General features: G+C 38.2%; 50 protein-coding genes and 1 pseudogene. 45 read left to right on the top strand and 6 right to left on the bottom strand.

What is annotated here, in order from left to right; genetic code table 11:
* Nucleotides 1-406: 406 nt before the first annotated feature.
* From ACODS7_RS16695 to pyrG, 8 genes are all read left to right on the top strand, one after another.
* Nucleotides 407-2,518, top strand: coding sequence for a (Fe-S)-binding protein (locus ACODS7_RS16695; RefSeq protein WP_029443668.1), 2,112 nt, complete (start codon nt 407-409; stop codon nt 2,516-2,518).
* 9 nt (nt 2,519-2,527) lie between these two features.
* Complete coding sequence (locus tag ACODS7_RS16700) at nt 2,528-3,811, top strand: acetyl-CoA C-acetyltransferase (RefSeq protein ID WP_243168352.1); 1,284 nt, start codon at nt 2,528-2,530, stop codon at nt 3,809-3,811.
* Nucleotides 3,812-3,860: 49 nt separating this feature from the next.
* Nucleotides 3,861-4,712 carry a 3-hydroxybutyryl-CoA dehydrogenase gene (locus tag ACODS7_RS16705; RefSeq protein WP_029443667.1) on the top strand — a complete coding sequence of 284 codons (852 nt, stop codon included), beginning with the start codon at nt 3,861-3,863 and terminating at the stop codon, nt 4,710-4,712.
* 73 nt (nt 4,713-4,785) lie between these two features.
* Nucleotides 4,786-5,916, top strand: coding sequence for an acyl-CoA dehydrogenase (locus tag ACODS7_RS16710; RefSeq protein WP_243168351.1), 1,131 nt, complete (start codon nt 4,786-4,788; stop codon nt 5,914-5,916).
* A 21-nt stretch (nt 5,917-5,937) separates the two neighbouring features.
* Nucleotides 5,938-7,077, top strand: coding sequence for an acyl-CoA dehydrogenase AcdA (gene acdA / locus ACODS7_RS16715; RefSeq protein ID WP_000545543.1), 1,140 nt, complete (start codon nt 5,938-5,940; stop codon nt 7,075-7,077).
* Nucleotides 7,078-7,143: 66 nt separating this feature from the next.
* A complete protein-coding gene (locus ACODS7_RS16720) occupies nt 7,144-7,773 on the top strand; it encodes a TetR/AcrR family transcriptional regulator (protein WP_000238601.1) in 630 nt (209 codons plus the stop codon).
* Between the two features lie 155 nt (nt 7,774-7,928).
* The gene (gene rpoE, locus ACODS7_RS16725; RefSeq protein ID WP_016079638.1) at nt 7,929-8,465 is read left to right on the top strand and encodes a DNA-directed RNA polymerase subunit delta; all 537 of its coding nucleotides are present in this window, start codon (nt 7,929-7,931) and stop codon (nt 8,463-8,465) included.
* A 257-nt stretch (nt 8,466-8,722) separates the two neighbouring features.
* Nucleotides 8,723-10,330 carry a CTP synthase gene (gene pyrG, locus ACODS7_RS16730; protein WP_016079639.1) on the top strand — a complete coding sequence of 536 codons (1,608 nt, stop codon included), beginning with the start codon at nt 8,723-8,725 and terminating at the stop codon, nt 10,328-10,330.
* Between the two features lie 31 nt (nt 10,331-10,361).
* Here pyrG and ACODS7_RS16735 read toward each other — a convergent pair whose 3' ends face one another.
* Nucleotides 10,362-10,886 (bottom strand): DUF2529 domain-containing protein, encoded by a 525-nt coding sequence (locus ACODS7_RS16735; RefSeq protein ID WP_016079640.1) that lies wholly within the window; start codon nt 10,884-10,886, stop codon nt 10,362-10,364.
* 201 nt (nt 10,887-11,087) lie between these two features.
* Between ACODS7_RS16735 and spo0F the strand changes: the two genes are divergently transcribed.
* From spo0F to ACODS7_RS16810, 15 genes are all read left to right on the top strand, one after another.
* On the top strand, nt 11,088-11,456 hold the full coding sequence (spo0F, locus tag ACODS7_RS16740) for a sporulation initiation phosphotransferase Spo0F (protein ID WP_000398593.1): 369 nt from the start codon (nt 11,088-11,090) through the stop codon (nt 11,454-11,456).
* A gap of 211 nt (nt 11,457-11,667) precedes the next feature.
* Nucleotides 11,668-12,525 (top strand): class II fructose-bisphosphate aldolase, encoded by an 858-nt coding sequence (locus tag ACODS7_RS16745; RefSeq protein ID WP_001131859.1) that lies wholly within the window; start codon nt 11,668-11,670, stop codon nt 12,523-12,525.
* 481 nt (nt 12,526-13,006) lie between these two features.
* Nucleotides 13,007-14,296 (top strand): UDP-N-acetylglucosamine 1-carboxyvinyltransferase, encoded by a 1,290-nt coding sequence (gene murA, locus ACODS7_RS16750; RefSeq protein ID WP_000413248.1) that lies wholly within the window; start codon nt 13,007-13,009, stop codon nt 14,294-14,296.
* A 116-nt stretch (nt 14,297-14,412) separates the two neighbouring features.
* Nucleotides 14,413-15,378 (top strand): class II fructose-bisphosphatase, encoded by a 966-nt coding sequence (gene glpX, locus ACODS7_RS16755; protein WP_016079642.1) that lies wholly within the window; start codon nt 14,413-14,415, stop codon nt 15,376-15,378.
* 393 nt (nt 15,379-15,771) lie between these two features.
* The gene (rho, locus tag ACODS7_RS16760) at nt 15,772-17,043 is read left to right on the top strand and encodes a transcription termination factor Rho (protein WP_001053903.1); all 1,272 of its coding nucleotides are present in this window, start codon (nt 15,772-15,774) and stop codon (nt 17,041-17,043) included.
* A 276-nt stretch (nt 17,044-17,319) separates the two neighbouring features.
* Nucleotides 17,320-17,565, top strand: a complete 246-nt coding sequence (locus tag ACODS7_RS16765) for a type B 50S ribosomal protein L31 (protein WP_000643435.1) — start codon at nt 17,320-17,322, stop codon at nt 17,563-17,565.
* Nucleotides 17,566-17,673: 108 nt separating this feature from the next.
* On the top strand, nt 17,674-18,261 hold the full coding sequence (locus tag ACODS7_RS16770; protein ID WP_048564294.1) for a thymidine kinase: 588 nt from the start codon (nt 17,674-17,676) through the stop codon (nt 18,259-18,261).
* A 391-nt stretch (nt 18,262-18,652) separates the two neighbouring features.
* Nucleotides 18,653-19,720: a peptide chain release factor 1 gene (gene prfA / locus ACODS7_RS16775; protein ID WP_000887066.1), complete on the top strand. Its 1,068-nt coding sequence runs from the start codon at nt 18,653-18,655 to the stop codon at nt 19,718-19,720.
* A complete protein-coding gene (prmC, locus tag ACODS7_RS16780) occupies nt 19,720-20,571 on the top strand; it encodes a peptide chain release factor N(5)-glutamine methyltransferase (RefSeq protein WP_001267022.1) in 852 nt (283 codons plus the stop codon). The genes prfA and prmC overlap by 1 nt, the downstream gene beginning before the upstream one ends.
* Nucleotides 20,572-20,683: 112 nt before the next feature.
* Nucleotides 20,684-21,547, top strand: coding sequence for a stage II sporulation protein R (spoIIR, locus tag ACODS7_RS16785; protein WP_048564340.1), 864 nt, complete (start codon nt 20,684-20,686; stop codon nt 21,545-21,547).
* A 49-nt stretch (nt 21,548-21,596) separates the two neighbouring features.
* Nucleotides 21,597-22,055: a GNAT family N-acetyltransferase gene (locus ACODS7_RS16790; RefSeq protein WP_088115119.1), complete on the top strand. Its 459-nt coding sequence runs from the start codon at nt 21,597-21,599 to the stop codon at nt 22,053-22,055.
* A 108-nt stretch (nt 22,056-22,163) separates the two neighbouring features.
* Nucleotides 22,164-23,204, top strand: a complete 1,041-nt coding sequence (locus ACODS7_RS16795) for an L-threonylcarbamoyladenylate synthase (RefSeq protein WP_050844751.1) — start codon at nt 22,164-22,166, stop codon at nt 23,202-23,204.
* Nucleotides 23,205-23,281: 77 nt separating this feature from the next.
* Complete coding sequence (locus tag ACODS7_RS16800) at nt 23,282-23,830, top strand: manganese efflux pump MntP (RefSeq protein ID WP_016079646.1); 549 nt, start codon at nt 23,282-23,284, stop codon at nt 23,828-23,830.
* Between the two features lie 19 nt (nt 23,831-23,849).
* Nucleotides 23,850-23,981, top strand: a complete 132-nt coding sequence (locus tag ACODS7_RS16805; protein WP_001037634.1) for a hypothetical protein — start codon at nt 23,850-23,852, stop codon at nt 23,979-23,981.
* Nucleotides 23,982-24,060: 79 nt separating this feature from the next.
* On the top strand, nt 24,061-24,339 hold the full coding sequence (locus tag ACODS7_RS16810; protein ID WP_000197471.1) for a DUF3935 domain-containing protein: 279 nt from the start codon (nt 24,061-24,063) through the stop codon (nt 24,337-24,339).
* Nucleotides 24,340-24,652: 313 nt separating this feature from the next.
* On the opposite strand, the gene ACODS7_RS16815 is transcribed toward ACODS7_RS16810, so the two are convergent.
* From ACODS7_RS16815 to ACODS7_RS16830, 4 genes are all read right to left on the bottom strand, one after another.
* Nucleotides 24,653-25,264 carry a flavin reductase family protein gene (locus ACODS7_RS16815; RefSeq protein WP_016079647.1) on the bottom strand — a complete coding sequence of 204 codons (612 nt, stop codon included), beginning with the start codon at nt 25,262-25,264 and terminating at the stop codon, nt 24,653-24,655.
* A gap of 257 nt (nt 25,265-25,521) precedes the next feature.
* A complete protein-coding gene (locus tag ACODS7_RS16820; protein WP_016079648.1) occupies nt 25,522-25,881 on the bottom strand; it encodes a hypothetical protein in 360 nt (119 codons plus the stop codon).
* Between the two features lie 35 nt (nt 25,882-25,916).
* Nucleotides 25,917-26,294: a hypothetical protein gene (locus ACODS7_RS16825; protein ID WP_048564291.1), complete on the bottom strand. Its 378-nt coding sequence runs from the start codon at nt 26,292-26,294 to the stop codon at nt 25,917-25,919.
* Nucleotides 26,295-26,500: 206 nt separating this feature from the next.
* Entirely contained in the window at nt 26,501-26,887 is a 387-nt protein-coding gene (locus ACODS7_RS16830; RefSeq protein WP_000968616.1) for a DoxX family protein, read from the bottom strand.
* A gap of 388 nt (nt 26,888-27,275) precedes the next feature.
* On the opposite strand from ACODS7_RS16830, the gene ACODS7_RS16835 reads away from it, so the two are divergent.
* From ACODS7_RS16835 to ACODS7_RS16925, 19 genes are all read left to right on the top strand, one after another.
* A complete protein-coding gene (locus ACODS7_RS16835) occupies nt 27,276-27,773 on the top strand; it encodes a PTS sugar transporter subunit IIA (protein WP_000473665.1) in 498 nt (165 codons plus the stop codon).
* A 242-nt stretch (nt 27,774-28,015) separates the two neighbouring features.
* The gene (locus ACODS7_RS16840; protein WP_016079650.1) at nt 28,016-28,456 is read left to right on the top strand and encodes a low molecular weight protein arginine phosphatase; all 441 of its coding nucleotides are present in this window, start codon (nt 28,016-28,018) and stop codon (nt 28,454-28,456) included.
* A 96-nt stretch (nt 28,457-28,552) separates the two neighbouring features.
* The gene (rpiB, locus tag ACODS7_RS16845; RefSeq protein ID WP_000869539.1) at nt 28,553-28,996 is read left to right on the top strand and encodes a ribose 5-phosphate isomerase B; all 444 of its coding nucleotides are present in this window, start codon (nt 28,553-28,555) and stop codon (nt 28,994-28,996) included.
* A gap of 66 nt (nt 28,997-29,062) precedes the next feature.
* Nucleotides 29,063-29,635 (top strand): TIGR01440 family protein, encoded by a 573-nt coding sequence (locus ACODS7_RS16850; RefSeq protein WP_016079651.1) that lies wholly within the window; start codon nt 29,063-29,065, stop codon nt 29,633-29,635.
* Nucleotides 29,636-29,843: 208 nt separating this feature from the next.
* A complete protein-coding gene (gene glyA / locus ACODS7_RS16855; protein WP_016079652.1) occupies nt 29,844-31,085 on the top strand; it encodes a serine hydroxymethyltransferase in 1,242 nt (413 codons plus the stop codon).
* Nucleotides 31,086-31,360: 275 nt separating this feature from the next.
* The gene (gene upp, locus ACODS7_RS16860) at nt 31,361-31,990 is read left to right on the top strand and encodes a uracil phosphoribosyltransferase (RefSeq protein ID WP_243168350.1); all 630 of its coding nucleotides are present in this window, start codon (nt 31,361-31,363) and stop codon (nt 31,988-31,990) included.
* Between the two features lie 380 nt (nt 31,991-32,370).
* A complete protein-coding gene (locus ACODS7_RS16865; protein ID WP_000232962.1) occupies nt 32,371-32,484 on the top strand; it encodes a DUF4024 domain-containing protein in 114 nt (37 codons plus the stop codon).
* A gap of 26 nt (nt 32,485-32,510) precedes the next feature.
* Complete coding sequence (locus ACODS7_RS16870) at nt 32,511-32,735, top strand: AtpZ/AtpI family protein (protein ID WP_142333831.1); 225 nt, start codon at nt 32,511-32,513, stop codon at nt 32,733-32,735.
* A complete protein-coding gene (locus ACODS7_RS16875) occupies nt 32,735-33,127 on the top strand; it encodes an ATP synthase subunit I (RefSeq protein WP_000567600.1) in 393 nt (130 codons plus the stop codon). Before ACODS7_RS16870 ends, ACODS7_RS16875 begins: the two co-directional genes overlap by 1 nt.
* 7 nt (nt 33,128-33,134) lie before the next feature.
* Complete coding sequence (gene atpB, locus ACODS7_RS16880) at nt 33,135-33,854, top strand: F0F1 ATP synthase subunit A (RefSeq protein WP_000399870.1); 720 nt, start codon at nt 33,135-33,137, stop codon at nt 33,852-33,854.
* Between the two features lie 56 nt (nt 33,855-33,910).
* A complete protein-coding gene (gene atpE / locus ACODS7_RS16885) occupies nt 33,911-34,129 on the top strand; it encodes a F0F1 ATP synthase subunit C (protein ID WP_000052064.1) in 219 nt (72 codons plus the stop codon).
* 129 nt (nt 34,130-34,258) lie between these two features.
* Nucleotides 34,259-34,765 carry a F0F1 ATP synthase subunit B gene (gene atpF, locus ACODS7_RS16890; RefSeq protein WP_001142615.1) on the top strand — a complete coding sequence of 169 codons (507 nt, stop codon included), beginning with the start codon at nt 34,259-34,261 and terminating at the stop codon, nt 34,763-34,765.
* The gene (atpH, locus tag ACODS7_RS16895; RefSeq protein WP_000064682.1) at nt 34,762-35,304 is read left to right on the top strand and encodes a F0F1 ATP synthase subunit delta; all 543 of its coding nucleotides are present in this window, start codon (nt 34,762-34,764) and stop codon (nt 35,302-35,304) included. Before atpF ends, atpH begins: the two co-directional genes overlap by 4 nt.
* 11 nt (nt 35,305-35,315) lie before the next feature.
* On the top strand, nt 35,316-36,824 hold the full coding sequence (atpA, locus tag ACODS7_RS16900; protein WP_000027521.1) for a F0F1 ATP synthase subunit alpha: 1,509 nt from the start codon (nt 35,316-35,318) through the stop codon (nt 36,822-36,824).
* 266 nt (nt 36,825-37,090) lie between these two features.
* Complete coding sequence (atpG, locus tag ACODS7_RS16905; protein ID WP_000157703.1) at nt 37,091-37,951, top strand: F0F1 ATP synthase subunit gamma; 861 nt, start codon at nt 37,091-37,093, stop codon at nt 37,949-37,951.
* Between the two features lie 239 nt (nt 37,952-38,190).
* Nucleotides 38,191-39,600 (top strand): F0F1 ATP synthase subunit beta, encoded by a 1,410-nt coding sequence (gene atpD / locus ACODS7_RS16910; protein WP_002123794.1) that lies wholly within the window; start codon nt 38,191-38,193, stop codon nt 39,598-39,600.
* Between the two features lie 20 nt (nt 39,601-39,620).
* Nucleotides 39,621-40,022, top strand: coding sequence for a F0F1 ATP synthase subunit epsilon (gene atpC / locus ACODS7_RS16915; RefSeq protein ID WP_000847214.1), 402 nt, complete (start codon nt 39,621-39,623; stop codon nt 40,020-40,022).
* Nucleotides 40,023-40,057: 35 nt separating this feature from the next.
* The gene (locus ACODS7_RS16920) at nt 40,058-40,945 is read left to right on the top strand and encodes a DUF975 family protein (RefSeq protein ID WP_105434383.1); all 888 of its coding nucleotides are present in this window, start codon (nt 40,058-40,060) and stop codon (nt 40,943-40,945) included.
* Between the two features lie 49 nt (nt 40,946-40,994).
* Complete coding sequence (locus ACODS7_RS16925; RefSeq protein ID WP_016079654.1) at nt 40,995-41,639, top strand: DUF975 family protein; 645 nt, start codon at nt 40,995-40,997, stop codon at nt 41,637-41,639.
* 23 nt (nt 41,640-41,662) lie between these two features.
* On the opposite strand, the gene ACODS7_RS16930 is transcribed toward ACODS7_RS16925, so the two are convergent.
* Nucleotides 41,663-44,392, bottom strand: coding sequence for a putative bifunctional diguanylate cyclase/phosphodiesterase (locus ACODS7_RS16930; protein ID WP_050844749.1), 2,730 nt, complete (start codon nt 44,390-44,392; stop codon nt 41,663-41,665).
* A gap of 254 nt (nt 44,393-44,646) precedes the next feature.
* Between ACODS7_RS16930 and nuoA the strand changes: the two genes are divergently transcribed.
* The 3 genes and pseudogenes from nuoA to ACODS7_RS16945 form a co-directional block, all read left to right on the top strand.
* Nucleotides 44,647-45,015 carry an NADH-quinone oxidoreductase subunit NuoA gene (gene nuoA, locus ACODS7_RS16935; protein ID WP_098629800.1) on the top strand — a complete coding sequence of 123 codons (369 nt, stop codon included), beginning with the start codon at nt 44,647-44,649 and terminating at the stop codon, nt 45,013-45,015.
* Nucleotides 45,006-45,524 (top strand): NADH-quinone oxidoreductase subunit NuoB, encoded by a 519-nt coding sequence (gene nuoB / locus ACODS7_RS16940; protein ID WP_000236331.1) that lies wholly within the window; start codon nt 45,006-45,008, stop codon nt 45,522-45,524. The genes nuoA and nuoB overlap by 10 nt, the downstream gene beginning before the upstream one ends.
* Nucleotides 45,521-45,895, top strand: a pseudogene (locus ACODS7_RS16945) (NADH-quinone oxidoreductase subunit C); the annotation flags it as partial. The gene nuoB and the pseudogene ACODS7_RS16945, both read left to right, overlap by 4 nt.

Raw genomic sequence — 45,895 nt, forward strand, 5'->3', positions numbered from 1 at the left:
TCAACTGCCCGTAAAAGCCCGATTGGTTCAACTAATAATCAGTGGGGGATGAACCCTCCCCGCTGATTAAAGTTTCACTTTACCCCGCTTTAACGGGCAGTAAGCCTCCTACTTCAAAAATTGATGAATAAGCAGAAGTTAGTTTGGAAATCAACTGCCCGTAAAAGCCCGATTGGTTCAACTAATAATCAGTGGGGGATGAACCACCCCTACTGATTAAAGTTTCACTTTATAGTTTCACCGAAATAAACAGCTTTATGAAAAAATGTGTTGTTCTATAACAAAAAACTGTTGACTGAATGCTCACTCATTATATAATGGGGATAGGGGATATAATTCAGAAAATTATATATTTTTGAAGATTCAAAAAAGAAAGAGGGCTTACAAAGAGAGGGGTAGCATAAAAATGAATAGCTTACTGATCATTAATTGGCTGGCTGCCATTGCTGTTATTGCTTATGCAGGATATTTGTTTGTATATCTTATACGGACGAGAATGGCCTACATACAATTAGGAAAAAAAATTGAATTTGACCGTCGTTTTAAAGAGCGTTGGGATCTCCTTAAGGTCAATGTTTTCGGTCAGAAAAAGCTGCTGAAAGATAAGAAAAGCGGCATCATTCACGTTATGTTCTTTTACGGATTTATTCTTGTCCAATTTGGAGCAATTGACTTCGTTTGGAAAGGACTCGCACCAGGATCACATCTTCCACTTGGACCACTATACCCTGCATTTACATTCTTCCAGGAAATTGTCACACTTGTTATTTTAATTGCAGTATTTTGGGCTTTTCATAGACGTTATGTAGAAAAGCTTGTTCGTTTAAAACGTAACTTCAAATCAGGTCTTGTTCTTATCTTTATCGGTGGTTTAATGATTTCTGTGCTACTTGGTAACGGTATGGGACTTATATGGCATGGCGAGGAGCTTTCATGGAGTGAACCAATCGCTTCTGCAATCGCTTACGTTTTTAGCGGGATAAATGAAACCGTAGCCATTTCAGTGTTCTATTTTTCTTGGTGGGTGCATTTACTAATTTTGTTAACGTTTTTAGTGTATGTTCCACAATCAAAACATGCGCATTTAATTGCGGGACCAGCTAATGTATTCTTCGGTCGTCTTTCAAACCCAGGGAAGCTGGAAAAGATTGATTTTGAAGATGAAACGCAAGAAACATTTGGTGTTGGTAAAATTGAAGACTTTAGACAAAATCAACTTATTGACTTATACGCTTGTGTAGAGTGTGGCCGTTGTACAAATATGTGTCCGGCAACAGGTACAGGAAAAATGTTATCGCCGATGGACTTAATTTTAAAACTTCGAGATCATTTAACTGATAAAGGAGCTGCGGTAACATCAAAAGCACCGTGGGTTCCAGTAGTTGCCTTCAATAATACACAAGGAAATCAGTTAGCGATGATGGCAGCTGGAAAAGGACAACAAGAATCAGCGGCTACAACGTTCGCTTACGATCCGAGTTTAATCGGAGATGTTATTACAGAGGAAGAGATTTGGGCATGTACAACGTGTCGTAACTGTGAAGATCAATGTCCAGTTATGAATGAGCATGTTGACAAAATTATTGATTTACGTCGATATCTCGTTTTAACAGAAGGAAAAATGGACGCGGAAGCACAACGCGCGATGACAAATATCGAGCGTCAAGGGAATCCGTGGGGTCTGAACCGTAAAGAGCGTGAAACATGGCGCCAAGGTGATGACGAAGTAACAGTTCCGACTGTAAAAGAAAAGTCAAAAGCTGGTGAGGAATTCGAGTATTTATTCTGGGTTGGTTCAATGGGATCATACGACAACCGTAGTCAGAAGATTGCAATATCATTTGCAAAGTTAATGAACGAAGCAGGCATTTCATTCGCAATTCTCGGTAATAAAGAAAAGAATTCTGGAGATACACCACGCCGCCTTGGGAATGAATTTGTATTCCAAGAGATGGCGACAAAGAATATCGAAGAATTTGAAAAGGCAGGAGTGAAGAAAATCGTTACGATTGATCCTCATGCTTATAACACATTTAAAAATGAGTATCCGGACTTTGGCTTGCAAGCAGAAGTCTATCATCATACAGAATTGTTAGCTCAGTGGGTGAAAGAAGGGCTCTTAAAGCCTGTTCACGCTATTGAAGAAACAGTTACGTACCATGATTCCTGTTATTTAGGAAGATACAACGAAGTGTACGAAGCGCCACGTGACATTTTGAAAGCGATTCCTGGAGTGAATCTTGTAGAAATGGCACGTAACCGTGAAACTGGAATGTGCTGTGGCGCAGGTGGTGGCTTAATGTGGATGGAAGAAACAACAGGTTCTCGTATTAACGTTGCTCGTACAGAACAAGCATTAGCTGTACAGCCATCCATTATTGGTACAGGTTGTCCATATTGCTTAACGATGATCAGTGATGGAACGAAAGCGAAAGAGGTAGAAGAGAAAGTCCAAACTCTTGATGTGACAGAGATTTTAGAACGATCTGTTATCGGACAGAAAAAAGAAGCGATGTAGTTTGTAAGAATGTATACAACTTTAGAAAGAGGTGCAATGATTGCACCTCTTCTCAACGTAGGGATACCGAGCGAGCGCTCAGTGTTAAAAAATGAAATGGGGGAAAGAAACATGAGTAAAACAGTTATTTTAAGTGCTGCAAGAACACCAGTTGGAAAATTTGGAGGATCTTTAAAAGATGTAAAAGCGACGGAACTTGGAGGAATTGCAATTAAAGCAGCGCTTGAAAGAGCGAATGTTGCGGCTAGTGTTGTTGAAGAAGTTATATTTGGAACGGTTATTCAAGGTGGACAGGGACAAATTCCATCGCGCCAAGCTGCAAGGGCTGCTGGAATCCCTTGGGAAGTACAGACGGAAACAGTGAATAAAGTTTGTGCATCAGGGCTTCGTGCGGTTACGTTAGCGGATCAGATTATTCGTACTGGCGATCAATCACTGATTGTAGCTGGCGGTATGGAGTCGATGAGTAACAGTCCTTACATTTTACGCGGAGCAAGATGGGGATACAGAATGGGAAACAACGAAGTTATTGATTTAAACGTTGCTGACGGTTTAACATGCGCATTTTCAGGTACACACATGGGTGTTTATGGCGGAGAAGTTGCGAAGGAAGATGGAATTTCTCGCGAAGCGCAAGATGAATGGGCATATCGTAGCCATCAGCGTGCGGTTTCAGCGCATAAAGAAGGACGTTTTGAAGAGGAGATTGTGCCAGTAACGATCCCGCAAAGAAAAGGCGATCCTATTGTCGTTGCAAAGGATGAGGCGCCGCGTGAAGATACAACGATTGAAAAGTTAGCAAAGTTAAAACCAGTATTTGATAAGACAGCAGCGGTGACAGCTGGTAATGCGCCAGGACTAAACGATGGTGGTGCTGCACTTGTATTAATGAGCGAAGACAGAGCGAAGCAAGAAGGAAGAAAGCCATTAGCGACAATTTTGGCGCATACAGCAATTGCAGTGGAATCTAAAGATTTCCCAAGAACGCCAGGTTATGCAATTAACGCATTGCTTGAAAAAACAGGCAAGACAATTGAAGACATCGATTTATTCGAGATTAATGAAGCATTTGCAGCGGTAGCAATTGCAAGTACAGAAATCTCAGGAATTGATCCAGAAAAATTGAATGTAAATGGCGGCGCAGTGGCGATGGGACATCCGATTGGAGCAAGCGGAGCGCGCATTATCGTAACATTAATCCATGCACTTAAGCAGCGCGGCGGCGGAATTGGAATTGCTTCGATTTGTAGCGGTGGCGGTCAAGGGGACGCAGTGATGATTGAAGTTCACTAATCAAAGTTCGAGGGTATAAAATTTATTAACAATTAAGGGGGAAGAAAAAATGGGTGTACAAAAGATTGTTGTAATTGGTGCAGGGCAAATGGGATCAGGGATTGCGCAAGTATGTGCAATGGCAGGGTATGACGTGAAGGTACAAGATCTAAAACAAGAGCAATTAGATAGAGGATTGGCTATCATTACGAAAAACTTAGCGCGCCAAGTAGAAAAAGGACGCATGAAGGAAGAAGAGAAGGAAGAAACATTAAATCGTCTTACAGTAACGCTTGATTTAGATTGTGTGAAAGAAGCGGATCTTATTATTGAAGCAGCTGTTGAGAAAATGGATATTAAAAAGAAAATATTTGCGAATCTAGATGAAATCGCACCAGAACACGCTATTTTAGCAACGAATACGTCATCTCTACCAATTACAGAAATTGCAGCAGTAACGAAGCGTCCGGAAAAGGTAATCGGTATGCACTTTATGAATCCAGTTCCAGTTATGAAGCTTGTTGAGATTATTCGTGGTTTGGCTACAGATGATGCGGTATATGAAGCAATTGAAGATATTACGAAAAAAATTGGGAAAGTACCAGTTGAAGTAAATGATTTCCCAGGTTTCGTATCAAACCGCATTTTGCTACCGATGATTAACGAAGCAATTTATACGTTATATGAAGGTGTAGCGACGAAAGAAGCAATTGATGAAGTAATGAAGCTTGGTATGAACCATCCGATGGGGCCTTTGACGCTCGCTGATTTTATCGGTTTAGATACGTGTTTATACATTATGGAAGTGTTGCATGAAGGATTAGGAGATAGTAAATATCGCCCATGTCCGTTATTACGTAAGTATGTGAATGCAGGATGGTTAGGTCGTAAAACAGGTCGTGGATTCTACGTTTACGAATAAATTCCCCCTTTGTTACAAAATAGTGGTCTTACCAAATTGTTAAGAGGATATATAGCAAATGGAGGCGGAGTATATGAACTTTCGTTTTAATGAAGAGCAGCAAATGATGAGGAAAATGGTTCGGGATTTTGCACAGAAGGAAATAGCTCCCTTTGTTCCTAGCATGGAACAAGGGGTGTTCCCAAAAGAGATTTTGCAAAAGATGGGTGAGCTTGGATTAATGGGTATTCCAGCGCCTGCGAAATACGGCGGGGCAGAAATGGATTTTATTTCTTACATTCTAGCAATTGAGGAGATCTCAAAGGTAAGTGCAACAGTTGGTGTAATTTTAGCTGTACATACGTCAGTTGGAATGAATCCGATTTTATATTTCGGAACAGAAGAACAGAAGAAAAAATATGTTTCTAAACTTGCAACCGGGGAATATTTAGGTGCATTTGCTTTAACAGAGCCAAATGCAGGATCAGATGCAGGGAGTTTGAAATCAAGAGCTGTGAAAAAAGGCGATCATTATATTATTAATGGATCGAAAGTGTTTATTACAAATGGTGGTGAAGCAAGTACATACATTGTATTCGCTTCTACAAATCCAGAGGCAGGGAAAAGCGGGATTTCAGCATTTATAGTAGAGAAAGATACACCTGGTTTAATCATCGGAAAAGATGAACATAAGATGGGGCTTCTCGGTTCTCGTACAGTACAACTTACTTTTGAAGATATGAAAGTGCCAACGGAGAATTTACTTGGGGAAGAAGGACAAGGATTCAAGGTGGCGATGGCGAATTTAGATGTTGGGCGAATTGGAATCGGTGCACAGGCGTTAGGAATTGCTGAAGCGGCGCTTGCATGTGCGATTGATTATGCAAAAGAACGAGAGCAATTTGGGAAACCGATTGCGGCGCAGCAAGGGATTGGCTTCAAACTTGCAGATATGGCAACGAGTGTCGAAGCAACAAGGTTACTCGTATATAGAGCGGCATCTCTTAGGGCACAAGGATTACCATGCGGTAAAGAAGCATCTATTGCAAAATTATTCGCTTCTAAGACAGCGGTTGAAGTCGCGATTGAGGCGGTGCAAGTATTTGGTGGTTACGGTTATACGAAAGACTATCCAGTAGAAAGATTTTTCCGTGATGCGAAAATCACGCAAATATATGAGGGAACGAGTGAAATACAGAAACTTGTTATTAGCCGTGCTTTATAAAAGGACGAGGGGGAGACGGAGATGCATTTTAAACTATCAGAAGAACATGAAATGATAAGAAAAATGGTTCGAGATTTTGCTAAGAATGAAGTGGCGCCAACAGCAGCTGAGCGTGATGAGGAAGAGCGATTTGATCGAGAGTTATTTGATCAAATGGCAGAGCTTGGTTTAACCGGTATTCCATGGCCTGAAGAGTACGGTGGAATTGGAAGCGATTACTTAGCGTACGTAATTGCTATTGAAGAATTATCTCGAGTTTGTGCTTCAACAGGTGTAACACTATCTGCACATACTTCACTTGCGGGATGGCCAATTTTTAAATTTGGGACGGAAGAACAAAAGCAAAAGTTTTTACGACCGATGGCTGAAGGGAAGAAAATTGGTGCATACGGTTTAACGGAGCCAGGATCTGGATCGGATGCTGGTGGAATGAAGACAATCGCAAAGAGAGATGGCGACCATTATATTTTAAATGGATCAAAAATTTTCATTACAAATGGCGGTATTGCTGATATTTATGTTGTTTTTGCGCTAACTGATCCTGAATCGAAGCAGCGCGGTACGAGTGCATTTATTGTAGAAAGCGATACACCAGGATTTTCAGTTGGGAAGAAGGAGAGCAAGCTAGGGATTCGCTCTTCACCAACGACTGAAATTATGTTTGAAGATTGCCGTATTCCTGTAGAGAATCTACTTGGAGAAGAGGGGCAAGGATTTAAAGTTGCGATGCAAACATTAGATGGAGGTCGTAACGGTATTGCGGCGCAAGCTGTTGGTATTGCGCAAGGGGCTTTAGATGCTTCTGTAGAATATGCAAGGGAGCGCCATCAATTTGGAAAGCCAATTGCGGCGCAGCAAGGGATTGGCTTTAAACTTGCGGATATGGCAACAGATGTAGAAGCGGCACGCCTTTTAACATATCAAGCGGCTTGGCTTGAATCAGAAGGGCTTCCGTATGGAAAAGAATCGGCGATGTCAAAAGTATTTGCAGGGGATACAGCGATGAAGGTGACGACTGAAGCGGTGCAAGTATTTGGTGGTTACGGTTATACGAAAGATTATCCAGTAGAACGTTATATGCGAGATGCAAAGATTACACAAATATATGAAGGAACACAAGAGATTCAGAGGCTTGTGATTTCTCGTATGTTAACGAAGTAGGAACGAAAGCGTAGGTATTTTCCTACGCTTTTTCCTTCCAAAAAATAATAGAGAGAGGTGAAGGGAATGGTTAAACATAATGTACATGCATCGGTGAAAGATGAAAAATTAGTTGCGTTAAGACGTGAACAAATGATTAAAGGTGCGGTGCAACTGTTTAAACAAAAAGGATTTCCGCGTACCACAACGAGAGAGATTGCAAAAGCGGCTGGGTTTAGTATAGGGACACTTTATGAGTACATTCGTACAAAAGATGATGTTTTGTATTTAGTTTGTGATAGTATATATGAACATGTAAAAGAACGATTAGAGGAAGTAGTCTGTACAGAAAAAGGGAGTATAGAAAGTTTAAAGGTAGCGATAACGAATTACTTTAAAGTGATGGACGAATTACAAGAAGAAGTATTAATTATGTATCAAGAAGTACGTTTTTTACCGAAAGAATCTCTCCCATATGTATTAGAAAAAGAGTTTCAAATGGTAGGAATGTTTGAGGATATTTTAGAACAGTGTACGGAAAACGGAACATTTATATTAAATAAAAAAGAAATACAGCTTCTTGCACATAATATTTTTATACAAGGACAAATGTGGGGGTTTAGACGCTGGGCGCTGCAAAAACTGTATACGCTCGAAGAATATACAGAAATGCAAATTAGGTATGTGTTACAAGGTGCCCATATGCTTCCGAAATAAGGAACAGACAAATTATTAATTTTATTGCCATATAAAAGTTTCCCGTTTTTTTTGTAGCATATTTGTGCGACTTTTGTTTATAATGAATAGTATGGATTTTTTTAGGCAGACCGTTATATATAAGGTTATATTTGATGAAAGGAAGTGCCGCATAAGTGAATTTTAAGCAATATTCACCAGAAGAGCTAAAAGAATGTTCAATGATTGAAGTTGTACATAGCGTTTTAGGGGATAAAAGACAAGCAACGACATTCAACGAGTTGGTTCAAGAAATCGCTCAAGTGCTGGGACTATCTCAAGAGCAAGTTAATGCGAAACTCGCACAATTTTATACAGACTTAAACATCGATGGACGTTTCATTAATTTAGGAGAAAATCGTTGGGGACTACGCAGCTGGTACCCATATGAGCAAATTGATGAAGAAATCTTACCGCAGCCAAAACCGAAGAAAAAACGTAAAGTTGAAGAAGACGGTTTTGACGACTACATTGAAGAAGATGAAGATGACTTTGACGATGCAGACGGAAATGCAGACGAAGAAGATGATGTAGAAGATTTGGACAAGGTTCTTGAAGATGAAGACGGAGACGACGATGATCTTGATGATTTAGATGAAGATGAAGAAGACGACTTCGCTGAAGAAGAACTTGAGTATGATGAAACTGAAGAAGAAGAAGAGGAAGAACTGTAGTTCTTGACTTTTCATTATCGTCCATGTAGAATCATTTTTGGGCTCTTTAAAAAAGGACGATAATACTTTTAAAGTGTAAATATAAAAGAAAATTGCTCCCTACTTATTACTTTATGTGATGAGGGGAGCAATTTTCTTTTTTGTTTTTTGTTTAGAAAATAAAAAGAGTCTAACAATAAGATGGATACAGTGTTATCTACATACGTTGCGCTTTGCAACGGTGATTATATAACAGCAAAATAGAAGGGAGCTTTTTCATGACTAAGTATATTTTTGTAACAGGCGGTGTAGTATCGTCTTTAGGAAAAGGTATTACAGCAGCATCTCTTGGAAGACTTTTAAAAAATCGTGGTTTAAATGTAACGATTCAAAAGTTTGATCCATACATTAACGTAGACCCAGGGACTATGAGCCCATACCAACACGGTGAGGTATTCGTAACAGATGATGGCGCAGAAACTGACTTAGACCTTGGTCACTATGAGCGTTTTATCGACATTAACTTAAACAAATACAGCAACGTAACAACAGGTAAAATTTACTCTTCAGTTCTTCAAAAAGAGCGTCGCGGTGAATATCTAGGAGGAACAGTTCAAGTTATTCCTCATATTACTAACGAAATTAAAGAGCGCGTATATCGTTCTGGCCGTGAAACAAATGCGGATGTTGTTATTACAGAAATCGGTGGAACTGTTGGTGATATCGAGTCTCTACCATTCTTAGAAGCAATCCGTCAAATTAAGAGCGACATTGGTCGTGACAATGTAATGTACATTCACTGTACGTTAATCCCGTACTTAAAAGCAGCGGGTGAAATGAAAACAAAACCGACGCAACATAGCGTTAAAGAGCTTCGTAGCTTAGGTATTCAACCAAACATTATCGTTGTTCGTACAGAACTTCCTGTTTCTCAAGATATGAAAGACAAGCTTGCATTATTCTGTGACATCGATACAAAAGCAGTTATCGAAGCACGCGATGCAGATACTTTATATGCGGTTCCATTATCTCTTCAAGAACAAAACATGGACCAAATCGTTTGCGATCACTTAAAATTAGACAATCCAGCTGCAGATATGACAGAGTGGACTGCGCTAGTTAACAAAGTACGTAATCTTTCTAAGAAAACAAAAATCGCTCTTGTTGGTAAATATGTAGAACTTCAAGATGCATATATTTCTGTTGTAGAAGCACTTCGTCATGCTGGTTACTCATTCGACACAGATGTAGAAGTAAAATGGGTAAATGCTGAGCACGTAACAGCAGAAAATGTACAAGAATTAGTAGGAGACACAGATGGTATCCTTGTACCAGGTGGCTTCGGTGATCGTGGTGTAGAAGGTAAAATCGTTGCGATTCAATATGCTCGTGAAAACAAAGTTCCATTCTTAGGAATTTGCTTAGGTATGCAACTTGCATCAATCGAATTCGCACGTAATGTATTAGGTTTAGAAGGTGCTAACTCTTCTGAAATCAACCCTGATACACCATATGCAATCATTGACTTATTACCAGAGCAAAAAGATGTAGAGGACCTAGGTGGTACACTTCGTCTTGGTCTATACCCATGTAAGCTTGCTGAAGAAACAAATGCTTACAATGCTTATAATGAGCCGGTTGTATATGAGCGTCATCGTCATCGTTATGAGTTCAACAATCAGTTCCGTCCGGATATGGAAAAAGAAGGATTTGTATTCTCTGGTACAAGCCCAGACGGCCGTCTAGTTGAAATCATTGAATTAAAAGACCATCCTTGGTTCGTGGCAGCACAGTTCCATCCAGAACTTGTTTCTCGTCCAAACCGTCCACAACCATTGTTCCATGACTTCGTAAGAGCTTCTATTACGAATAAAGAGAGCAAGTAATAAAAAAAGCGCCTGAAATAAGGCGCTTTTTTTAATATTCATTTAACATTTCATCGATTGTAAATTTGATTCCGTGATAAGCAAATAAAGCTACTATTAAGCTTGGGAACCCGTAGCGATTACCTTCATCGTCTGGAATAAGACCTTTTAACAGTTTTGTATCAATATGTACGTCTGTATATTGTTCCAGTGATTCCGTACCTTTTTGAAGAGCAGAAATGCCGACAATAGAGTGTCCCTCTTCTTGTAGTTTTTTTGCAATTTCTACAACCGCTTCATCTGTTGAAAAACGGCTAATAAGAAGTACACGATCTGCAGAGGTTACTTCTGCTTCTTTACCATTTTCAAATAAGCGTTTTGCTTGCTTCATTGGTTCAGCACCGAATAGTGCTTCGGCAACAACGCCCTCCATTTCATTTGTACCATATAAATAAATGAAACCATCGCCAACTAGTGCTTGAGCAAGTAAACGAGCACTATCTTCTATATTCATTTCCTCTTTTTGGGAAACCCTGGAGAAATAACCACTTAATTGAGTTGAAAAAATTTTTAACATAATGTTACTCCCTTCGTACGTGTTTGCCGGCTTTCATTATAATTTATTTTTTTCGAAAGGTGAAATCGTAGGGTAGCATAACAAAATAGGAAACGGTAAAATAAGAAAGAATAGGAAGGAATTTGCCAAAGAATAGCGAAAATAAATCGTTAAGATATAAGAAGCTTTAAATCTTGTACTTACACAGAAAGGTTGGGAATTATGGAAGGTAAAATTTTAATCGTTGATGATCAATATGGGATTCGTGTTTTATTACATGAAGTGTTCCAAAAAGAAGGTTATCAGACATTCCAAGCAGCGAATGGATTTCAAGCTTTAGATATCGTGAAAAAAGATAATCCAGATTTAGTAGTGTTAGATATGAAAATTCCAGGCATGGATGGTATAGAGATTTTAAAGCATGTAAAAGAAATTGATGAGAGTATTAAAGTAATTTTAATGACTGCTTATGGAGAGCTTGATATGATCCAAGAAGCAAAAGATTTAGGTGCTTTAATGCATTTTGCTAAACCATTTGATATTGATGAAATTCGTCAAGCTGTGAGAGAGCAACTTGCTGTAGAGGCGTAAAAAATGAATTTTTTATAAAAAATATGGAAAAAAGCGTTTACATGGACTATTGAGCAGGTGAATACAGTTGAGTTTTTGAGTACAAGTTGTTATCCTATTGAGTGTAGAAAAAAGTCCGGTAGGTAAATATACATAATTTACCTTATCCTGGTCATACTACCAGCGATAAGAATTTATCGGATACAAAAAACGTTTTTTAGGAGGATTCACCATGCCTTTAGTTTCTATGAAAGAAATGCTAAACACAGCACTAGAAGGAAAATACGCAGTTGGTCAATTCAACATGAACAACTTAGAGTGGACTCAAGCTATCTTAGCTGCTGCGGAAGAAGAAAAATCTCCTGTAATCCTAGGTGTATCTGAGGGTGCAGCTCGTCATATGACTGGTTTCAAAACAGTTGTAGCTATGGTTAAAGCTTTAATCGAAGAAATGAACATCACTGTTCCTGTAGCGATTCACCTTGACCATGGTTCAAGCTTTGAAAAATGTAAAGAAGCAATCGATGCAGGTTTCACATCTGTAATGATCGACGCTTCTCACCACCCATTCGAAGAAAACGTTGAAACTACTAAAAAAGTAGTAGAATACGCACACGCTCGTAACGTATCTGTTGAAGCTGAGCTTGGAACAGTTGGCGGACAAGAAGACGACATTATCGCTGAAGGCGTAATTTACGCTGATCCTGCAGAGTGTAAACACCTTGTTGAAGCAACAGGTATCGATTGCCTAGCTCCAGCTTTAGGTTCTGTACACGGTCCTTACAAAGGTGAGCCTAACTTAGGATTCGCTGAAATGGAACAAGTTCGTGACTTCACTGGCGTACCTTTAGTATTACACGGTGGTACTGGTATCCCAACTGCTGATATCGTAAAAGCTATCTCTTTAGGTACTTCAAAAATCAACGTAAACACTGAGAACCAAATCGAGTTTACAAAAGCTGTTCGTGAAGTATTAAACAAAGACCAAGAAGTTTACGATCCTCGTAAATTTATTGGACCTGGCCGTGACGCTATTAAAGCAACTGTTGCTGGTAAAATGCGTGAGTTCGGTTCTAACGGTAAAGCGTAAGAATAAAATTCCGTTTTGGAAACCGTCTAGTCTTTTAGACGGTTTCCTTTCGTTGTATAATGAAAGCGTGAACAAGTCTAAAGATTTTATCATTTTTGGTTTTTAAATAGAAAATAATGTGCATAGTCCTATTAATAAATGTGATAACGTATCTAAATTGATAAAGTAAATTCGATGAATAGTTGATCTTTATATATTCGTGCTACAGGAGAAATGAATATAATGATTTCCTATTTATCCCGCATTAAAGGGCAGTAAGACCCCCACCTCAAAATTTAGTGGAAGCAAAGAAGTTAGGTGGGGATCAACTGCCCGTAAAAGCCCGATTGGTTCAACTAATAATTAGTGGGGATAAACACCCCCCCACTAATTAAAGTTTCACTTTATTGAGTTTTGGGATGGAAAGAGTGATTGAGATTCTTAAGGGGAGCTTTCTATAAAAAGATAGAAAGTAAATACATTCACAAGAAGGGAGCTCAATATGGAAAAATTGCTAATTGAAGGCGGAAGAGCTTTAAATGGAACAATTCGAGTAAGCGGTGCTAAGAACAGTGCCGTTGCATTAATTCCAGCGACAATTTTAGCAGATACTCCAGTAACTATTGGTGGTGTCCCTAATATTTCGGACGTGAAAATGTTAGGAGACTTACTAGAGGAAATTGGAGGGAAAGTAACTTATGGACAGGAGGAAGAGATGGTAGTCGATCCTTCTAACATGGTTGCAATGCCTTTGCCAAATGGAAAAGTGAAAAAATTGCGCGCTTCTTATTATTTAATGGGTGCGATGCTTGGCCGTTTTAAAAAAGCTGTTATTGGGCTTCCGGGTGGATGTCATTTAGGACCGAGGCCGATTGATCAGCATATTAAAGGGTTTGAAGCGCTAGGTGCACATGTTACAAATGAACAAGGTGCCATCTATTTAAGAGCAGATGAACTACATGGAGCACGTATTTATTTAGATGTTGTTAGTGTAGGAGCTACGATTAATATTATGCTAGCAGCTGTACGAGCGAAAGGTAGAACTGTTATTGAAAATGCAGCGAAAGAGCCCGAGATTATTGATGTAGCTACATTGTTAACAAGCATGGGAGCACGTATTAAGGGTGCTGGTACAGATGTAATCCGAATAGATGGTGTGGACTCTTTACATGGTTGTCACCATACTATTATCCCAGATCGTATTGAAGCTGGTACGTATATGATTCTAGGAGCTGCATCAGGAGGAGAAGTAACGGTTGATAACGTTATTCCTCAGCATTTAGAATCAGTTACTGCAAAGCTAAGAGAAGCTGGTGTTCAAGTTGAAACGAATGATGATCAAATTACAGTGAACGGTAATAGAAAGTTAAAAGTAGTTGATATCAAAACGCTTGTATATCCAGGTTTTCCAACAGATTTACAACAGCCGTTTACGACGCTTTTAACAAAGGCGCACGGGACGGGAGTTGTAACAGATACAATTTACGGTGCCCGTTTCAAACACATTGATGAATTACGCCGTATGAATGCTCAAATTAAAGTAGAAGGTCGTTCGGCAATTGTAACTGGTCCTGTATTGTTGCAAGGTGCAAAAGTGAAGGCGAGTGATTTACGAGCGGGAGCAGCACTTGTTATTGCAGGGTTAATGGCAGATGGAATTACAGAAGTAACAGGACTTGAGCATATTGATCGAGGTTATGAGAATATAGTGGACAAGCTTAAAGGGCTTGGAGCAAACATTTGGCGAGAACAAATGACAAAACAAGAAATTGAAGAGATGAAGAACGCATAAGTGATACTTCCGCAAGGGGGAAGCGAAGCATCACTACTTGCGGAAGTACACTTTATAGAAAAACACGGTTCACAAAATACGGCAGAAATATAAAGACTTAAAGGAGAGGGATTATCGTGGAAAGAAGTTTATCTATGGAGTTAGTACGTGTAACAGAGGCTGCAGCATTATCATCAGCGCGTTGGATGGGGCGCGGGAAAAAGGATGAAGCAGACGGTGCAGCAACATCAGCTATGCGTGATGTATTTGATACAATTCCGATGAAAGGTACAGTTGTAATTGGTGAAGGTGAGATGGATGAAGCACCAATGCTATATATCGGAGAGAAATTAGGTACAGGATATGGACCACGTGTAGACGTTGCGGTTGATCCTTTAGAAGGGACAAACATCGTAGCAGCTGGTGGCTGGAATGCTCTTGCTGTTATTGCAATTGCAGACCACGGTAATTTGTTACATGCTCCTGACATGTACATGGATAAAATCGCAGTTGGCCCAGAAGCAGTTGGGGCGGTCGACATTGATGCGCCTATTATTGATAACTTACGTGCAGTTGCGAAAGCGAAAAATAAAGATATTGAAGATGTTGTAGCGACAGTTTTAAATCGCCCACGTCATCAAGAAATTATCGAAGAAATTCGTAAAGCTGGTGCTCGCATTAAATTAATTAATGATGGAGATGTAGCTGGAGCAATTAATACAGCATTTGATCGAACAGGTGTAGATATTTTATTTGGATCTGGTGGAGCACCTGAAGGTGTATTGGCAGCAGTTGCTTTAAAATGTTTAGGTGGAGAAATTCACGGAAAACTATTGCCACAAAACGACACTGAATTAGCACGTTGTAAAAAAATGGGCATAGAAGACATTAATCGTATCCTTCGTATGGAGGACTTAGTAAAAGGCGACGATGCAATCTTTGCAGCAACAGGCGTAACAGATGGAGAACTATTACGCGGTGTTCAATTTAAAGGTAGCGTAGGAACAACGCAATCTCTTGTTATGCGTGCAAAATCAGGTACAGTTCGCTTTGTAGATGGTCGTCATAGCTTAAATAAAAAACCGAACTTGGTTATTAAGTAAAAAGCGTAAGCAGCTTGTTCAGAATGGGAGGGGGATGGAGCTTCTGACGTAGAGGCGCTTTTTGCCTCGCAGGAAGAAGTGAAGCCACCGACCATTCTAGCTGCTGAAGCTGGATTAAGTAAAAAGTGTAAGCGGCTCGTTCAGAAAGGTTAAAATGGTCGACCTTTTTAACTATCGGAGCTGGAACTAAACTAAATAAGAAGCGAAGACAAATTTTCTTGTCTTCGCTTCTTGTATTTGTGTTCCAACGTATTGATTAAAACTAGATAAAAGGGTTACAATAGTGAATATTACCCTACTTGAACTTATTGCCTTTCATTATTAATTATTTGCCTTCCGTATTTTTCCCTTTACCCATGAAAAAAGAGAATAACGTTAAAGTGTGGTGTCTGAATGAATTTGTCAATTGCAGCATTAGAAAACATGAAATTAAAAGAGTTATACGAGCTTGCGAAAGAATTTAAGATTTCGTATTATAGCAAGTTAACGAAAAAAGAGTTAATCTTTTCTATTTTGAAAGCTCGAGCAGAAAAAGAAGGTTTCTTTTTCATGGAAGGCGTATTAGAAATTATTCAATCAGAAGGATTTGGATTCCTACGTCCTATCAACTATTCTCCAAGCTCAGAAGATATTTATATCTCAGCTTCGCAAATTCGTCGTTTCGATTTACGTAATGGAGACAAAGTTTCTGGTAAAGTACGACCTCCGAAAGAAAATGAACGCTATTTTGGGTTATTACAAGTTGAAGCTGTAAACGGAGATGATCCAGATTCAGCAAAAGAGCGTGTGCATTTCCCTGCATTAACACCATTATACCCAGATCGCCAAATGAAATTGGAAACGGAACCGAAAAAGTTACCGACACGTATCATGGATTTAATCGCACCAGTTGGATTTGGACAACGTGGTTTAATTGTTGCGCCTCCAAAGGCTGGTAAAACAAGTCTATTAAAAGAAATTGCACACAGTGTTACAACAAATCATCCAGAAGCAGAATTAATTGTGCTTTTAATTGATGAGCGTCCAGAGGAAGTAACAGACATTGAACGTTCTGTTAAGGGCGACGTTGTAAGTTCTACTTTTGATGAAGTACCAGAAAATCATATTAAAGTAGCTGAACTTGTGTTAGAACGTGCAATGCGTCTTGTAGAGCACAAAAAAGACGTTATCATTTTAATGGATAGTATTACCCGTTTAGCGCGAGCTTACAACCTTGTTATTCCGCCAAGTGGTAGAACATTATCGGGTGGTATCGACCCAGCGGCTTTCCATAGACCGAAGCGTTTCTTTGGAGCTGCACGTAATATTGAAGAGGGCGGTAGCTTAACGATTTTAGCAACAGCCCTTGTTGATACAGGATCTCGTATGGACGATGTTATTTACGAGGAATTTAAAGGAACTGGAAATATGGAACTTCACTTAGATCGTTCGTTAGCTGAACGTCGTATCTTCCCAGCCATTGATATTCGTCGTTCTGGTACACGTAAAGAAGATCTATTAATTCCAAAAGAGCATTTAGACAAGTTATGGGGTATTCGTAAAACAATGCGTGATACACCAGACTTTGTTGAAAGTTTCTTACGTAAGCTTCGCCAAACGAAGACAAACGAAGAATTTTTACAAAACATTGTTGCAGACTCGAAAAGATATGTAACAACTAAGTAAAGGGAAAAGATGGGGACTCGCTTATTTTATAGTAAGCGAGTTTTTTATGCCTTTTAGGTGATATTAAAGAGAGAAATAAGTGGGAGAACCTTAGCCAGTCAGAGCTAAACGAGCCCCCGCCACTTTAAATTTCAAAAGACAAAAACAGGTAGTTGCAAAATGAAGTTAGCCTTGTTATAATTTCATCATATGTGTTTCATCAATATAGTTGTGTATGCAGCTGAAGATGAAAAACTCTGTTTCGAAAATGATTCAGGGCGGAAGGAGATGAAAAGAATGAAAGCAGGAATTCACCCAGATTACAAGAAAGTTGTATTCATGGACACAAACACAGGCTTCAAATTCTTAAGCGGGTCTACTAAAGGCTCTAGCGAAACTGTTGAGTGGGAAGATGGTAACACTTATCCATTACTAAAAGTTGAGATCAGTTCTGATTCTCACCCATTCTACACTGGACGTCAGAAGTTTGCTACTGCAGACGGACGCGTTGATCGCTTCAATAAGAAATACGGTATCAAGTAATAAAAACATAAAACAGGCAAGTGTATGTATTCGCTTGTCTGTTTTTTTTGCGAAAATATTATACCTTTACCCTACTTTTAACTAAAAAGTAGATGAAAGGAGAGCTTCATGTACTTAATAAATCAAAATGGCTGGATTGAAGTGATTTGCGGTAGTATGTTTTCTGGTAAATCAGAAGAGTTAATCCGCCGTGTGCGCCGTACGCAATTTGCGAAACAACATGCAATTGTATTTAAACCATGTATTGATAATCGCTATAGTGAAGAAGACGTTGTATCACATAACGGATTAAAGGTGAAAGCAGTTCCTGTTTCAGCTTCAAAAGATATATTTGAACATATCACTGAAGATATGGATGTAATTGCAATCGATGAGGTGCAATTCTTTGATGGGGACATTGTGGAAGTGGTGCAAGTATTGGCAAATCGTGGCTATCGTGTCATTGTAGCTGGTTTAGACCAAGATTTCCGTGGTCTACCATTTGGACAAGTTCCTCAGCTGATGGCGATTGCTGAACATGTAACAAAGCTACAAGCAGTATGTTCTGCATGTGGATCTCCGGCAAGTCGTACACAACGATTAATTGATGGAGATCCAGCGGCATTTGATGATCCGATTATTTTAGTTGGGGCTTCAGAATCGTATGAACCGCGCTGTCGTCATTGTCATGCAGTTCCTACAAACAAAGATAAGTAAAACTCGCTGCGCAAGGCGAGTTTTTTTCAGAATAGAGAGTGTGGTTGGTGTGAGCCGCTTACGCTTTTAAATATATCTAGTTCTGGTGGCTAGTTCTTCGCAGCTAAGAACCTTCCGCCCGAAAGGTAAAAAGCACCTTTAGGTCGAAAGAACCTTAGCTGGTCAGAGCTGAAAGAGCCACCTGCACTTTAAAATATATTATCTAGCTTCAGCGGCTAGAATCTCCGGCCATTTCACTCTCTCGCTTGAAGCAAAAAGCGCTTCAAGGTCGAGAGCTCCAATGGCCTGCGATTCTGAGCAAGCCGCTTACGCTTTTAAATATAATTTGCGTTTTTTTGAGTAAGTACCATATACTATTTGTATTAGATACTAGGATGTAGAGGTGAATGATGTGTTAGATCGTTTGCAAGCTGTAGAAAATCGTTATGAGAAGTTAAATGAATTGTTAAGTGACCCAGAGGTTATTAGCGATACAAATAAACTTCGTGAATATTCAAAGGAACAGTCTGATATACAGGAAACGGTAGAGGTGTATCGTGAGTATAAGGATGTTCGTGAGCAATTAAAAGATGCGAAAGCAATGTTAGAAGAGAAGTTAGACGCAGAAATGCGTGACATGGTAAAAGAAGAGGTTTCTGAGTTAGAATCACAAGAAAAAACGTTATCAGAACGTCTGAAAATTTTACTAGTTCCAAAGGACCCTAATGATGATAAGAACGTTATCGTTGAGGTTCGTGGGGCTGCTGGTGGCGACGAGGCCGCTTTATTTGCTGGTGACTTATACCGCATGTATAGCCGTTACGCTGAGGTGCAGGGCTGGAAAACGGAGATTATTGAGGCTAGTTATACAGAGTTAGGTGGATATAAAGAGATTATCTTTATGATTAACGGTAAAGGTGCTTTCGCGAAGCTGAAATTCGAGAATGGTGCTCACCGTGTACAACGTGTTCCTGAAACGGAATCTGGTGGACGTATTCATACATCTACAGCAACTGTAGCTGTATTACCAGAGGCAGAAGAAGTAGAAATCGACATTCACGAGAAAGATGTTCGTGTTGATACATTTGCTTCTAGTGGTCCTGGTGGACAAAGTGTTAATACAACGATGTCAGCGGTACGTTTAACGCATTTACCGACTGGTGTAGTTGTATCTTGTCAGGATGAGAAATCACAAATTAAGAATAAAGAAAAAGCGATGAAAGTATTACGCGCACGTGTTTATGATAAGTTTAGACAAGAAGCACAAGCTGAATATGATCAAAACCGTAAACAAGCTGTTGGTACGGGTGATCGTTCAGAGCGTATTCGTACGTATAACTTCCCGCAAAACCGTGTTACAGACCATCGAATCGGTTTAACGATTCAAAAGCTAGATCAAATCTTACAAGGTAAGTTAGATGATTTCATCAATGCCTTAGTGATGGAAGATCAGGCTCAAAGGATGGAGGCAGCTGAGTAATGCGTGTCTATGAAGCCCTGAAATGGGCTTCTTCTTTTTTACAGGAAAATGGACGAGATGAAAATGCGGGAGAAATTGTCCTTTGTCATGTATTAAAGATGAACAGAACAGGATTACTTATGAATATGCGTGAAGAAATAAATGAGGAACAAGAGGCAAGCTTTACGGAGTTTATCCACAAGCATGTAGAAGGTATTCCTATTCAATATATGATTGGTTATGAAATGTTTTATGGCCGGTCGTTCTTTGTGAATGAAGAAGTATTAATACCAAGACCGGAAACAGAAGAGCTTATAGTAGGAGTATTAGAAAGAATTGAGCGCCATTTTGGCGACAAGGAACTACATGTAGCAGATATAGGAACAGGTAGTGGAGCGATTTCTATTACGCTTGCTTTAGAAAATAAAAATCTCCACGTGTATACAGTAGATATTGCACAAGAGTCGATTGAAGTTGCAAAAGAAAATGCAAAAGCTTTAGGTGCAGAAGTAACGTTCTATCACGGTGATTTATTGTCACCATTTGATAAAACGGGTCAAAAGCTAGATGTTGTTGTTTCAAATCCTCCATATATACCGGAAGAGGATTGGCGTGGTCTTTCTCCTGTTGTGAAAGAGCATGAGCCGAAGAGAGCGCTTGTTGGTGGAGAAGACGGATTAGATTTTTATCGCCGTTTTATGGAAGAATTGCCGAATGTGTTGCAGGAGAAAGCAATTGTAGCGTTTGAAATTGGAGTAGGACAAGGTGAGGATGTAAAAAGATTGTTACAACAAGCTTTTCCACATGCCCATGTTGAGGTTGTTTTTGATATTAACGGAAAAGACCGTATGGTATTTGCAGAGATGGAGTAAGGTTCACACCTTACTCTATTTTTTTGTAGGAAAATTCATATAGATTTTGAATTTAATAGTTTAGAAATATGAAAGTCTGTCCACACTGTTTGTAGAAGGGACGGTGGAGGAAATGAAAAAACAAGTTATTGCTTATCTTCTTATATTATTAATTGGTGCACAGTTACTTGTGCAGTTTGGATATATGAAAGCTGATGCAAAAGGGCCTTCAGTTATTCCGAAAGAGGCCGTTCGATTGCGAATTTTAGCAAATAGTGATTCAGATAAAGACCAGGCATTAAAGCGTAAAGTGCGTGATGAAGTAAAAGCACAAATTGATGGATGGGTAGCGGATTTAACTTCATTTGAAGAGGCACGCAAAGTAATTCAAGGTCATATTCCAGAAATCGAGAAAACGGTGGAAAATACGTTAAAAAGAGAAGGAAGTAAAGAATCATTTCAAGTGAAATTTAGTAAGAATGTAAAGTTTCCTACAAAGGTATATGGGAATTTTATTTATCCAGCAGGAGAATATGAAGCAGTATTGATCACAATTGGAGAAGGTGAAGGGGCGAACTGGTGGTGTGTATTATTTCCACCAATGTGTTTCTTAGATTTTTCGAGTGGGACAGCTGTAAGAAAAGAAGAGCATGTTGTGAAGGCGGAATCTCCTGAAGAGGAGCAGGTGAAACAACTAGATGAGGAAGTAGTAAATACAGAAGAGAAGAAAGTGGATAAGGTAAAAGAAACGAAAGTTGTAAAACAGGAAGTAGTAAAAAAAGTAACAGCTTCTGAAAAGAAAGTAGTAAAAAATGAAACAAAAGTTGAAGAGCAGCCTGTAAGTAAAGAAGAAACAAAAACTGTGGAAAAAGTGGAGAAACCTGTGGAGAAAAAACAAGAAAAGCAAAATGAGTATGTAAAAGTAGAAGAGGAAGAAGAAAAGCCAGAAGTTAAATTGTTTATTGTAGAAGCTTTTACATCTTTATTCTCTAAATAGTACTATTAATAAATCCCTCCTCATATATAAAAATGAGGAGGGATTTATTATGAAGAAAGTGTATTTTGCTACGAAAGTAGATGTGGAAAGATTACATTCTTTTTTCGGACAAGCTAATAAAAAAGATGATAAAATAAATGAGTTGTACGCACAATTTATGATTTTGGAAGAGGCGGAAGAAATACGAGCTGTAATTGGTTATGAACAAAGTGGGGAAGATGTACTTATTCGTTCTTGTTTATTCACACCTCATGTGGATAAACAGACTTTCTTATATTTTTTTGAAATGTTTTTGCAGTATATGAAAGAAAAAAATGTTCAACAATTGTACTTACTAACAAACCATCCACAATCTGTGCCGATCTTTCAGTTTTTTGACTTTTTTACTATAGAAAAGGATGAGGTTCCAGAGGGAATTCAACAGTTAGAACATTTTTGTAAAAATATAAAAGAGCAGAATGCAATAATACTAAATTGTCAGCTATTCACAAAGTTATCCACGGATTAATTAGGTTTATCCACATTTTGTGGATAAACCTTGTTTGTCTTTTGGATAAATCTCATAGTAAACTAAAAATAGACAAGTATTTAAGGGTAGAAAAGGACGTGGAAAAAAATGCATACAAATATGTGGGTTGTGGATAATGTTGTGGAAAGAAAAAAATATTATCCACAGTTACAAGAAGCAGCAAAATTATTAAGAGAAAATGAGGCGGTTGCTTTCCCTACGGAAACAGTATATGGGTTAGGTGCAAACGCGATGGATGATGAAGCAATCGCGAAAATTTTCGAAGCGAAAGGAAGACCGAGTGATAATCCACTCATTGTCCACATAGGTACAAAATCTCAGTTAGATGGAATTGTGAAAGAAATTCCACCAGTTGCAGAGAAGTTAATGGCGCATTTTTGGCCAGGACCATTAACAATTATTTTGCCGAGAAAAGAAGGGATTTCAGAGAGGGTGACGGCGGGACTTAATACGGTCGGGGTAAGAATGCCTGATCATCCAGTTGCACTTGCTCTTATTGAAGAGGCGAATGTACCTGTTGCGGCACCAAGTGCGAATCGTTCAGGGCGTCCAAGTCCAACACTAGCTTCTCACGTATATGAAGATTTGAATGGGAAGATCGCAGGTATTGTTGATGGTGGTGCAACTGGAGTAGGCGTTGAATCAACTGTAATTGATTGTACAAGCACGGTTCCAACAATATTGCGTCCAGGTGGGATTACGAAAGAACAATTAGAAGCAGTGATAGGTACCGTTTCTTTAGATCCAGCTTTAAAGGATGAGAAGGAAAAACCGAAATCACCTGGAATGAAATACACACATTATGCGCCGAAAGCACCACTTAGTATTGTTGAGGGCTCACGTGAGTTTATTCAGCATCTTGTAGATGAGAAAAAGGAAGAAGGATTTAAAGTAGGCGTATTAACGACGGAAGAGTATCAGCATGTATATAGCGCAGATGTTATATTATCTTGTGGTGTTCGAAGTGACTTAGCTAGCGTTGCGACTAAATTATATGATGTACTTAGAACATTTGATGCAAGTGAAGTGGATGTTATTTTTAGTGAGTCGTTCCCTAATGAAGGAATAGGGAATGCTATTATGAATCGTTTAACAAAAGCGGCAGGACATCATATTATTATTGAATGATAAGGTACGATTAGCAAACAGAATATTTCTCCTTGGATAAGCATATTGTGAAGTAGCACGTCCAAGGAGGGGCATGAATGACGTTTGAAGAGCTAATACCTTTAATAATTATGGCATTCGCCTTAGGGATGGATGCGTTCTCGGTGAGTCTTGGTATGGGGATGATGCCCCTAAAGTTAAGACAAATCCTGTATATTGGTATGACGATAGGGATATTTCATATTATTATGCCGTTTATAGGAATGGTACTAGGTCGTTTTTTATCAGAGAAGTATGGAGATATTGCACATTTTGCGGGTGCTATTTTATTAATCGGACTAGGGTTTTATATCGTATATTCGACCATTTTACAAAATGAAGAGACTAGAACTGCCCCTATTGGAATTAGTTTATTCGTATTTGCATTTGGCGTTAGTATAGATAGTTTCTCAGTAGGGCTTAGTCTTGGTATTTATGGGGCACAAACAATTATTACGATATTACTTTTTGGATTTGTTAGCATGTTATTAGCGTGGATTGGTTTATTAATTGGTAGACATGCGAAAGATATGCTCGGTACATATGGTGAGATAGTAGGTGGTATCATTCTGGTTGGATTTGGATTATATATCCTTTTTCCTATATAATTTTATGTAGGAGGGAATTATGAACAAGCTATTGGAATGGTATGTTAAGTTTTTAACCTTCTTTCCTCGATGGCTAAGAAGACTTATAATTTGGGGTATTATTTTGCAAATTTCGATGTTAGGTTGGATTAAGTTAATTCGTGAATGGTGAGATAGTTCCTTTCTGTGAATATTTTGTTTGTACTATATTTATTGCACTAAAAATTACAGATATAGAAAGGATGAGATGAATGACGAGATTGAAGCAAGTTTTTGGTATTATTATTAGTTTTTTTGTTTTTTGGTTTAGTATGCTCGGTGTACAAATGTTTGCTGAGTTTTTAGATATTGAGTCATTGAAATTTGTTGCGGGAAAGACTGAGGCGGCGCGTGCCTTTTACTCTCCGTACCCGTTTTTAATTGTTTTTCTTATTACACTGCTTTCCTTATACTTCTTCGTAATTAAGCTAGGGAAACCGAAAAAAGAAAAACTGCCTACTTTAGAGGAAAAGAAGGAAGAATTACAATGATAAAATCCCCTGCTAAAGCAGGGGATTTTTATGTTTGAGTGATGGCAGGAATTGAGCTGCCTTGCTTTTAAATATATCCAGTTCCAGCGGCTAGAATGGTTGGTGGCTTCGCGTCTTCCTGCGAGGCAAAAAGCGCCTCTACGTCAGAAGCTCCATCCCCCTCCCATTCTGAACGGGCCGCTTCTGCTTTTAGATATTATCCAGTTCCAGTGGCCAGCTCTTCGCATCTAAGAACCTCCCGCACGAAAGGTAAAAAGCACCTTTTGTGCGAGAGAACCTTAGCTGGTCAGAGCTAAACGGGCCACTTCCACTTTTAAACTGGCCTAACCAATTCAAATTGTTCTCCTAATTTTGCATAGTTGTGTCCTGCTAGGCGACTTATTGGCTTGAGTCCTTCTGCGTGAATGCGCCCTTTTTCATATAGATGTTCGGCAACGTGGAAACGAACGACGCGTCCAATTAGTAGATCACAAGCTGGTGAGTCTTCTGTTCCACCAAGTGGAATTGCACGTTCTAATACGCATTCCATTCGAATATTTGCTTCTTTTACACCTGGAACGGAGATGGCTTCACTTTCAATTGGTGTTAGTTTTGCTAGTTCAATTTCACTTTCATTTGGCGGGAGATTGGCTGCTGTTTCGTTAATTGCTGCTACATATGATTCGTCAGAAATATGTACGACAAATTCACCTTTTTCAATTGCGTTTCGGGAAGTGTCCTTTCTTTCTCCGGCTTTTCGTTGTACAGAAACGGAGATAAGTGGTGGATTAGCAGCGACAATATTGAAATAACTATATGGTGCGCCGTTTAATACACCGTCTTTTGTTACAGAAGTAACGAATGCGACTGGGCGTGGAATGATGCTTCCCGTTAATAATTTGTAATTCTCTTTTTCCGATTGTTCATTTGGATTAATGGATAACATGCTTAAAATCCCCTTTCTAAATATGACGACTTATTGTTTGTTTACAAGATGTTAGTGGAAAACTCCTGCTGGAAAAATATATTTTTGGCTTTTTTGTAAACGAGACAAAAAATGTATATGTCGATAAGAATAAGTATTGCTGTTTTGATGCAACAAAGTGTGTTTGTCATTTATATGCCAAATAAGGATTTAATTTATAAATGACAAACAATGATGGAACTAAGATAAAGCGAAAGTTTTAGAAATGGAAGTGCTAATTAAGAGAACGGCGGTAAAAAAAGTGTAGGACGTGATTCTTGAATTTTATTTTCATCATTTTCTTTAGCAGCTTGTCCTGTTTGTCTCGTATTTTGTCCACCCTTTTTGGCAATTTGTCCGCCTTGACTAGCATTTGTTCCTGCGTTTCCGCTAATCTGTCCATTTCTATCAGCTGTTATTGTAAATCCAGCCTTCCCTCCTTGATTTGCAAGGTTATTGTTGTTGTCATTGTAGTTGTAAATGTTGACGTGGATGTGAATTTCAATTGGAAGATCATCTTTGCTGAGTTTGAAGGAGGAAGTTGCTTCTGTTTGTTCTGTGTTAGTGTTTTTATATTTTTGAGAACGACGGTTCGCCATAAGAATGTTCGCTCCTATCTTTTTTTCTGCTCAGCTTAAAGCCCATCTTCCGCCGATGCTGAAATGTTTTCATCAGCGCTTTCTTCGCCGTCGGCAACACCAGCCTCGAATTCGCTTCTTTTGATTATGTTTTCACTATCCTCTCTAGCAACTTGTCCCATCTGATTCGCATTCTGTCCGCCTTTTTTAGCAATTTGTCCACCTTGACTTACGTTTGTTCCACCTTTTCCACTAATTTGGCCACCACCAGTCGCTGTTAATTCGAGTCCAGCTTGTCCACCTTGATTAGCAAGATTATTATTGTTTTTATTCTTATTTTTGTTTTTAGCCTTCGCTTTTACTTTGCTTTCATTATCATTTTCGTTAGTTGGATCCATTTCTTCTTCTAGAAGTTTTTTATCGTGGTTTTTCATAAGATTTTTCCCCCTTATTATATTTAATACTAGTAGCATATGTTTGGCTTTTAAGTGTGATTGGGGGTTGTCCTATGAGTTGGAATTTAAAAATTTCTTCAATGAAAAGTATTGGATTTTCCTAGTGAAAAAAATTATAGATTAAAGGAATGCTGAAATCCCCCAAGCTGATTTCTTGGGGGATGAAGAGTAACATGACATAAAAATTAAAGTAAAACGTATGCGCCAGGTCCGATTAAAGCTACACCAACAGCAACAGCGATTAACATTAAGTTATATTCATATCCATTTTGTGTTACCCAGTAACCATTTTTTCCGTGAACAGTGAAGATAGCCATTAACATTGTTCCAACGATAAATAATGAACCAACTACAATGAAAATACCTGATGCGAATAAGAAACCACCTAGTAATTCAGTTGCGCCAGCCATAAATGCCATAAATACACCAGGGCGTAAACCGATTGACTCCATCCAGCCACCTGTTCCTTTTAAACCGTAACCGCCGAACCAACCAAATAATTTTTGAGCACCATGACCCATGAATGTAATTCCTATAATAAGACGAATAATAAGTAGACCGAAATCCATCATTTTTAAAAAACTCCCTAAAAGTTATTAACTTACCTTATGTAAGTAATAATAAAATAGTTGCTTACTTTAGTCAAGTGGATTTTGAAAAAAGTTTGAATTAAATTTTACAAATTAACAACAAAAAATAAAATGTGGTAAAGACCTCTAGACAAGTTGGGCAAAAAAAGAGAAAATATAAATAGAAGTTAACTTCTTATTGTTATTCAGACAATCAGAATTGACTGGAATTTTGTGAAGCGCTACAATAAGAGTCTATTAGTAATGACGTAATTTATTTCGAAAGCGTTTTTACAGTATAATATTCGAAGTATGAAGTCTTACATGTATCCCGAGCTTTACTAGGGATTGCCCTATAAACTTTTAGGTAAATTATAAGGAGGACTATCCTATGTTTAAAAAATTATTCGGTCTTGGTTCAAAAACAAATGAAGAAACAATCGTAGCTCCATTAACTGGAGCAGTGAAAAATATTGAAGAAGTACCAGATCCAGTATTCGCTGGTCGTATGATGGGTGACGGTGTTGCAATCGATCCTACTGAAGGTGTAGTTGTATCTCCAGTTGATGGTGAAATCGTACAATTATTCCACACAAAACATGCTATCGGAATTAAAGCGAAAAACGGAACAGAAATTTTAATCCACGTTGGATTAGAAACTGTAAAAATGGAAGGCGAAGGTTTCGAAGCTCACGTTTCTGAAGGCCAAGCTGTAAAAGCGGGAGATAAATTAATCTCATTCGACTTAGAATTAATCCGTGAAAAAGCGAAAAGCACAATTACTCCAATCGTTATTACAAACACAGATGCAGCTGAGTCTATTAAGACAACTGTAGGCGTAGCAGCTACAAAAGGTTCAACAGAAGTAATGAAAGTTACAATGAAATAATTGTCGTATAAGAGGAATCCGCTTCGTATGAAATGGATTCCTTATTTTTGTTGCATATTCAGTAGGTATGTTAAAATACTCTAGGCACTTGGAAATAGGGTTTCACATATATGTGGATAAGGCGCATTTTTCTTAGAAAAAATATAAGAGAAATGCGCCTTTTGTATATTCACATTTCTTTTGTTCTATTCTAATGTAAGTTATGATGAGTGGTAAGAAATCGAATATAGGGGTGGGTTTGGATGAAACGAGTGTTATTTGTTTGTACTGGCAATACATGTCGTAGTCCAATGGCTGAGGCGTTGCTTCGTCATCACGGAGGAGATAGGTTTGAAGTGCAATCTGCTGGTGTTTTTGCCTATCCTGGGAGCGATGCATCGGTACATGCGAAAGAAGCTTTAGCTGAAAAAGGAATTTCAATTGATCATGCCGCGCAGCAAGTAAACGAAACTTTGCTTGATTGGGCTGATATTGTCGTAACGATGACAGAAAATCATAAACAAATTGTATTTGGGCATTATCCGAGCGTTGAAAAGAAGTTGAATACATTATATGGATTAACTGAAGGTATAGACAAGGACATTTCAGATCCATTTGGAGGCTCGCTTTCTATTTATAAAGAAACGTTAGATGAGATGGAAAAACTTGTACAAACTTTACTGAAAAAACATTCAGTAGGTTGATGTTTCGTGTATAATACGATATTGGAGATCACTTCGTCCTATTGAGGTAGCGAGTGTGAAATGAAGATAATTGATTGAAACTTTGGAGGGGTAAAAATGAAAGTAGTAATAGCATCTGATCACGGCGGTATGAATATCCGCAAAGAACTTGTAAATTTATTAGAAGAGTTAAATATTGAATATGTTGATTTAGGTTGTGAATGTGAAGCTGGTTCTGTTGATTACCCTGACTTTGCGTTTCCAGCAGCTGAAATGGTAGCGAATGGTGAAGTGGATCGTGGTATTTTAGTTTGTGGGACAGGCATTGGTATGTCAATCGCAGCAAACAAAGTAAATGGTATCCGTTGTGCGTTAGTTCATGATACTTTCAGCGCGAAAGCAACGAGAGAGCATAATGACACTAACATGCTAGCAATGGGCGAGCGTGTAATTGGTGCTGGTCTAGCGCGTGATATCGCGAAAATCTGGTTAACAACTGACTATGAAGGTGGTCGTCACGAAAACCGCGTAGGAAAAATTAAAACATACGAAACAAAGTAATACATTCTAACTATCAGTAGTGTGAAATATAATTTGGTGAACCAACCTGTGAAAGGAAGAGGCGTAATGACAGAAATCGTAAAGGTAAGAGAACAGCTACAAATGTCGCTTTCTGATTTCCAAGAACAAGCTTTATTACAAAGCGGTCAAATTTTTGTAGTGGGTTGTAGCACGAGCGAAGTGCTAGGCGAAAGAATTGGAACATCAGGAACGATGGAAGTAGCAGAGGCGATTTTTTCTGAGTTAAAACAATTTCAAGAGCAAACAGGTATTGAATTAGCGTTTCAATGTTGTGAGCATTTAAACCGTGCTTTAGTGGTTGAGAGAGAAGTAGCGATAAAATATCAATTTGAAATTGTAACAGTTACGCCTGTTAGATCAGCAGGTGGTGCATTAGGGACATATGCGTATCACAATTTGAAAGATCCGGTAGTAGTTGAGTTTATTAAAGCAGATGCAGGAATGGATATTGGTGATACATTTATTGGTATGCATTTAAAACATGTAGCTGTTCCGGTTCGTACAAGTGTGAAGGCAATTGGAAGTGCACATGTAACAATGGCCAAAACACGTGGAAAACTCATTGGTGGAGCACGTGCTGTTTACGCGGTGGCGGAAGAGACTACCACTTGCCGTTAAATATGAGAAATTAGGAAGTCATATAGTAGCTGTTTATCATAAGATAAAAGGTATGTTGTCTGACTTTATAGTATAAGAAAGTCATGTTAGAATGTAGTTGAAAACATGAAGGTTCGAAAGAATTACAACCTGAATTTTCGTTTTTTCTGAATAAATAAGAAAAAACTGTTGGGAATTGATGTAATTCGTTCAGAAAAGGGGGATTTTGGTGGATCATTTAAAACGTCAAGATGAGAAGGTATTTGCTGCAATTGAGGCAGAACTAGGAAGACAGCGTTCAAAGATTGAGTTAATTGCTTCGGAAAACTTCGTAAGTGAAGCAGTAATGGAGGCGCAAGGTTCTGTTTTAACGAATAAGTATGCTGAAGGATATCCTGGAAAACGTTACTATGGTGGCTGTGAACACGTAGACGTGGTAGAAGATATCGCACGTGATCGCGCGAAAGAAATTTTTGGTGCAGAGCATGTAAATGTTCAACCGCATTCTGGTGCACAAGCGAACATGGCAGTATACTTCACGATTTTAGAGCAAGGCGATACAGTACTTGGTATGAATTTATCTCATGGTGGTCACTTAACACACGGAAGCCCTGTTAACTTCAGTGGAGTACAATATAATTTCGTAGAATATGGCGTGGATGCTGACTCTCACCGTATTAATTACGATGATGTATTAGCAAAAGCGAAAGAACATAAACCAAAATTAATCGTTGCAGGTGCAAGTGCATATCCTCGTGTTATCGATTTCAAACGATTCCGTGAGATTGCAGATGAAGTGGGTGCATACTTTATGGTTGATATGGCACATATCGCTGGTTTAGTAGCTGCTGGTTTACATCCAAACCCAGTACCACATGCACATTTCGTTACAACGACAACACATAAAACATTACGTGGTCCACGTGGTGGTATGATTTTATGTGAAGAGCAATTTGCAAAACAAATTGATAAATCAATCTTCCCTGGTATTCAAGGTGGTCCACTTATGCATGTAATCGCTGCAAAAGCTGTTGCATTTGGTGAGACACTACAAGATGATTTTAAAACATATGCACAAAATATCATTAATAATGCGAACCGCTTAGCTGAAGGTCTTCAAAAAGAAGGACTTACACTTGTTTCTGGTGGAACAGACAATCATTTAATCCTGATTGATGTTCGTAACTTAGAAATCACAGGTAAAGTAGCAGAGCACGTATTAGATGAAGTTGGTATTACAGTGAACAAAAATACAATTCCATTTGAAACAGCAAGCCCATTTGTAACAAGTGGTGTACGTATCGGTACAGCAGCTGTTACATCTCGTGGTTTCGGTTTAGAAGAAATGGATGAAATTGCGTCACTTATTGCTTATACATTAAAAAATCATGAAAATGAAGCTGCATTAGAAGAAGTACGTAAGCGTGTAGAAGCGTTAACTAGCAAATTCCCAATGTATCCAAATCTATAATAAATTGAAGAAGACTGCTGAGACTTAATTGTTTTGGCGGTCTTTTTTTTTGTGGACATATATTATTTTTAAAGTATGTATACAAATGATGAATAAATTTTGGCGATATAATGAAGGATACAGCTCCCATAATTGGTAAAGATACTAGATAGATTCATCGTAAAATCATGGTTTTGCCAAATTTGCCCTTGAATATTAGTAGCGTTTTCTTTACAATCGTAAATAGTGTAAAAAAGCGTGCAAACGCATGAATATCATCTAAAGGAGAGATTCACATGGGAAAACTGTATGTATTTGATCACCCGTTAATTCAACATAAGATTACATATATTCGCGATAAGAATACAGGTACGAAAGATTTTCGTGAATTAGTGGACGAAGTAGCAAGCTTAATGGCTTTCGAAATTACTCGCGACCTTCCGCTTAAGGACATTGAAATTGAAACGCCTGTAAGAAAAGCGACAACAAAAGTGATCGCTGGTAAAAAACTTGGTTTAATTCCGATTTTACGTGCAGGTTTAGGAATGGTTGATGGAATTCTGAAATTAATTCCAGCAGCGAAAGTAGGACACGTTGGTTTATACCGTGACCCTAAAACATTGCAACCGGTAGAATACTATGTGAAACTTCCAACGGATGTAGAAGAGCGTGACTTTATCGTACTAGATCCGATGTTAGCAACAGGTGGTTCTGCGGCTGAAGCAATTAACTCTCTGAAAAAGCGCGGTGCGAAACAAATTAAATTAATGTGTATCGTTGCAGCTCCAGAAGGGGTAAAAGTAGTACAAGAAGAACATCCTGATGTTGATATTTATGTAGCAGCATTAGATGAAAAATTAAATGACCACGGATATGTAGTACCAGGTCTTGGTGATGCTGGTGACCGTTTATTCGGAACGAAGTAAGACAACTGACGAGCAGGGGGGATTCCTCTGCTCGTTTTTTTTGACTGTAAGCAAGTAGGGGAGGGGGGGAGGATAAATATACATCGTATATACAACATAAGTTGCATACACATCACATATAATATAGAAGTCTTACGTCTGAGGAACACTATATTATGGAAGAAAAGCGTTATATCTCGAAAATATAATAGTGACAAACTTGTGAACATTTCCTTCTATTATAAAGAGAAAACTGTTAGAAATTGCATATATGTAACCAGTATTTAGAAGGGGAACGTTTTCATTTTTGGGAGGAAATGCCTAATACTCAAATTTTTAGATTTTTTACGATTTCTCGTTGACACTGTTAATACCCTATTGTATGCTAACAACGGGGATAGATGGTAGGGCTTTCAGTGACAAAATTACATCTATTCCGTGACGAAAATGTAAACTTTTTGTTTTGTATAGGATTTATGCAAAAAAATGAGTTATTATTAACACATCGTGAATGAGGGTTACATATTGGAGGGATGAATCCTTGCAAAAAAACGATCGCAGCCATATAAAAGCATATGCTTTAATGTCAGGAATTCTTGCTCAGTTAGTCGGTTCTATACTTGTTGGAATCTTTGGTGGGCAGTGGATTGATAATAAGGTTGGAACGTTTCCATTGTTTCTTATTATAGGGTTATTACTCGGGTTAGGAACAGGGGGATACGCAATGATTCGACTCATTCGACATTACTATTCGGGAGAGCAATGATGATAGACGTACATGGACTTGTCCAAAGACAAAAGAAATATATGTACTACTTGCTTGCGCTTCTAGTGCTAGGATGGGGATTTACCTCTTACAAGGATGTATTTCTTGGGCTGATTATCGGAACGATTTTCAGTTTTCTTAGTTTGCGCATCATTGCACGTAGAACAGACAAGCTGTTAGATCGCGTAACAAATGGAGAAAACGTGAAGTTTAAGGCGACAGCTGTAAGTACATATTCAAGATTCGCCACGATTGGGTTATTAATTTTATTTGCAGCCAAATATCAAGAGTTAATTGCGATGTGGGGCTTAGGTGTAGGATTGCTGACAGGATACCTTGTCATGATCATAGATTTTCTTTATTTAGAGTATAAGAGCAGGGAAGAGAGGTGAATTACTAGTGGAACACGGTAAATTAGTTGAATTTCTAGGTTTAACGTTCGATTTGTCATCAGTTATGATGGTTACTGTAGCAGCAGTTATTGTTTTCTTAATCGCTGTTATCGGAACTCGCAGCTTAGCTCTTCGCCCAACCGGGATGCAAAACTTCATGGAATGGGTGTTTGACTTCGTGAAAGGGATTATCAATAGTACGATGGACTGGAAAACAGGTGGACGTTTCTTAACGCTTGGCGTTACGCTTATCATGTTTATCATCGTATCGAACTTCCTTGGTTTACCATTCATGTATTCAGCAACTGAAGCTGGCGAACATATTGCATGGTGGAGGTCACCAACGTCTGATCCAGCAGTTACATTAACATTAGCCGTGATGGTAGTTACCCTCACCCATTATTATGGAATTAAGATGAAGGGTACGAAAGAGTATGTTAAAGGTTATTTCCAACCTATGAAATTCTTATTCCCATTAAAGGTTATTGAGGAGTTTGCTAACACATTAACGTTAGGTCTTCGTTTATTCGGTAACATTTATGCAGGTGAGATCTTATTAGGATTACTTGCTAAGTTAGGCGGGGCATCATTCCTTGGAGCATTAGGTGCGCTTGTACCAATGTTAGCATGGATGGGATTCAGTGTATTCGTTGGATCAATCCAAGCATTTATTTTCGTTATGTTAACGATGGTTTATATGGCTCATAAAGTAAGTCATGACCATTAATATAATTTAAGTAAGAAAAAATTTATTTTTTTATAATACAAAGGAGGACAAATTAAATGAGTTTAGGTGTAATCGCAGCTGCAATTGCAATTGGTTTATCAGCATTAGGTGCAGGTATTGGTAACGGTCTTATCGTATCACGTACAATCGAAGGTGTTGCTCGTCAACCAGAATTAAAAGGCGCACTTCAAACAATTATGTTCATCGGGGTTGCTTTAGTTGAGGCACTTCCAATCATCGGTGTAGTTATTGCATTCATCGTAATGAACAAATAAGGGAGACTCCCCTTACATAGATGGCGAAGAGTGTTTTTCCGAACTTTCTTCGCCATTGCTTTATGAACGAAACGTATGTCTTTTTTTTTCATATGATCAATTTAGATATTTTGAAGGGAGTGAATCCTTGTGCCAACTTTATTATTAGGAGCTGCCATTCCATTTGGAACGATTGCTTATACATTGTTCATTTTCTTAATTCTATTAGTAATGCTACGCAAATTTGCGTGGGGTCCTTTAATGGGAATTATGAAAGAACGTGAAGAGCATGTTACTAATGAAATCGACGCTGCAGAAAGAAGTAACGCTGAAGCGAAGAAGTTAGTAGAAGAACAACGTGAAATGTTAAAACAATCACGTGTTGAAGCACAAGAGTTAATCGAAAGAGCGAAAAAACAAGCTGTAGATCAAAAGGATGTTATTGTTGCTGCTGCGAAAGAAGAAGCAGAATCAATTAAAGCATCTGCTGTACAAGAAATTCAACGCGAAAAAGAGCAAGCGATTGCTGCTTTACAAGAACAAGTCGCTTCTTTATCTGTTCAAATTGCTTCTAAAGTAATTGAAAAAGAATTAAAAGAAGAAGATCAAGTTAAGTTAATTCGCGATTATATTAAAGAAGTAGGAGAAGCGCGATGAGCAATGGGATTGTAGCAAAACGTTATGCTGTCGCTCTTTTTAAAATTGCAAAAGAAAAACACGTATTAGAAATGTTTGAAGAAGAATTACGCCTTGTACAAAACGTTTATGTAAAGAACGGAGAACTACATAGCTTTTTAACGCAACCAAACATTTCAAAAGAGCAGAAGAAAACGTTTCTTGCAAACGTATTCGGATCTGTTTCTGAATCAATTTTAAATACGTTATATATTTTAATTGATAACAAGCGTATTGATATCTTACCTGAAATTGCAGATGAATATGTTGTTCTTGCTAATGAAGAACGTAACGTAGCGGATGCAACTGTATATTCTATTCGTCTTCTATCTGAAGAAGAGAAGCTTAACATTGCAGAAGCATTTGCAAAGAGAACAGGAAAAGATGCAATTCGCGTGAAAAATGTTGTAGATGAAGATTTACTAGGCGGAATTAAAGTACGCATTGGAAATCGCATTTATGATGGAAGTTTACAAGGAAAATTAGCACGTATTCAGCGTGAATTAATGAAGAATAGATAGGGGTGAAGCACATGAGCATCAGAGCTGAAGAAATTAGCGCACTGATAAAGCAACAAATCGAGAACTATCAGTCTGAAATCGAAGTTAGTGATGTTGGTACAGTTATCCAAGTTGGTGACGGTATTGCGCGTGCTCATGGTCTTGATAACGTTATGGCTGGTGAGCTTGTAGAGTTCTCTAACGGCGTTATGGGACTAGCACAAAACTTAGAGGAAAACAACGTAGGTATTATCATTTTAGGACCTTACACAGAAATCCGTGAAGGTGACGAAGTTCGTCGTACTGGTCGCATCATGCAAGTACCAGTAGGAAAAGAACTAATTGGTCGTGTTGTAAACCCATTAGGTCAACCAGTTGATGGTTTAGGCCCAATCAATACAACAAACACTCGTCCAATCGAAAGTCCAGCACCAGGTGTAATGGATCGTAAATCTGTTCATGAGCCACTTCAAACAGGTATTAAAGCGATCGACGCTCTTGTACCAATTGGCCGTGGTCAACGTGAGTTAATCATCGGTGACCGTCAAACTGGTAAAACAGCAGTTGCACTTGATACAATCATTAACCAAAAAGATGAAGATATGATTTGTATCTATGTAGCTATCGGACAAAAAGAATCAACTGTACGTAACGTAGTAGAAACACTACGTAAGCACGGTGCATTAGAGTACACAATCGTTGTAACTGCATCTGCTTCTCAACCAGCTCCATTATTATACTTAGCTCCTTATGCTGGTGTAACAATGGGTGAAGAGTTCATGTACAATGGTAAACACGTATTAGTAGTATATGATGACTTATCAAAACAAGCAGCGGCTTACCGTGAGCTGTCATTACTATTACGTCGTCCTCCAGGTCGTGAAGCTTATCCAGGGGATGTATTCTACTTACATTCTCGCTTATTAGAGCGTGCAGCAAAATTAAGTGATGCAAGAGGCGGCGGTTCTTTAACTGCACTACCTTTCATCGAAACACAAGCAGGGGACGTATCAGCATACATCCCAACAAACGTAATTTCTATTACGGATGGACAAATCTTCTTACAATCTGACCTATTCTTCTCTGGCGTACGTCCAGCGATCGATGCGGGTACTTCTGTATCTCGTGTAGGTGGATCTGCTCAGATTAAAGCAATGAGTAAAGTATCAGGTACACTTCGTCTTGACCTTGCATCTTACCGTGAGTTAGAAGCGTTCGCGCAGTTCGGTTCTGACCTTGATAAAGCAACTCAAGCGAAATTAAACCGTGGTGCTCGTACTGTTGAGGTATTAAAACAAGGATTACACAAACCGTTACGTGTAGAGAAACAAGTTATCATTCTTTACGCTTTAACACGTGGATTCCTAGATGATATCCCAGTAGTAGATATCACTCGTTTTGAAGAAGAATTCCATGCTTGGTTAGATTCTAATGCGACTGACTTATTAGAAGAAATCCGCACAACTAAGAAACTTGCGGATGACGACAAATTTGCAGCAGCAATTAACGGATTTAAAAAAGTATTCGTAGCTTCTGAATAATAATAAAAGTGAAGCCGACTGTTTAGCCTCATCGGCTAAGAGGCAGAACTAGATTAATAAAAGCGGAAGCGGCTCGTACAAGCCGCCGACGCTAGATAATATATAAGGCATCTCAGACTCTGAGATTGCTGACGGTTATGTAAAGGAAAAGAGTAGGTGCACCTATTCTTTTCCTTCAATCATGAGCAAGAATATCTTGCAACGTAGATTAGGAAGAGGATTCTTACTAATCGTGCCAACTTCCGGAAAAAAGGTGGTGAAAACCTGTGGCATCTTTACGCGATATAAAAGCGAAGATTACCTCGACAAAGAAAACGAGTCAAATTACGAAGGCGATGGAGATGGTATCTGCATCTAAGTTAAACCGTGCAGAGCAAAATGCTAAATCTTTCGTTCCGTATATGGAAAAGATTCAAGAAGTAGTAGCGAGCATTGCGCAAGGAAGTAAAGGAATTAATCATCCAATGCTAAATGCGCGTCCTGTAAAGCGTACAGGATACATCGTTATTACATCTGATCGCGGACTAGCAGGTGGTTATAACAGTAACGTATTACGTACAGTAAGTAACGTAATTCGTGAACGTCATAATATGGATTCAAATCAATATTCAATTATTGTACTTGGACGACTAGGACGTGATTATTTAAAACGTCGCGGCTTTAACATCATTGATGAAGTAGTTGGATTATCTGACCACCCATCATTTACTGACATTAAAGATCTTGCTTCTCGAGCAATTGCGATGTTCGCAGATGGTGCTTATGATGAGCTGTATATTTACTACAACCATTACGTAAGTAAAATTTCACAAGAAGTAACGGAAAATAAAATTTTACCGCTTACTGATGTGGCGTCTGACAAACCGACGACAGCTTATGAATTCGAACCTTCTGAAGAAGAAATTTTAAAAGTATTATTGCCACAATACGCAGAAAGCTTAGTGTACGGTGCATTACTAGATGGTAAAGCAAGTGAGCACGCAGCGCGTATGACAGCAATGAAGAGTGCTACAGACAACGCAATGGAAGTTATCGATTCACTTACACTTTCATTCAACCGTGCGCGTCAGGCAGCGATTACGCAAGAAATTACGGAAATCGTTGGTGGAGCAGCAGCGTTAGAATAGTATTAAAAAGCGTAAGCGGTTCGTTCAGAATGAGAGGGGGATGGAGCTTTTGACGTAGAGGCGATTTGTGCCTCATAGGAAAAAGCGAAGCCACCGAACATTCTAGCCGCTGGAACTAGATTCAATAAAAAGTGGAAGCGGCTCTTTCAAAAGAGTCGCGTAAGCTAAACTAATAAAAAATTAAAAGCCGACTTCTCTTAGAAAGCTGGCTAATTAAAAGAAAGCTAGGAGGGAACCCGATGAATAAAGGGCGCGTTACGCAAATCATGGGTCCGGTTGTAGACGTTAAGTTTGATGGCGGAAAGCTACCAGAAATCTACAACGCCCTTACGGTAAAACAAAGCAACGAAAACGGAGCAAGCATTAACTTAACATTTGAAGTTGCACTTCATTTAGGTGATGATACAGTTCGTACAGTTGCGATGTCTTCCACAGATGGACTTGTTCGTGGCACAGAAGTAGAAGATACTGGTAAAGCAATCTCTGTACCAGTTGGTGATGCAACACTTGGTCGTGTATTCAACGTATTAGGTGATGCAATTGACTTAGATGGTGAACTTCCTGCGGATGTACACCGTGATCCAATTCACCGTCAAGCACCTGCATTCGAAGAATTATCTACTAAAGTAGAAATTCTTGAAACTGGTATTAAAGTAGTAGACTTACTTGCTCCTTACATTAAGGGTGGTAAAATCGGTCTATTCGGTGGTGCCGGCGTAGGTAAAACAGTATTAATTCAGGAATTAATTAACAACATCGCACAAGAGCACGGTGGTATCTCAGTATTCGCTGGTGTAGGTGAGCGTACTCGTGAGGGTAATGACTTATACCACGAAATGAGCGATTCGGGCGTAATCAAGAAAACTGCGATGGTATTCGGACAAATGAATGAGCCACCTGGAGCACGTCAACGTGTTGCATTAACAGGTTTAACAATGGCTGAGCACTTCCGTGATGAGCAAGGACAAGACGTACTTCTGTTCATCGATAACATCTTCCGTTTCACGCAAGCGGGTTCTGAAGTATCTGCCCTTCTTGGTCGTATGCCATCTGCGGTAGGTTACCAACCAACACTTGCAACAGAAATGGGTCAATTACAAGAGCGTATTACATCTACAAATAAAGGGTCTATCACGTCTATCCAAGCGGTATATGTACCAGCCGATGACTATACTGACCCAGCACCAGCTACAACGTTCGCTCACTTAGATGCAACAACAAACTTAGAGCGTCGTTTAACGCAAATGGGTATTTACCCAGCCGTAGATCCATTAGCATCTACATCTCGTGCACTTTCTCCAGAAATCGTAGGAGAAGAACATTATGAAGTAGCTCGTCAAGTACAGCAAACTTTACAACGTTATAAAGAGCTTCAAGATATCATCGCTATCTTAGGTATGGATGAGTTATCTGAAGAAGATAAGTTAGTTGTACATCGTGCTCGTCGTATTCAATTCTTCTTATCTCAAAACTTCCACGTAGCTGAGCAGTTTACAGGTCAAAAAGGTTCTTACGTACCTGTAAAAAATACAGTTAGTGGTTTCAAAGAAATTCTAGAAGGAAAATATGATGACCTTCCAGAAGATGCATTCCGCCTTGTTGGTAGCATTGAAGAAGTTATTGAAAACGCGAAGAAAATGATGGCGTAAGGCCTTAGGAGGGACGAAGTATGAAGACATTTCCAGTCAGTATTGTAACTCCTGATGGACCGGTTTACGAAAAAGAAGTAGAAATGGTAAGTGTAAAAGCAGAGAGTGGGGAAATGGGGATCTTACCAGGTCACATTCCAACTGTTGCACCATTAAAAATTAGTGCAGTTCGTCTGAAAAATGGTGGACACACTGATTATGTAGCAGTAAGTGGTGGCTTTATCGAAGTTCGTCCAGATAAAGTAACTGTATTATCATCATCTGCTGAAGAAGCAAACCATATCGATATCCATCGTGCAAATGAAGCGAAGCGTCGCGCTGAGCAACGTATGCAAGATAAACAAGCACATGTTGACTTTAAACGTGCAGAAATGGCATTACAACGTGCTGTGAACCGTTTAAATGTTTCTGATATGAAGTAAAAAAATCCGTAAGGGCCTTGCCTTTACGGATTTTTTTGTGTATTTTATGGATAATTTTACAAAACTGGTATAATTATATTGATGCTTGTATAAGTAGAAGTGTACAACAATTTATATTTTATGAAGGGGATGAATCAATGATCGGTGAAATGAAACGAGAAGCATTGTACTCTTTAAAGGGAAAATGGGGACTAGGTGTTGGATCAACGATTTTATATTTTATTTTAAGCTATGTCGTTTCGATGGCTGCAATGCTTATACTTTTAATTCCAGGAATTATTATATTTTTCTTAGTTGTTAGCTTAGCTGGGTCAGTTGAGGCGGAAACGATGTCAATTGGAGCAGCTATTACATTTGGGATTTTCTATTGCATAATGATTATTTTGAGTAATGCATCTTATGGTATTACCTCATACGGTTACACGAATGTGTTTCTACAAATTAGTAAACGAGAAGATGCTAAAGTAGATTACTTGTTTGAAGGATTCCGTGGTTTTAAAAGAATGATGAAAACAATGTGGGCAATGCTTGCGATTTTATTATATACAGGTACATGGATTCCGATGTTGTTAACAGGTTTATTCATATTCTTAGGTGAAGAAGGAAATTTGTCGTTTACAATTGCTTTCTTCGTACTATTAGCAATTTCAATTGTTGGTATGATTGTGATGTATTTTTCTTATGCACTGACGTACTATGTGATGATTGAAAATCCAGAATATAGTGTTTCGCAGGCGATGAAGGAAAGTAAGAATCTTATGAAGGGTCATAAGTTAGATTTGTTTCTTTTATGGCTGAGCTTCATAGGATGGGCTGTTTTAGCGCTTCTTACTTTTGGAATAGGATTTCTTTGGCTTAGTCCGTATATGAGTACAACGACAGCACACTTTTATCGCTACATTTCAAAAGGTGAATTTCAATAGGAACATGCTATACTAATAGAATTATTGTGTATAGGAGGCGAGGCTACGCATGATTAGTGATTTAAAAGGAGAAGCACTAGATTCATTAGAAGGGAAATGGGGATTAGCTGTTGGAGCTACACTGCTCATTTCAATTCTTATCACAGCTTTTGATTTTAGTGTTGATTGGGGATTTTCTTTAATTTTTGGTTGGCAAAAAACAAATGGTTCAATTTCAATGAATATTCTTACATTTTTTGTTACTGGACCGTTAACTTTAGGTGGATATTACCTTGGTTTAAATATCCTTCGTGAAAATCAAGCTAGTATCGGTAATGTATTCATTTGGTTTTCAGAGGGAAAGAGATTTCTAAAATCATTTTTATTATATTTATTAGTAAATCTTTATCTTTTCTTATGGACGTTATTGTTCATTATTCCAGGTATTATTAAATCATTTTCTTATGCGATGACATACTTTATTATAAACGATCATCCTGAGTATTCACTGAACCAAGCTATTACAGAAAGTCGTCGTATGATGGATGGACATAAGATGGAGTATTTCATTTTATGTTTAAGTTTTATCGGTTGGTTTATATTAAGTTGTATTACGTTAGGGATTGGATTCTTATGGTTAATTCCATATTTCTATACGACATCTGCAGCTTTTTACGAAGAAATCGCAGAAGAATATTATGAGAAAAATATTTAGCGCTATAAAACCCCCAGTATGAATTATTTGTTCATACTGGGGTTTTTTTGTAGAAACTTTATAAATTGATTACTAGTAAGTGGTTTACTGAAATAGTAACCTTGCATATATTTACAGTTATGTTTTTGCAGAAATTTAAGTTGTTTTTCGGTTTCAATCCCTTCGGCAACGACTGAAAGATTTAAAGTATTTGCGAGGGAAAGGATTGTAGAAACGATGGCTCGTTCTTCAGGACGATGATCGGCTAATTGTGTGAATTCTCTCGGTACTTTTAATGTGTCGATTGGAAAAATTGATAAATAAGCAAGAGAAGAATACCCAGTACCGAAGTCGTCAATGGAAGTTTGGATACCGTATTCTTTTAATTGCTTCAGTCTTAATAACGTTTCTTTCTCGTCAATCATTGCAATTCTTTCTGTTAATTCAAGGGTTACATATTTTGGATCGACTTGCACGTCGTTTAATATTTGTGAAATGTTTTCGATTAATTGATCTTGTCGGAACTCTTTTGCGGATAAATTAACACTTATTTTTAAATTTTGGTATCCAAAAGTATGCCATATTTTTAATTGGAGACAAGCTTCTTGTAATACCCAATGTCCAAGTGGGACTACTTGTGGCGTCTCTTCTACAATTGGAATAAACTCACATGGTGAAATGTCACCTAATAGCGGGTGTTTCCAACGTATTAAAGCTTCAGCACCGATAATTTTATTTGTTGTCGTATCAATTTGTGGTTGATAGACGAGATAAAATTCTTTGTTTACTAAAGCGATTGGTAAATCTTTTTCAATTCGAGCTTTTCGTTCTATTTTTTTATATAGTTCTTTCGTGTAAAGAGAGCTACCGTTTTTCCCTTTATTCTTTGCTTCGTACATGGCCATATCAGCATGCTGCAAAATGGATAGTGGATCTTCACCTGCTTCAGGATATATTGCAATTCCGATACTCGGTGAGATTTGTAAATGTTGATTTTCGATTTCAAATGGCTCATTCATGGCCGCTACAATCATATCAGCTATTTTTTGGACATCTGGCTTTTTTTTGTAATTCTCGATAAGGATTGTGAACTCATCTCCAGCTAGCCGCGCGAGTTTCATATTTGATGTTGATATTCTTTCGAGCCTTTTTGCTACTGCGATAAGCAATAGGTCTCCTACTCGATGACCGAGGGTATCATTAATAACTTTAAAACGGTCTAGGTCGAGAAACATAACAGCGAAAGGCTTTTTCGATATTTTTGCTCGTGCAATTGCCTGTTCTAAATGTTGATGAAATGCACGACGATTTGCAAGCTCTGTTAAAGTATCATGGTATGCTAGGAAATTAATTTGTTCTTGTTGTTGTTTGCTTTCCGTAATATCTTTAATCATTAAATAAACCCCAGAAATTTTCTCCTTTAAAAAGATCGGTACGGCGGTAACGTGCAAGTAGTAAATATCTCTGTTTTTATGGTACGCCCTTATTTCTAAAGAGATAGAATATCCCTTTTTTACACGATGAAAGGCGTTAATCATTTCTTCTAAATCTTCTTCGTATATGAGTGAATAGTAAGGCTGGTTTAATAATTCATTCGTTTGATAACCAAGTAAAGTAGTACCAGCGTTATTTACTTTGAGAAAATTACCGTACAAATCTAATGTAAAGATTGGATCTGGATGATGCTCGTATAAAGATTTAAACATTTGTTGATTATGATAGAGTTCATTTTTCTGTTCTACTAAATCTTCTGTACGTAGTTTAATTTGTTTCTCGAGTTCTGAGTTGAATTGCATTTGAGCTAGCAATAATATTTTATTTTGTTTTCGAACTAAACTATGACGTATGAGAACGAAAGAGAAAGTTATTATAAGTCCGATTACTATAATAGGTGCAAAAACGTATTCAACTAATATAAAAACAATAAGCATTACTACCGAAATATACGGTAATGATAATCGGATTGATTCACCAATTTTAGGCGTTAGTAGTACTTGTTCTTGTTTTTCAGGCTCTTTTGTATGGAGAATACAGGCGATTGCTACTAGCACTAAGGTTACTTGATAGAAAGGGGTAACTGTAAACATAGAATACTCTGGTGTGAAGTATTTTATATAAGCATAAATTGCATCTGTAGTAGCATATAAAATTAAAGCACTGCCAAGAAGTGCACCGACCTTTTTAGGTAATAAGGATAGTGGTTTGAATAAAAGATTGATTCCTATTAAGAGAAAGAGTAAATCAGCCATTGGATAGGTAAGTTGAACAAATATGTCGATATAGGATGTTGTAAAGATGTGAATGGTTCGTTCAATAAGTAAGTAGTAACTTAAAGTAAATTGGGCTGTAACGATAATACAAATATCACATAGCATAAAAAGTTTTTCTAATAAATCTCGGTTATAAATGATTTCGTATAGAAAGGCAAATGCAAAACTAACTAAAAAAAGTAAGTAAAAAAAATCAGACGGATCAACGAATGTATAGAAGTCCTTTACAATTAAACGCTGATAGGCAACGACTATATCACCGATAAAATAAGAGAGAGCTCCAACAGATAATATGATCCAAAATAAACGAGGTAGCCCTTCTTTCATGTTTGAAAAGTAAAGTATATAACTACAAGCGATAATATCAATTAATAGGGTACTCATTCCGATTAATAGCTGAAAAGGAAATGAGTATTCATATAGAAAAGGCATCGCTACGTAGTGAATCGTTATAGACAGCAATACAATGCTTATAAGAATACTTACATGTGTTTGTTTTTTCATTTATATCACCTACGGTTTCTTGAAAAGCATATATAAGTTTTATATTTATTTTGCACAGTTATAGCGAGTTGTAAAAATAGATTTTAATAATTCTTGTTTCTGTCTCCCAACATATCGACATAGGAATTTGAAGTTTGCTATAATGATTAGAATAGTTGCATTATTTAGAAAAATTTAAAAATAATAATTACTGCAACTAGGACATATTGTTTACTATGTGAACTTGTTCTTAATTTAGGGGGGAGGGTTTCACAATGGCAAGTGTATATGAAAATAGTTATATGATCGTTTTGATTTTCTTGCTATTAGGTATATTGCTGCCGGTAGTGGCTCTTACATTAGGAAGGATGCTGCGCCCAAATAAACCAAGTGCAGCAAAGGCGACGACGTATGAGAGTGGAATTGAGCCTTTTCATGATGCAAATATTCGGTTTCATGCTCGTTATTATATTTTCGCTTTATTGTTTGTGATCTTTGATGTAGAAACTTTATTTTTATATCCTTGGGCTGTTGCGTATGACAAGCTAGGTTTATTTGCATTAATCGAAATGCTCATCTTTGTTGTAATGTTGCTAGTTGGATTAGCGTATGCTTGGAAAAAGAGGGTGTTACAATGGTTATAAATTTTGAGGAATTACATCCAAATGAGCGAGCAGAATTAGAACGAAATATCTTTTTTTCTACATTGGAACAGTTGAAAGGATGGGCGAGGAGCAATTCTTTATGGCCGATGACATTCGGACTGGCATGCTGTGCAATTGAAATGATGGGAGTAGGCTCATCGCATTATGATTTAGATCGATTTGGGTCATTTTTTCGGACTTCACCAAGGCAATCGGACGTCATGATTGTATCGGGAACAGTAACGAAGAAGATGGCTCCTATTGTTCGGCGTTTATATGATCAAATGCCTGAACCGAAATGGGTTATTGCGATGGGATCTTGTGCGACAGCAGGTGGTCCGTATGTAAATTCATATGCTGTTGTGAAAGGTGTAGACCAAATCGTACCAGTTGATGTGTATATTCCTGGTTGTCCCCCAAATCCGGCTGCTTTAATTTATGGAATTAATAAATTAAAAGAAAAAATTCGTTACGAAGCAAAGACCGGGAAGCAGGTGACGAATAAATGAGTAATCCAAACAAAGATTTAGAGGATCTGAAAAAAGAAGCAGCTAGGCGTGCAAAAGAAGAAGCGAGAAAACGCCTTGTAGCGAAACACGAGGCGGAAATAAGTGAGCTTGAGGCAGAAGATCAAGAAAAAGAGAAAGCGCTACCAAAAAATGATGATATTACTATAGAAGAAGCAAAACGACGTGCAGCAGCGGCAGCGTTAGCGAAGCAGAAAAGAGAAGGAACAGAAGAAGTAACGGAAGAAGAAAAAGCGAAGGCGAAGGCAGCAGCGGCAGCAAAAGCAAAAGCAAAAGCAAAAGCAAAAGCAAAAGCAAAAGCGTTAGCGAAGCAGAAAAGAGAAGGAACAGAAGAAGTAACGGAAGAAGAAAAA

This window comes from Bacillus sp. FG16, assembly GCF_057809515.1.

Excerpts from the sequence above, each read along its gene's own strand:
- pyrG (WP_016079639.1), top strand. The coding sequence starts at position 8,723 with ATGACTAAGTATATTTTTGTAACAGGCGGTGTAGTATCGTCTTTAGGA.
- ACODS7_RS16810 (WP_000197471.1), top strand. The coding sequence starts at position 24,061 with ATGACGAGATTGAAGCAAGTTTTTGGTATTATTATTAGTTTTTTTGTT.
- ACODS7_RS16720 (WP_000238601.1), top strand. The coding sequence starts at position 7,144 with ATGGTTAAACATAATGTACATGCATCGGTGAAAGATGAAAAATTAGTT.
- rpiB (WP_000869539.1), top strand. The coding sequence starts at position 28,553 with ATGAAAGTAGTAATAGCATCTGATCACGGCGGTATGAATATCCGCAAA.
- spo0F (WP_000398593.1), top strand. The coding sequence starts at position 11,088 with ATGGAAGGTAAAATTTTAATCGTTGATGATCAATATGGGATTCGTGTT.
- murA (WP_000413248.1), top strand. The coding sequence starts at position 13,007 with ATGGAAAAATTGCTAATTGAAGGCGGAAGAGCTTTAAATGGAACAATT.
- nuoB (WP_000236331.1), top strand. The coding sequence starts at position 45,006 with ATGGTTATAAATTTTGAGGAATTACATCCAAATGAGCGAGCAGAATTA.
- ACODS7_RS16770 (WP_048564294.1), top strand. The coding sequence starts at position 17,674 with ATGTACTTAATAAATCAAAATGGCTGGATTGAAGTGATTTGCGGTAGT.
- ACODS7_RS16705 (WP_029443667.1), top strand. The coding sequence starts at position 3,861 with ATGGGTGTACAAAAGATTGTTGTAATTGGTGCAGGGCAAATGGGATCA.
- ACODS7_RS16700 (WP_243168352.1), top strand. The coding sequence starts at position 2,528 with ATGTATACAACTTTAGAAAGAGGTGCAATGATTGCACCTCTTCTCAAC.
- ACODS7_RS16805 (WP_001037634.1), top strand. The coding sequence starts at position 23,850 with ATGAACAAGCTATTGGAATGGTATGTTAAGTTTTTAACCTTCTTTCCT.
- ACODS7_RS16875 (WP_000567600.1), top strand. The coding sequence starts at position 32,735 with ATGATAGACGTACATGGACTTGTCCAAAGACAAAAGAAATATATGTAC.
- rho (WP_001053903.1), top strand. The coding sequence starts at position 15,772 with ATGAATTTGTCAATTGCAGCATTAGAAAACATGAAATTAAAAGAGTTA.
- acdA (WP_000545543.1), top strand. The coding sequence starts at position 5,938 with ATGCATTTTAAACTATCAGAAGAACATGAAATGATAAGAAAAATGGTT.
- upp (WP_243168350.1), top strand. The coding sequence starts at position 31,361 with ATGGGAAAACTGTATGTATTTGATCACCCGTTAATTCAACATAAGATT.
- prmC (WP_001267022.1), top strand. The coding sequence starts at position 19,720 with ATGCGTGTCTATGAAGCCCTGAAATGGGCTTCTTCTTTTTTACAGGAA.
- ACODS7_RS16925 (WP_016079654.1), top strand. The coding sequence starts at position 40,995 with ATGATTAGTGATTTAAAAGGAGAAGCACTAGATTCATTAGAAGGGAAA.
- ACODS7_RS16840 (WP_016079650.1), top strand. The coding sequence starts at position 28,016 with ATGAAACGAGTGTTATTTGTTTGTACTGGCAATACATGTCGTAGTCCA.
- atpE (WP_000052064.1), top strand. The coding sequence starts at position 33,911 with ATGAGTTTAGGTGTAATCGCAGCTGCAATTGCAATTGGTTTATCAGCA.
- ACODS7_RS16800 (WP_016079646.1), top strand. The coding sequence starts at position 23,282 with ATGACGTTTGAAGAGCTAATACCTTTAATAATTATGGCATTCGCCTTA.
- ACODS7_RS16765 (WP_000643435.1), top strand. The coding sequence starts at position 17,320 with ATGAAAGCAGGAATTCACCCAGATTACAAGAAAGTTGTATTCATGGAC.
- ACODS7_RS16735 (WP_016079640.1), bottom strand. The coding sequence starts at position 10,886 with ATGTTAAAAATTTTTTCAACTCAATTAAGTGGTTATTTCTCCAGGGTT.
- ACODS7_RS16745 (WP_001131859.1), top strand. The coding sequence starts at position 11,668 with ATGCCTTTAGTTTCTATGAAAGAAATGCTAAACACAGCACTAGAAGGA.
- ACODS7_RS16795 (WP_050844751.1), top strand. The coding sequence starts at position 22,164 with ATGCATACAAATATGTGGGTTGTGGATAATGTTGTGGAAAGAAAAAAA.
- nuoA (WP_098629800.1), top strand. The coding sequence starts at position 44,647 with ATGGCAAGTGTATATGAAAATAGTTATATGATCGTTTTGATTTTCTTG.
- ACODS7_RS16930 (WP_050844749.1), bottom strand. The coding sequence starts at position 44,392 with ATGAAAAAACAAACACATGTAAGTATTCTTATAAGCATTGTATTGCTG.
- atpA (WP_000027521.1), top strand. The coding sequence starts at position 35,316 with ATGAGCATCAGAGCTGAAGAAATTAGCGCACTGATAAAGCAACAAATC.
- ACODS7_RS16710 (WP_243168351.1), top strand. The coding sequence starts at position 4,786 with ATGAACTTTCGTTTTAATGAAGAGCAGCAAATGATGAGGAAAATGGTT.
- atpH (WP_000064682.1), top strand. The coding sequence starts at position 34,762 with ATGAGCAATGGGATTGTAGCAAAACGTTATGCTGTCGCTCTTTTTAAA.
- ACODS7_RS16825 (WP_048564291.1), bottom strand. The coding sequence starts at position 26,294 with ATGAAAAACCACGATAAAAAACTTCTAGAAGAAGAAATGGATCCAACT.
- ACODS7_RS16830 (WP_000968616.1), bottom strand. The coding sequence starts at position 26,887 with ATGATGGATTTCGGTCTACTTATTATTCGTCTTATTATAGGAATTACA.
- ACODS7_RS16695 (WP_029443668.1), top strand. The coding sequence starts at position 407 with ATGAATAGCTTACTGATCATTAATTGGCTGGCTGCCATTGCTGTTATT.
- atpC (WP_000847214.1), top strand. The coding sequence starts at position 39,621 with ATGAAGACATTTCCAGTCAGTATTGTAACTCCTGATGGACCGGTTTAC.
- ACODS7_RS16820 (WP_016079648.1), bottom strand. The coding sequence starts at position 25,881 with ATGGCGAACCGTCGTTCTCAAAAATATAAAAACACTAACACAGAACAA.
- ACODS7_RS16865 (WP_000232962.1), top strand. The coding sequence starts at position 32,371 with ATGGTAGGGCTTTCAGTGACAAAATTACATCTATTCCGTGACGAAAAT.
- ACODS7_RS16850 (WP_016079651.1), top strand. The coding sequence starts at position 29,063 with ATGACAGAAATCGTAAAGGTAAGAGAACAGCTACAAATGTCGCTTTCT.
- ACODS7_RS16835 (WP_000473665.1), top strand. The coding sequence starts at position 27,276 with ATGTTTAAAAAATTATTCGGTCTTGGTTCAAAAACAAATGAAGAAACA.
- atpD (WP_002123794.1), top strand. The coding sequence starts at position 38,191 with ATGAATAAAGGGCGCGTTACGCAAATCATGGGTCCGGTTGTAGACGTT.
- ACODS7_RS16790 (WP_088115119.1), top strand. The coding sequence starts at position 21,597 with ATGAAGAAAGTGTATTTTGCTACGAAAGTAGATGTGGAAAGATTACAT.
- spoIIR (WP_048564340.1), top strand. The coding sequence starts at position 20,684 with ATGAAAAAACAAGTTATTGCTTATCTTCTTATATTATTAATTGGTGCA.
- ACODS7_RS16815 (WP_016079647.1), bottom strand. The coding sequence starts at position 25,264 with ATGTTATCCATTAATCCAAATGAACAATCGGAAAAAGAGAATTACAAA.